At 51.5% G+C, this 57,319-nt stretch carries 58 protein-coding genes, 2 tRNA genes and 3 pseudogenes (2 of these 63 cut by a window edge); 28 read left to right on the top strand and 35 right to left on the bottom strand.

Going from position 1 to position 57,319, the window contains the following annotated elements; all coding sequences use genetic code 11:
- Positions 1-333 carry the 5' portion of a flagellar basal body rod protein FlgB gene (gene flgB, locus ACQKDS_RS04925; RefSeq protein WP_399666638.1) on the bottom strand. 81 nt of this gene lie to the left of the window's left edge, so 333 of the gene's 414 nt are visible here — the first part of the coding sequence; the start codon lies at positions 331-333; the stop codon falls past the left edge of the window.
- 195 nt (positions 334-528) lie between these two features.
- On the opposite strand from flgB, the gene flgA reads away from it, so the two are divergent.
- The 3 genes from flgA (at position 529) to ACQKDS_RS04910 (ending at position 2,194) form a co-directional block, all read left to right on the top strand.
- Positions 529-1,182 (top strand): flagellar basal body P-ring formation chaperone FlgA, encoded by a 654-nt coding sequence (flgA, locus tag ACQKDS_RS04920; RefSeq protein ID WP_399667086.1) that lies wholly within the window; start codon positions 529-531, stop codon positions 1,180-1,182.
- 221 nt (positions 1,183-1,403) lie between these two features.
- Complete coding sequence (flgM, locus tag ACQKDS_RS04915) at positions 1,404-1,715, top strand: flagellar biosynthesis anti-sigma factor FlgM (protein WP_399666640.1); 312 nt, start codon at positions 1,404-1,406, stop codon at positions 1,713-1,715.
- Between the two features lie 44 nt (positions 1,716-1,759).
- The gene (locus ACQKDS_RS04910) at positions 1,760-2,194 is read left to right on the top strand and encodes a flagella synthesis protein FlgN (RefSeq protein WP_399666643.1); all 435 of its coding nucleotides are present in this window, start codon (positions 1,760-1,762) and stop codon (positions 2,192-2,194) included.
- Positions 2,195-2,758: 564 nt separating this feature from the next.
- Here the strand turns inward: ACQKDS_RS04910 and ACQKDS_RS04905 are convergent.
- The 15 genes and pseudogenes from ACQKDS_RS04905 to flhD all read right to left on the bottom strand — a co-directional run bounded on the left by ACQKDS_RS04905 (position 2,759) and on the right by flhD (position 18,822).
- Positions 2,759-3,160, bottom strand: a complete 402-nt coding sequence (locus tag ACQKDS_RS04905; protein ID WP_399666646.1) for a flagellar protein FlhE — start codon at positions 3,158-3,160, stop codon at positions 2,759-2,761.
- Positions 3,160-5,238, bottom strand: a complete 2,079-nt coding sequence (flhA, locus tag ACQKDS_RS04900; protein WP_399666649.1) for a flagellar biosynthesis protein FlhA — start codon at positions 5,236-5,238, stop codon at positions 3,160-3,162. Before flhA ends, ACQKDS_RS04905 begins: the two co-directional genes overlap by 1 nt.
- Positions 5,231-6,386 (bottom strand): annotated as a pseudogene (flhB, locus tag ACQKDS_RS04895) (flagellar biosynthesis protein FlhB). Before flhB ends, flhA begins: the two are co-directional and overlap by 8 nt.
- Before the next feature lie 335 nt (positions 6,387-6,721).
- Entirely contained in the window at positions 6,722-7,366 is a 645-nt protein-coding gene (gene cheZ, locus ACQKDS_RS04890; RefSeq protein WP_399666652.1) for a protein phosphatase CheZ, read from the bottom strand.
- A 12-nt stretch (positions 7,367-7,378) separates the two neighbouring features.
- Positions 7,379-7,768 carry a chemotaxis response regulator CheY gene (gene cheY, locus ACQKDS_RS04885; protein ID WP_399666655.1) on the bottom strand — a complete coding sequence of 130 codons (390 nt, stop codon included), beginning with the start codon at positions 7,766-7,768 and terminating at the stop codon, positions 7,379-7,381.
- Positions 7,769-7,834: 66 nt separating this feature from the next.
- Complete coding sequence (locus tag ACQKDS_RS04880) at positions 7,835-8,884, bottom strand: chemotaxis response regulator protein-glutamate methylesterase (RefSeq protein ID WP_399666658.1); 1,050 nt, start codon at positions 8,882-8,884, stop codon at positions 7,835-7,837.
- Positions 8,884-9,744 (bottom strand): protein-glutamate O-methyltransferase CheR, encoded by an 861-nt coding sequence (cheR, locus tag ACQKDS_RS04875; RefSeq protein WP_399666661.1) that lies wholly within the window; start codon positions 9,742-9,744, stop codon positions 8,884-8,886. Before cheR ends, ACQKDS_RS04880 begins: the two co-directional genes overlap by 1 nt.
- Before the next feature lie 24 nt (positions 9,745-9,768).
- The gene (locus ACQKDS_RS04870; protein WP_399666665.1) at positions 9,769-11,394 is read right to left on the bottom strand and encodes a methyl-accepting chemotaxis protein; all 1,626 of its coding nucleotides are present in this window, start codon (positions 11,392-11,394) and stop codon (positions 9,769-9,771) included.
- A gap of 110 nt (positions 11,395-11,504) precedes the next feature.
- Positions 11,505-13,172 (bottom strand): methyl-accepting chemotaxis protein, encoded by a 1,668-nt coding sequence (locus ACQKDS_RS04865; RefSeq protein WP_399666668.1) that lies wholly within the window; start codon positions 13,170-13,172, stop codon positions 11,505-11,507.
- 161 nt (positions 13,173-13,333) lie between these two features.
- Positions 13,334-13,834, bottom strand: coding sequence for a chemotaxis protein CheW (cheW, locus tag ACQKDS_RS04860; RefSeq protein WP_399666671.1), 501 nt, complete (start codon positions 13,832-13,834; stop codon positions 13,334-13,336).
- 24 nt (positions 13,835-13,858) lie between these two features.
- Positions 13,859-15,859, bottom strand: a complete 2,001-nt coding sequence (gene cheA / locus ACQKDS_RS04855; RefSeq protein ID WP_399666674.1) for a chemotaxis protein CheA — start codon at positions 15,857-15,859, stop codon at positions 13,859-13,861.
- A 4-nt stretch (positions 15,860-15,863) separates the two neighbouring features.
- Positions 15,864-16,850, bottom strand: a complete 987-nt coding sequence (motB, locus tag ACQKDS_RS04850) for a flagellar motor protein MotB (protein ID WP_399666677.1) — start codon at positions 16,848-16,850, stop codon at positions 15,864-15,866.
- Positions 16,847-17,737 (bottom strand): flagellar motor stator protein MotA, encoded by an 891-nt coding sequence (gene motA, locus ACQKDS_RS04845; RefSeq protein WP_399666680.1) that lies wholly within the window; start codon positions 17,735-17,737, stop codon positions 16,847-16,849. The genes motB and motA overlap by 4 nt, the downstream gene beginning before the upstream one ends.
- A gap of 150 nt (positions 17,738-17,887) precedes the next feature.
- Complete coding sequence (flhC, locus tag ACQKDS_RS04840) at positions 17,888-18,469, bottom strand: flagellar transcriptional regulator FlhC (protein ID WP_399666683.1); 582 nt, start codon at positions 18,467-18,469, stop codon at positions 17,888-17,890.
- Between the two features lie 2 nt (positions 18,470-18,471).
- Positions 18,472-18,822: a flagellar transcriptional regulator FlhD gene (flhD, locus tag ACQKDS_RS04835; RefSeq protein ID WP_399666686.1), complete on the bottom strand. Its 351-nt coding sequence runs from the start codon at positions 18,820-18,822 to the stop codon at positions 18,472-18,474.
- A gap of 1,954 nt (positions 18,823-20,776) precedes the next feature.
- Here flhD and ydgT point away from each other — a divergent pair.
- The 4 genes from ydgT to ACQKDS_RS04815 all read left to right on the top strand — a co-directional run bounded on the left by ydgT (position 20,777) and on the right by ACQKDS_RS04815 (position 23,377).
- Positions 20,777-20,992 (top strand): transcription modulator YdgT, encoded by a 216-nt coding sequence (gene ydgT / locus ACQKDS_RS04830; protein WP_399666689.1) that lies wholly within the window; start codon positions 20,777-20,779, stop codon positions 20,990-20,992.
- A gap of 152 nt (positions 20,993-21,144) precedes the next feature.
- Positions 21,145-21,564, top strand: a complete 420-nt coding sequence (gene uspC / locus ACQKDS_RS04825) for a universal stress protein UspC (RefSeq protein WP_399666692.1) — start codon at positions 21,145-21,147, stop codon at positions 21,562-21,564.
- 443 nt (positions 21,565-22,007) lie between these two features.
- Entirely contained in the window at positions 22,008-22,601 is a 594-nt protein-coding gene (locus ACQKDS_RS04820) for a hypothetical protein (protein ID WP_399666696.1), read from the top strand.
- Positions 22,602-22,603: 2 nt separating this feature from the next.
- Positions 22,604-23,377 (top strand): DUF3307 domain-containing protein, encoded by a 774-nt coding sequence (locus tag ACQKDS_RS04815; RefSeq protein WP_399666699.1) that lies wholly within the window; start codon positions 22,604-22,606, stop codon positions 23,375-23,377.
- Positions 23,378-23,407: 30 nt separating this feature from the next.
- Here the strand turns inward: ACQKDS_RS04815 and mgtA are convergent, their stop codons facing one another.
- Complete coding sequence (mgtA, locus tag ACQKDS_RS04810; protein WP_399666703.1) at positions 23,408-26,107, bottom strand: magnesium-translocating P-type ATPase; 2,700 nt, start codon at positions 26,105-26,107, stop codon at positions 23,408-23,410.
- 980 nt (positions 26,108-27,087) lie between these two features.
- Between mgtA and ACQKDS_RS04805 the strand changes: the two genes are divergently transcribed.
- Positions 27,088-27,294, top strand: coding sequence for a hypothetical protein (locus ACQKDS_RS04805; protein WP_399666706.1), 207 nt, complete (start codon positions 27,088-27,090; stop codon positions 27,292-27,294).
- Between the two features lie 273 nt (positions 27,295-27,567).
- On the opposite strand, the gene ACQKDS_RS04800 is transcribed toward ACQKDS_RS04805, so the two are convergent.
- Positions 27,568-27,711, bottom strand: coding sequence for a hypothetical protein (locus ACQKDS_RS04800; RefSeq protein ID WP_399666710.1), 144 nt, complete (start codon positions 27,709-27,711; stop codon positions 27,568-27,570).
- 740 nt (positions 27,712-28,451) lie between these two features.
- Between ACQKDS_RS04800 and rcsA the strand changes: the two genes are divergently transcribed.
- Positions 28,452-29,081, top strand: coding sequence for a transcriptional regulator RcsA (gene rcsA / locus ACQKDS_RS04795; RefSeq protein WP_399666713.1), 630 nt, complete (start codon positions 28,452-28,454; stop codon positions 29,079-29,081).
- A gap of 240 nt (positions 29,082-29,321) precedes the next feature.
- On the opposite strand, the gene dsrB is transcribed toward rcsA, so the two are convergent.
- Together dsrB and cspE are read right to left on the bottom strand one after the other, a co-directional pair.
- The gene (gene dsrB / locus ACQKDS_RS04790; protein WP_399666717.1) at positions 29,322-29,522 is read right to left on the bottom strand and encodes a protein DsrB; all 201 of its coding nucleotides are present in this window, start codon (positions 29,520-29,522) and stop codon (positions 29,322-29,324) included.
- Between the two features lie 289 nt (positions 29,523-29,811).
- Positions 29,812-30,024, bottom strand: a complete 213-nt coding sequence (cspE, locus tag ACQKDS_RS04785; RefSeq protein ID WP_004946278.1) for a transcription antiterminator/RNA stability regulator CspE — start codon at positions 30,022-30,024, stop codon at positions 29,812-29,814.
- A 691-nt stretch (positions 30,025-30,715) separates the two neighbouring features.
- On the opposite strand from cspE, the gene ACQKDS_RS04780 reads away from it, so the two are divergent.
- Both ACQKDS_RS04780 and ACQKDS_RS04775 read left to right on the top strand, forming a co-directional pair.
- The gene (locus ACQKDS_RS04780; RefSeq protein ID WP_399666721.1) at positions 30,716-30,925 is read left to right on the top strand and encodes a hypothetical protein; all 210 of its coding nucleotides are present in this window, start codon (positions 30,716-30,718) and stop codon (positions 30,923-30,925) included.
- Positions 30,926-31,078: 153 nt separating this feature from the next.
- Complete coding sequence (locus ACQKDS_RS04775; RefSeq protein ID WP_399666723.1) at positions 31,079-32,083, top strand: NAD(P)H-quinone oxidoreductase; 1,005 nt, start codon at positions 31,079-31,081, stop codon at positions 32,081-32,083.
- 106 nt (positions 32,084-32,189) lie between these two features.
- Here the strand turns inward: ACQKDS_RS04775 and ACQKDS_RS04770 are convergent, their stop codons facing one another.
- From ACQKDS_RS04770 to ACQKDS_RS04745, 6 genes are all read right to left on the bottom strand, one after another.
- A complete protein-coding gene (locus ACQKDS_RS04770) occupies positions 32,190-33,272 on the bottom strand; it encodes an endonuclease/exonuclease/phosphatase family protein (RefSeq protein ID WP_399666727.1) in 1,083 nt (360 codons plus the stop codon).
- Between the two features lie 380 nt (positions 33,273-33,652).
- Positions 33,653-34,057 carry a YidB family protein gene (locus tag ACQKDS_RS04765; RefSeq protein WP_399666730.1) on the bottom strand — a complete coding sequence of 135 codons (405 nt, stop codon included), beginning with the start codon at positions 34,055-34,057 and terminating at the stop codon, positions 33,653-33,655.
- 100 nt (positions 34,058-34,157) lie between these two features.
- On the bottom strand, positions 34,158-34,406 hold the full coding sequence (locus ACQKDS_RS04760; RefSeq protein WP_399666732.1) for a GlsB/YeaQ/YmgE family stress response membrane protein: 249 nt from the start codon (positions 34,404-34,406) through the stop codon (positions 34,158-34,160).
- A gap of 15 nt (positions 34,407-34,421) precedes the next feature.
- On the bottom strand, positions 34,422-34,619 hold the full coding sequence (locus ACQKDS_RS04755; RefSeq protein WP_399666735.1) for a glycine zipper domain-containing protein: 198 nt from the start codon (positions 34,617-34,619) through the stop codon (positions 34,422-34,424).
- A gap of 277 nt (positions 34,620-34,896) precedes the next feature.
- Positions 34,897-35,799 (bottom strand): LysR family transcriptional regulator, encoded by a 903-nt coding sequence (locus ACQKDS_RS04750; RefSeq protein ID WP_399666738.1) that lies wholly within the window; start codon positions 35,797-35,799, stop codon positions 34,897-34,899.
- A 55-nt stretch (positions 35,800-35,854) separates the two neighbouring features.
- On the bottom strand, positions 35,855-36,628 hold the full coding sequence (locus ACQKDS_RS04745; protein WP_399666741.1) for an SDR family oxidoreductase: 774 nt from the start codon (positions 36,626-36,628) through the stop codon (positions 35,855-35,857).
- A 253-nt stretch (positions 36,629-36,881) separates the two neighbouring features.
- On the opposite strand from ACQKDS_RS04745, the gene ACQKDS_RS04740 reads away from it, so the two are divergent.
- Positions 36,882-37,301, top strand: a complete 420-nt coding sequence (locus ACQKDS_RS04740; RefSeq protein ID WP_399666743.1) for a VOC family protein — start codon at positions 36,882-36,884, stop codon at positions 37,299-37,301.
- Between the two features lie 134 nt (positions 37,302-37,435).
- Here ACQKDS_RS04740 and paaZ read toward each other — a convergent pair whose 3' ends face one another.
- Entirely contained in the window at positions 37,436-39,508 is a 2,073-nt protein-coding gene (paaZ, locus tag ACQKDS_RS04735; RefSeq protein WP_399666746.1) for a phenylacetic acid degradation bifunctional protein PaaZ, read from the bottom strand.
- Between the two features lie 318 nt (positions 39,509-39,826).
- Between paaZ and paaA the strand changes: the two genes are divergently transcribed.
- The 13 genes from paaA (at position 39,827) to paaY (ending at position 51,188) form a co-directional block, all read left to right on the top strand.
- The gene (gene paaA, locus ACQKDS_RS04730) at positions 39,827-40,765 is read left to right on the top strand and encodes a 1,2-phenylacetyl-CoA epoxidase subunit PaaA (protein WP_399666749.1); all 939 of its coding nucleotides are present in this window, start codon (positions 39,827-39,829) and stop codon (positions 40,763-40,765) included.
- Positions 40,766-40,788: 23 nt separating this feature from the next.
- Positions 40,789-41,076, top strand: coding sequence for a 1,2-phenylacetyl-CoA epoxidase subunit PaaB (gene paaB, locus ACQKDS_RS04725; RefSeq protein WP_399666752.1), 288 nt, complete (start codon positions 40,789-40,791; stop codon positions 41,074-41,076).
- Between the two features lie 7 nt (positions 41,077-41,083).
- A complete protein-coding gene (paaC, locus tag ACQKDS_RS04720) occupies positions 41,084-41,842 on the top strand; it encodes a 1,2-phenylacetyl-CoA epoxidase subunit PaaC (protein ID WP_399666755.1) in 759 nt (252 codons plus the stop codon).
- 9 nt (positions 41,843-41,851) lie between these two features.
- Positions 41,852-42,349 (top strand): 1,2-phenylacetyl-CoA epoxidase subunit PaaD, encoded by a 498-nt coding sequence (paaD, locus tag ACQKDS_RS04715; protein ID WP_399666758.1) that lies wholly within the window; start codon positions 41,852-41,854, stop codon positions 42,347-42,349.
- 14 nt (positions 42,350-42,363) lie between these two features.
- Positions 42,364-43,422, top strand: a complete 1,059-nt coding sequence (gene paaE, locus ACQKDS_RS04710; protein WP_399666761.1) for a 1,2-phenylacetyl-CoA epoxidase subunit PaaE — start codon at positions 42,364-42,366, stop codon at positions 43,420-43,422.
- Between the two features lie 9 nt (positions 43,423-43,431).
- The gene (gene paaF / locus ACQKDS_RS04705) at positions 43,432-44,205 is read left to right on the top strand and encodes a 2,3-dehydroadipyl-CoA hydratase PaaF (RefSeq protein ID WP_399666764.1); all 774 of its coding nucleotides are present in this window, start codon (positions 43,432-43,434) and stop codon (positions 44,203-44,205) included.
- Between the two features lie 2 nt (positions 44,206-44,207).
- On the top strand, positions 44,208-44,999 hold the full coding sequence (gene paaG, locus ACQKDS_RS04700; RefSeq protein WP_399667089.1) for a 2-(1,2-epoxy-1,2-dihydrophenyl)acetyl-CoA isomerase PaaG: 792 nt from the start codon (positions 44,208-44,210) through the stop codon (positions 44,997-44,999).
- Between the two features lie 2 nt (positions 45,000-45,001).
- Entirely contained in the window at positions 45,002-46,537 is a 1,536-nt protein-coding gene (locus ACQKDS_RS04695) for a 3-hydroxyacyl-CoA dehydrogenase (RefSeq protein ID WP_399666767.1), read from the top strand.
- Positions 46,534-46,974, top strand: coding sequence for a hydroxyphenylacetyl-CoA thioesterase PaaI (gene paaI / locus ACQKDS_RS04690; protein WP_399666770.1), 441 nt, complete (start codon positions 46,534-46,536; stop codon positions 46,972-46,974). Before ACQKDS_RS04695 ends, paaI begins: the two co-directional genes overlap by 4 nt.
- Entirely contained in the window at positions 46,971-48,176 is a 1,206-nt protein-coding gene (gene pcaF / locus ACQKDS_RS04685; protein WP_399666772.1) for a 3-oxoadipyl-CoA thiolase, read from the top strand. Before paaI ends, pcaF begins: the two co-directional genes overlap by 4 nt.
- A 16-nt stretch (positions 48,177-48,192) precedes the next feature.
- On the top strand, positions 48,193-49,500 hold the full coding sequence (gene paaK, locus ACQKDS_RS04680) for a phenylacetate--CoA ligase PaaK (RefSeq protein ID WP_399666775.1): 1,308 nt from the start codon (positions 48,193-48,195) through the stop codon (positions 49,498-49,500).
- A 137-nt stretch (positions 49,501-49,637) separates the two neighbouring features.
- Complete coding sequence (gene paaX / locus ACQKDS_RS04675) at positions 49,638-50,579, top strand: phenylacetic acid degradation operon negative regulatory protein PaaX (protein WP_399666778.1); 942 nt, start codon at positions 49,638-49,640, stop codon at positions 50,577-50,579.
- Between the two features lie 12 nt (positions 50,580-50,591).
- Positions 50,592-51,188 (top strand): phenylacetic acid degradation protein PaaY, encoded by a 597-nt coding sequence (gene paaY / locus ACQKDS_RS04670; protein ID WP_399666780.1) that lies wholly within the window; start codon positions 50,592-50,594, stop codon positions 51,186-51,188.
- A 45-nt stretch (positions 51,189-51,233) separates the two neighbouring features.
- On the opposite strand, the gene ACQKDS_RS04665 is transcribed toward paaY, so the two are convergent.
- A complete protein-coding gene (locus tag ACQKDS_RS04665; protein ID WP_399666782.1) occupies positions 51,234-51,476 on the bottom strand; it encodes a hypothetical protein in 243 nt (80 codons plus the stop codon).
- 231 nt (positions 51,477-51,707) lie between these two features.
- Positions 51,708-51,947, bottom strand: a complete 240-nt coding sequence (locus tag ACQKDS_RS04660) for a hypothetical protein (protein ID WP_399666785.1) — start codon at positions 51,945-51,947, stop codon at positions 51,708-51,710.
- A 466-nt stretch (positions 51,948-52,413) separates the two neighbouring features.
- On the opposite strand from ACQKDS_RS04660, the gene mtfA reads away from it, so the two are divergent.
- Together mtfA and ACQKDS_RS04650 are read left to right on the top strand one after the other, a co-directional pair.
- A complete protein-coding gene (gene mtfA, locus ACQKDS_RS04655; RefSeq protein WP_399666789.1) occupies positions 52,414-53,202 on the top strand; it encodes a DgsA anti-repressor MtfA in 789 nt (262 codons plus the stop codon).
- 102 nt (positions 53,203-53,304) lie between these two features.
- Positions 53,305-53,380, top strand: a tRNA-Asn gene (locus ACQKDS_RS04650).
- Positions 53,381-53,451: 71 nt separating this feature from the next.
- Here the strand turns inward: ACQKDS_RS04650 and nac are convergent.
- The gene (gene nac / locus ACQKDS_RS04645; protein WP_399666792.1) at positions 53,452-54,375 is read right to left on the bottom strand and encodes a nitrogen assimilation transcriptional regulator NAC; all 924 of its coding nucleotides are present in this window, start codon (positions 54,373-54,375) and stop codon (positions 53,452-53,454) included.
- A gap of 359 nt (positions 54,376-54,734) precedes the next feature.
- Here nac and ACQKDS_RS04640 point away from each other — a divergent pair.
- Positions 54,735-54,810, top strand: a tRNA-Asn gene (locus ACQKDS_RS04640).
- A gap of 79 nt (positions 54,811-54,889) precedes the next feature.
- On the opposite strand, the pseudogene ACQKDS_RS04635 reads toward ACQKDS_RS04640, so the two are convergent.
- From ACQKDS_RS04635 to ACQKDS_RS04615, 5 genes and pseudogenes are all read right to left on the bottom strand, one after another.
- Positions 54,890-55,267: pseudogene (locus ACQKDS_RS04635) on the bottom strand (colicin E3/pyocin S6 family cytotoxin); the annotation flags it as partial.
- A gap of 142 nt (positions 55,268-55,409) precedes the next feature.
- A complete protein-coding gene (locus ACQKDS_RS04630) occupies positions 55,410-55,538 on the bottom strand; it encodes a CPCC family cysteine-rich protein (protein ID WP_427673875.1) in 129 nt (42 codons plus the stop codon).
- Between the two features lie 456 nt (positions 55,539-55,994).
- A pseudogene (locus tag ACQKDS_RS04625) lies at positions 55,995-56,117 on the bottom strand (IS3 family transposase); the annotation flags it as partial.
- A 73-nt stretch (positions 56,118-56,190) separates the two neighbouring features.
- The gene (locus ACQKDS_RS04620; protein ID WP_399666798.1) at positions 56,191-56,445 is read right to left on the bottom strand and encodes a DUF7683 domain-containing protein; all 255 of its coding nucleotides are present in this window, start codon (positions 56,443-56,445) and stop codon (positions 56,191-56,193) included.
- On the bottom strand, positions 56,442-57,319 hold the 3' portion of the coding sequence (locus tag ACQKDS_RS04615) for a colicin E3/pyocin S6 family cytotoxin (protein WP_399666801.1). Its footprint extends 694 nt past the window's final position; 878 of the gene's 1,572 nt are visible here — the last part of the coding sequence; its start codon lies off the right edge, out of view — the gene reads right to left on this strand; it ends in the stop codon at positions 56,442-56,444. The genes ACQKDS_RS04620 and ACQKDS_RS04615 overlap by 4 nt, the downstream gene beginning before the upstream one ends.

The following is a 57,319-nucleotide window of genomic DNA, read 5'->3' as shown; positions in this document are numbered from 1 at the left end:
ATCGGCGAAATTGGTACGCTCACGATCCATATCGACCGTATTGCCATCTATCGAAGGCTGATCCGGTACCCGGAACAATAAATCCAACTGCGGCGGCTGCACTTTCTGCGCCGGAATGTGTCGCGCTGAGGTCAAACTTAGCGCCACGCCGCTGCCGCTGGCGCGCCCTTGCGCCATCACCTTGTTCAATTGACTGGCGAAATCAATGTCCCGCGCCTGATAGCCCGGGGTGTCTGCGTTGGCAATATTGCCCGCCAAGATTTCCTGCCGCTGGGCGCGCAGGTTCAGCGCCTCTTGACCAAAACGCAGAGCAGCGTCCAGTTTGTCGAGCATGCTCCCTCACGAGGTTAGAATTTGGAGCCGACAGCTTAAACGCCCCTATTGCTAGCCGATCGTCAGAATAAGGGCAAAATGCAGCGCTATTTGTCTGCTTAACCTGTGCACACTCCGAGTACACTGGTGCCCGTGATGATGGACGTGACGGCTGGGCCGATCAGCGCTGTGAGGGTGAAATTTGAAGAGGACGGGATGAAAGTCAATACGTTGATGCTGATGGCGCTCTTACTGAGCCTGAGCGCCCGCGCCGAAGATTTTGCCACGCAGGTCGAACACTTCATCAAGGATCAGTTCCTCGACAGCCCGGTACAGGTAAACGTCTTGGTGCGCACACCAGCAGCACAGTGGCCCGCCTGCGCATTGCCACAGTTGACGCTGGCGAGTAACGCCCGCCGCTGGGGTAACATCAGTATTTCGGCGCGCTGCGGGCAACAACGCCACTTTATTCAGGCGCAGGTGCAGGTGACTGGCGACTATTGGGTGTCAGCACGCAGCATCCGTGCAGGTAGCACGCTGACATCAGCCGACATAAAGCGTAAAACCGGCCGTTTAGATACCTTGCCGCCGCGCGTATTGGTTGACGGCCGCAGAGCCTTGGGGGCGGTCAGTTTGCGTAATATTAGCCCCGGACAACCGATGATGTTGACGATGTTACGACGTGCTTGGGTGATTAAGGCCGGGCAGTCGGTGCAGGTGATCACGCAAGGGGGCGGTTTTACGGTGAGCGGAAGCGGTAAGGCAATGAACAACGCCGCCGCTGATGATGCTGCCCGGGTGCGCATGGCTTCGGGTAAAATCGTCAACGGTACCGCCGCTGACGATGGCACCGTCCACATTACGTTATAAAAAAGTAAAGGTTTGCCAACGCTGGCCGATACTATATCCAAGATGATTCAAGTTGCTTGCAGGCGGCTACTGAATGAGTCCTTGGCAGCATAGTCCACTATGTGACCAGGGTGAAGCCAGACAGCAACATCCAAGCAACGTGAAATATGAAAGGTATAAAACCTATTTAACGCCTTCCTGGGCAAGCCGCCAATATGCGGTGGTGGTGATGGAGAGGAAACATGAGTATCGAACGCACTCAACGGTTGCAACCCGTTCCGGCGGTACACCCACGTGAAACTACGGCGGAGAATAATCTCAAGCTGCAAAAAAACGATCGGCAAGACAACGCCGTCAGCGGCACGCAGGTTAAGCTGAGCGATGCGCAGGCGCGGCTGATGCAGCCTGGCTCCCAAGACATTGATATGGAACGGGTAGAGGCCATCAAGCACGCGATCCGCAGCGGTGATTTGAAAATGGACTCGGGCAAAATTGCCGATGCATTACTGCAAGATATGCAAGACGACAGCCGATGGACTTCAAGCCGCGACTGATCGATACCCAACGCGGCACGTGATTTGAAAGGTGAACAACAGAAATGGAAAACCTGGCACAGCGCTTAGATATGCTACTGGAAACGTTGAATGCACTGGATATCGTGCTCACAGAAGAACATAACTTGCTGTGCGCCGGGTCGTTGCCGGGGGTTGCGTTGCAGCGCGTCACCGATAACAAAAGCCAATTGCTGGCGACGGTAAATTATCTGGAACAACAACGGACTGAGCGGGAACACGCACTCGGGATTCGCGCTCCCTATGACGCCATCCCAGCGCTGGCAGCCCGCTGGCAACAGGTGCAACAACTCAGCCAGCGTCTGCGCGAAAAAAATCAGCACAACGGTTTGCTGCTCAATCAGCATCTCGATCACAACACGAACGCCCTGTCTGTGCTGAATAAACACAATAAAACGCTTTATGGCCCTGATGGTCAATCGCGTGCTGGCAGCCTGCTGGGGCGGAAAATCGGGGTTTAAGCCGCGACTATCCCCCGGTTTCAATCAGCCACTCTTTACGGGCTAGCTGTTCGCACCTCACGCAGCGTGACGCTGTTTCCAACGTATCAACCCAGCTAAGCTCAAGCCGTCATTACCCAATAAGTAGGAGCGTAGCATGCTGCGCCCATCTGAATCGCCTACCGATTGAGGCCGGACGTCAAGCGGTTCAACCCGAGGGATGAACCGCCTTGCCCTTACTTTGGCAGATTTGATTTAATCGCCCGTTGCCAGCACGGCAAAACCCTTGCCGCGCCCAACAAGTAGGGGCGTAGCATGCTGCGCCCATCTGCATCGCCTACCGATTGAGGCCGGACGTCAAGCGGTTTAACCCGAGGGATGAACCACCTTGCCCTTACTTTGGCAGATTTGATTTAATCGCCCGTTGCCAGCACGGCAAAACCCTTGCCGCGCCAACAAGTAGGGGCGTAGCATGCTGCGCCCATCTGCATCGCCTACCGATTGAGGCCGGACGTCAAGCGGTTCAAACCGAGGGATGAACCGCCTTGCCCTAGCCTTAGGCGGCGTGAATCCGGCAGCGCTGCACTATTGATAATTAACAATCACCTGATTGCTCAATACCCTCAACGGCGGAAACACCGTTCCGCGCGTATTAATAGCATAAACAAAACGAAACTCGCTGTTCGCCAACTCCCCCTGTAATGCATCACTGCGGCCACTGCCGCCGTCGAGCGTAATACAGCGGTTCGGCATGCACAATTGCACCTGTAATCCCGCGGGTGCCGTTGAGGCAAGCTGATAGCGCCAACTGATGCTGGTAATGCGTGCGTTAGCATCCGGCAACGCATTTGGTGGGCGTAACGACGGCGACGCTAACCGCACCCAGCCCTGCCCCAAAGATACCCCCACATCATCAGCCACCCATGAACCGGATACCGCCTGCGCCGAGGCGGCCACCAGCCATAACAACGGCAGGAAACGGTTCATCACTCGCCCCCTATGGTGGCCGTCATACGGATTTGCCGCTCATCGTTAATTTCCAGATTCGACAGCACCACCATTTGCGGCAAACTGCGGCGTAGGAAGCGTGCCAACAGCGCGCGCAGCGCGTGATTCACTAACAGCACCGGCGGCGCACTGAGCATTTCCTGGCGTTGCAGCGCAGCGCGTGCCTGATCCAGTAAGCGATCCGCCAACCCAGGTTCCAGACCGCCACCGCCTTGCAAGGCCTGAAGCAGCAAGCGTTCAAGCTGGGTATCCAGCCCAATAACCTGAATTTCACCGTGGCCCGGGAACCATTGTTGCGTTATCGCCCGCCCCAGCGCCACGCGCACCACGGTGGTCAATTCGTATGGATCGCTTTGGTTAGGCGCATGTTCCGCCAGCGTCTCAATGATGGTGCGCATATCACGGATTGATACCCGTTCTGCCAGCAGATTTTGCAACACTTTATGCAGCGTGGTCAGCGACACCACGCCGGGCACGAAATCTTCGGTCAACTTCGGCATGTCTTGCGAGACGCGATCCAACAACTGTTGGGCCTCCTGACGGCCAAACAATTCGCTGGCGAACTGACCAATCAAATGATTCAAATGCGTCGCCACTACGGTGCTGGCCTCGACCACGGTAAACCCTTGGATTTGTGCCTGCTCACGCAGCGCGCTGTCGATCCATACCGCCTCTAATCCAAACGCCGGATCGACCGTTTTCTCACCGCTTAGCGTTCCGGCTGCATTGCCAGGGTTAATCGCCAGCCAGCGCCCCGGATGCGCCTCACCGCTGCCGATTTCTACCCCTTTCATCAAAATGCGGTAACTGGCTGGCGGTAATTCGAGATTATCGCGAATGTGTACCACCGGTGGCAGATACCCCATTTCTTGCGCAAACTTTTTACGTATACTGCGAATTCGCCCCAACAGTTCCCCGTCCTGCTGGAAATCGACCATCGGAATCAAGCGGTAGCCAACTTCCATACCGAGCGGATCTTCCAACTGGACATCAGACCAACTGGCCTCCACCGCCTGCGGATTGTCCTGCGCGACCGGTACTTCCGGCACTTTGGCGGGTTGCTGTTCACGGCCACGTAACCACCAAGCTAGCGCCAAGAGCGCAACGGTAAACAACAGGAACACCAAATTGGGCATACCGGGCACCAACCCCAGCAAGCCCAATACGCCCGCACTGAGCATCATCACCCGTGGATTATTGAACAGTTGGCCAACCATCTGTTCACCCACATCCTGGTCGGTCGCCACCCGCGTCACGATGACCCCAGCCGCCGTGGAAATCACCAACGCGGGGATTTGTGCCACCAGCCCATCACCAATGGTAAGCAAAGTGTAACTTTCCGCCGCGCTGCCTAGCGACATACCATGCTGGATCATGCCCACCAACAGCCCGCCGACCACGTTGATCACCATGATCATCAGGCCGGCTACCGCATCGCCCCGCACGAACTTACTGGCACCGTCCATGGAACCGTAAAAGTCCGCTTCCTGGGTGACTTCCGCACGCCGCTTTTTCGCGTCGTCTTCGCCAATCAAACCGGCGTTAAGATCGGCGTCTATCGCCATCTGCTTGCCCGGCATGCCATCCAGCACGAAGCGCGCACCCACCTCAGCGATACGCCCCGCCCCTTTGGTGATCACCATAAAGTTGATCAGTACCAGAATAATAAACACCACGATACCGATGGCGAAGTTACCGCCCACCAAGAAGTGGCCGAAGGCTTCCACTACCCGCCCTGCCGCTGCGGAGCCGGTGTGCCCTTCCATCAGGATGATGCGCGTCGAGGCCACGTTCAGCGACAAACGCAGTAGCGTGGAAAACAGCAGAATGGTCGGGAAAGCGGCGAACTCCAGCGTACGCTGGGTGAACATCGCAACTAACAACACCATGATCGACAAGGCAATATTGAAGGTAAACAGTAAATCGAGGATGAATGCCGGTAACGGTAACACCATCATCGACAAAATCATCAGAATCAGGATTGGCCCGGCCAATACCTGCCATTGTGTATCTTTAAAATTACCCGGCAAACGAAGCAGGGAGGCCAAATTAGCCATTAGCGTTACTTTCTCCAGCAAAATCCAGTGCTTCCGGCACCGGTAAACGTTCAGGTTTTTTCGGAATCAGCCCGCCTTCCCGCTGCCAACGACGCAGCTGATAGACCCAGGCCAACACTTCGGCCACGGCGGCATACAGGGTGGTAGGAATGAATGTGTTGCCCAATTTCACTGTGACGATACAGCGCACGCGCCAACGGCGGTGCCTCCAGCATAGGAATACGATGTTCTGCGGCCAATTCTCGAATGCGTAACGCAATATCGCCAGCGCCTTTAGCCAGCACTTTCGGCGCGCTCATCTTTTTGTCGTTGTACTGTAATGCCACCGCGTAATGCGTCGGGTTAGTGACAATCACATCGGCTTTTGGTACATCGGCCATCATCCGGCGGCGGGCAATCGCCTGCTGCTGTTGCCGAATGCGGCCTTTAACGTGCGGATCGCCCTCTTGCTGTTTAAATTCATCGCGGATGTCCTGCTTGGTCATCTTCAGCTTTTTGAAGTGACTCCACAGTTGATAAAACACGTCGAACGCCACCATCGGCACCAGACCCAGCACCACCAGCAAACCGCAGAAAATTACCATTTGCAGCGCGTTGCCCAACGCATCAAGCGGTTGTTGTGTCACCAAATGCAACATCGCCGCCCAGTTGTGCCACAGATATAAACCGGTCACCCAACCAACGAGCAGGGCTTTCAATACGCCTTTCAGCAGTTCCGCCAATACCTGGCTGGAAAAAATACGCTTAAGACCGGAAAGAGGATTGAGGCGTTTCACATCAAACTTGATCGATTTACCGCTGAACAGAATACCGCCCAATAGCATCGGCGCCGTCAGCGCCACCAGTACCAACCCGGCGATCACCGGTAGCAGCGCCCACACGGCTTGGCGCAATAACATGCCAAGCTGGTGCAACATCTGTTTATCGTTGTTGACCATGCCGTGATCGAAGTGCAACCCTTCGGTGAGCATCTGTGCCAACTGGCGCGCCATATTGCTACCGCCCATCCACAGGATTGCCAGCCCGGCGATTAACATCAGCACCGACGTTAATTCACGCGAACGCGGGATCTGGCCGTCCTCGCGCGCTTTTTCCAGCCGATGCGGGGTGGGTGCTTCGCTTTTTTCCAGATCGCTGTCTTCAGCCACTGCGCATACCTGTGCCGGGAAGGAATAAAATTCGAGCCAGCATGCCAAAAAATGGCTGAATTCATTGATGGAACAGCGGAGGAAAAGATAGGTTATTTAAAGGATGGATAAAAATTGGCCTGATGCACGCCCCAATAGCACTGTTAACGGGCGTCTGTCGTTTCGTTCACACACGGTGATGCTTCTAATTCGAGTTGCTTGTCGGCGGTAACTGAATGAATCCCTGGGAGCATAGGTGACTCTGTAACTAGGGTGAAGAAAGGCAGCTAACACCCTAGCAACGTGAAGTAGGACGGGATATTTCATTGGGCGCAGTCACCTACGCCCAATGTCGATCAAAACCCGAGGCTGTCCAGCAAGTCGTCTACCTGATCCTGGCTTGCAACCACACCGGCTGCGGTCGCGTCGAGCTGCGGGCCGTTAAGCAGTTCTTCATTAGCACGTTTGGCGCGCGCTTCTGGCTCTGGGATATTCTCCATCAGTACCATCAACAACTGTTTCTCAATCTCCTGCACCACGTCCATCATGCGCTTGATGACCTGGCCGGTCAGATCTTGGAAGTCCTGCGCCATCATGATTTCCAGCAGTTGCGCATTGGTAAAAGCGGTATGCTCCGGCACCCGCTCCAGATACTGGCGGGTATCGGTGACCAATTCGCGCGCGTCGGCCAATTCTATCGGGTTGGCAAACCAATCATCCCAACGCCCTTTCAGCGTTTTGGCCTGCGATTCCAACTCGGCCTGGCGCGGTTGCGCCGCTTCTACACAGTTCAGCGCCCGTTCCGCCGCCTGCGCCGTCATCGTGACCACATAGTCCAGACGATCGCGAGCATCCGGGATCGCCTCTGCTGCCTGTGCGATCGCTTGATCAAGCCCCAGTTCGCGCATGCTGTCACGCAACATCCGGGTCAACTGGCCGATGCGGGAGATAATCTCTCCGGCAGTCGCTGCATCGCTGGCAGGCATCGGAATATCTCTCATTGCCGCTTCTCCTTACATGCCCAGTTTTTCAAAGATCTTATTGAGTTTCTCTTCCAGCGTCGCTGCCGTAAAAGGTTTCACCACATAACCGCTGGCACCCGCCTGCGCGGCAGCGATGATATTTTCTTTTTTAGCTTCCGCCGTCACCATCAGTACCGGCAAGGCGGCCAACTGACCGTCGGCGCGGATCGTTTGTAACAGCTCCAAGCCGTCCATGTTGGGCATATTCCAGTCGGAAACCACAAAATCAAAACCGCCCGCACGCAGTTTATTGAGCGCATCCGCGCCGTCTTCCGCTTCTTCTACGTTGTTAAAACCCAACTCTTTCAATAAATTTCTGACGATGCGACGCATGGTTGAAAAATCGTCTACCACCAAAAATCTGAGATTCTTATCCGCCATTGTGCTTGTGACTCCTAAGGTTGCTACTTTTACCGATAACTGCGGTCAAAAAAATACCGCTCAATATTAAATCCGTAACGCTTGCCCGCCAGCGATCTGCGCCAACATGCGCTGACTGATGCGTTCCAGTTCCACCACTTCGTTGACACCGCCGCTGGCTATCGCCTCACGCGGCATACCAAATACCACACAGCTGGCTTCGTTTTGTGCCAGCGTATACGCCCCTGCACGGTGCATTTCCAACATCCCCGCCGCACCGTCATTACCCATACCGGTTAGGATCACCCCCAGCGCGTTGCGCCCCGCGCAGTGCGCGACCGAGCGGAACAGCACATCCACCGACGGACGGTGGCGATTCACCGCCGGGCCATCGTGCAACTTCACCTGGTAGTTGGCCCCGCTGCGGGTGAGTTCCAGATGGCGGTCGCCCGGTGCGATATAGGCATGGCCGGGTAGCACGCGCTCGCCATCCTCCGCCTCTTTCACCGTAATCTGGCACAGTTTGTTGAGCCGTTCGGCAAACGAGCGGGTAAAACCCGGTGGCATATGCTGCGTGATCAATAGCGCCGGGCTGGTGGCAGGCAGCGGTTGCAATACCTGCCGGATCGCCTCGGTGCCGCCGGTCGACGCGCCGATGGCAATCAGTTTTTCACTGCTCAACAACGGGGTATGGCTGAGAATTTCCGGCGTCGGTGCCTGGCAGCGCGGTGTCAGACGTGCCTTGGCGGCGGTACGGATCTTTTCGGCAATCAGCTCGCTGTAGGCCAGCATGCCTTCGCGGATACCCAGCTGCGGTTTGGTGACAAAATCAATCGCCCCCAGCTCCAACGCGCGCAAGGTGATTTCCGATCCTTTACCGGTCAACGATGACACCATCACCACCGGCATCGGCCGCAGGCGCATCAGTTTTTCAAGAAAATCCAAACCGTCCATGCGTGGCATTTCAACGTCCAGTGTTAACACCTGCGGATTGACTTTTTTGATCAGATCGCGCGCCACCAACGGGTCCGGTGCCGTTGCCACCATCTCCATATCGGGATGGCTGTTCACAATTTCGGTCATCAACTGCCGCATCAGTGCCGAATCATCTACGCTTAATACTCTGATTTTATTCATTACCTCTCCTTGGTCAGTCCATACACGGTCTGCCCACGCAAGTAGAAATCCCGGCTGATCTGGCTAAAGTTCTCGGAGTGACCGGCAAACATCAGCCCGCCCGGCTTCAGCAAGGGGACAAAACGGCGCAAAATGCGTTCCTGCGTCGCCTTATCGAAATAGATCATGACGTTGCGACAAAAAATGGCATCAAATTGGCCTGGCAATGCCCATTCCGGTGCCAATAGATTCAGCGCTTGAAAATGAACCTGCCCGGCCAATTCTGGCCGTACCCGTACCAGCCCTTGATGCGGCCCGGTACCACGCAAAAAATAACGCTGTAGCTGCCCCGGGGTCAGCGTGCGCAAATCCTCTTGCCGATAGACACCCGCTTCGGCTTTTGCTAACACCTGCGTATCAATATCGCTAGCCCATACCTGACAGCCGCTCACTCGTTGCCCCAGCGCTTCATTCAGCGTGATAGCGATCGAGTACGGCTCTTCGCCGGTCGACGCTGCCGTGCTCCAAACGCTGTAACCATTGGGTCGTGAACGCGCATGTTCCGCCAAAATAGGGAAGTGATGTGCTTCGCGAAAAAAAGCCGTCAAATTGGTGGTCAAAGCATTGATAAAGGCTTGCCATTCGGCACTGTTGGGATCGCTCTCCAACAGCGCCAGGTAGTCACCAAAATCATGTAATCCCAGCAAACGCAGACGGCGCACCAAGCGGTTGTAAACCATTTCACGTTTGTGTTCCGCCAGCACAATACCGGCACGCTGATAGATCAACTGACTGATACGGCGAAAATGGACGTCCGACAGCGATAAACGCTGCGCCATCTGCGACAGTAACGGACTTTGCAGGGATGAGGCTGACTTCATCTCATCCCCCCCATCCAATCAAGCTCATGCTTTTTGACAATCTGATGATTCCTTTACCTCAAGGGAAGTTGCGCCGTTGTCAGCGTTCACGACGCTGACGTTATCGTCTGCCAAGCGGAACACCGACACCGCATCAGCCAAGGTAATCGCCTGATCCTCCAACGTGGCCGCCGCAGAGGCCGACTCTTGCACCAATGCCGCATTTTGCTGCGTGACCTGATCCATTTGGGTGACCGCCAATGTCACTTGTTCAATACCACGGCTTTGTTCATCGGATGCGGAGGCGATTTCCCCCATGATGTCGGTCACGCGCGTCACCGAACGCACGATGTCCTGCATGGTTGAGCCGGAATGCTCAACCAGCACCGATCCCTGCTTCACCCGATCGACTGACTCATCAATCAAGCCTTTTATTTCTTTCGCCGCTTGAGCGCTGCGGCTGGCGAGGTTACGCACCTCACCGGCAACCACGGCGAATCCACGCCCCTGCTCACCGGCGCGCGCCGCTTCTACCGCCGCGTTCAGCGCCAAAATGTTAGTTTGGAAGGCAATGCCATCGATTACGCTGGTAATTGCACCGATTTTCTGCGAACTACTGGCAATATCTTGCATGGTGGTCACGACATCCGCCGCTAACTCACCGCCTTTGGCGGCCGTTCCGGAGGCCTCACGCGCCAGTTGCGAAGCCTGACGGGCGTTGTCGGCATTTTGTTTCACCGTGGCGGTCAGTTGCTCCATGCTGGCTGCGGTTTCTTCCAACGATGCGGCTTGTTGTTCGGTGCGTGAAGAGAGGTCGTTGTTACCTTCAGCGATGTCTTGCAGGCCAATCAGGATCGATTCCGCCCCATCGCGCACCGCGCCCACCGTGCCGATTAGCGACTGTTGCATACGTTGTAGGCTGCCAAACAGCATGCTGATCTCATTACGGCCATAAACCTCGATCGGCGCGGCCAAGTCGCCCGCGGCAATGCGTTCAAAGTGGTTGCGCATCATCGCCAGCGGGCGCAATAACAGGATTCGCAGCCACCACATGGCACTGCCGGTCACCACGATCAACATCAGCACCGCCGCCGCTACCAACCAGATGGAGTAGGAATATGCACGCTGATTCGCCTCTTTGGCTTGATTGATGCTGTCATTGACCCATTGCAGATATTGCACAAATTCGGCTTCAAACAGGTCCTGCGTTTTTTGCGTTGGCTGGTCCATAAACGCTTGCAGGTTACCGTTCTCCAAAAAGCCGATCAGTTCCTGTAAAGCACTACGCAGCTGTTGGTAACGGGCCTCGGTCTTTGCCGTGAGTTGGCGCTCGTGCTCACCCGTGCGCGGCACGGCCAGATACTGTTTAAAGGAGAGGTCGGCTTTTTCCAGTGAGCGACGCGCGTTGCCCATCAATGCGTCGATCTGCGGTTGCGGCATCTTTAATGCAGCGCGCGTCCCTGCGCGGTTAAGCGTATTGCGTGCCTGTAACAAGGAAACCCAGCTCAGGCTGAGGGCATCGCGCTGATGGCTGCCAAGCGTAATAATATTGAGATTCTGATTATCAGAACGAAAAGCGGTATACGACAGACCGGTGCTGATCAACTGCAGCGCACAAAAAGACAGAAGTAGCAGGAACAGACTGGTAGAGATACGGATTCGGTTGAACACAGTAAACCTCCTTGCAGCCGGCCTCAGCCAGCTCGGAAAAAGGGGTAGCCCTGCACTTTCCATCCTCACCAGGGGAAGCAAGGCGCAAGCAGGGTTACCCAATACCGGTTTTAGAACGTTTCCCAGTTATCTTGCAGATCGCTGGCGTTCATTTTTTTATGGTTAGGGCTTGGAGTAATGACTTTGGTCGATACCGGAGCTTTGAACGCCTCCTGTCCGGCCGCTTTCAGGCGGAATACCGCGACAGATTGCGTCAACAGGCTGGCCTGCTCTTCCAACGCAGCGGCAGCGGAAGCAGACTCTTCCACCAATGAGGCATTTTGCTGGGTGACGCGATCCATTTCGGATACCGCCTGCCCCACCTGATCGATACCGCGACTTTGCTCATCGGAGGCGGATGCAATCTCGCCCATAATATCGGTCACGCGGGTTACCGCATTCACGATATCGCCCATGGTTTCACCAGCGCTTTCAACCAGTACCGAGCCCATATCGACCCGGCTAACGGAGTCTTCGATCAAGCCTTTAATCTCTTTCGCCGCCTGTGCACTGCGCTGTGCCAGATTGCGCACTTCACCCGCCACCACGGCAAAACCGCGGCCTTGTTCACCGGCACGCGCCGCTTCTACCGCGGCGTTCAGCGCCAAGATATTAGTTTGGAAGGCAATACCGTCGATCACACCGGTAATGTCGGCGATTTTCTGTGAACTTCCGGCAATGTCATGCATGGTTTGCACCACATTGGCCACCACTTTGCCCCCCTTCTGCGCGGTTTCCGACGCGCTCAATGCCAACTGGCTGGCTTGACGGGCATTCTCAGCATTCTGTTTCACCGTGGCGGTGAGCTGCTCCATGCTGGCTGCGGTTTCTTCCAGCGATGCCGCTTGCTGCTCGGTGCGAGAAGAGAGATCGTTATTACCCGCGGCGATTTCGGAAGCGCCGCTGTAGATGGCATCAGCACCCTGACGTACGCCGCTGACCGTATCAACCAATTCGCCTTGCATGTGCTTCAAGCTGGCGGCCAGCACACCCATTTCATTGCGGCTGGTCACGTCAATGTTGTGCGTCAGATCGCCGGCGGCAATCAGCTTGATGTGCTCGATAATACGGTTCAGCGGACGCACCAGAATGTGATGGATCCCGCTCCATACCAGAACAATCACCGCCAGAACCACCAGCAGGATTGCACCCAATGTCCAGGTTGCGGTAGTGAATGAGCGGTTGCTGTCCTCGACGGCGCTTTTATATAGCTTGTCGTTTTGCGTTAGATAGGTGTTATAGATCTGTTCAAACGTGTCTTGGTAACGTTGCGTTGGCTGGTCAAAGAATGCGTTGATTTTGCCCTCGCCCAACAGTTGAATCAGCTCAGACAAGGCTCCGTGTAAAATAGCGTACTGCTGTTTCAGCTGTTCCGCGGCTTGCGCATCCTGACGCGCGTTCAAGGGGATTTTTTCATAGGCGGCGTAGCGTTTTTCCGCTAATGACAGCGTACTGTTGGCCGAGGCCAGCAATTCATCGACCGACGCACCGCTGCCGATTTTATTGGTGTCCATCATGTAGCGAATCCCGGCACGGTTCAGCGTGTTGCGGGTTTGCAGCAGGTTGACCCAACTGGCATTCAGCTCAGACTGCTGCTGGCGAATGGTCTGCAATACGTTGAAGTTTTCTTTGTCACTCTTAAGTGAGGAGAAAAAGAGCCCGCCTGAAACCAGTTGCAAGGCGCCAAATAACACCAACACCAGCAACAAGCTGGTGACCACCTTCATACGATTAAACATGTTTTCCCTTCTTGAAAGCCTGCTAAAACAGACTCTGAGTACGTTGACTGTCAGAGTTATCGGCGCTAGAGAGGAGAACTTTATGGTGATAACCGACTATTTTGCGAAGAAGGGAAAACCACGGTGACGAGGCGCAGCAGGCTACGCCTCACGTATCGACATCAGGCGCTTTTAGCGGCGCTGTCGACCAGCGACATCTCTTCGCTGCTCAGTAACTTTTCAATATCCACCAGGATCAGCATACGTTCGCCCAATGACCCCAAACCAGTCAGGTATTCCGTCGCCAGCGTGACGGCAAACTCCGGTGCCGGGCGAATTTGTTCGGTGGTCAACGACAAAACATCAGAGACGCCATCAACCACGATCCCCACCACTCGCTGCCCAAAGTTGAGTACGATCACCACAGTGTTTTCATCGTATGAAACGTCCTGTTGGTCGAACTTTACCCGCAGATCGATAATCGGCACAATCACACCGCGCAGGTTGGTCACCCCTTTGATAAAAGCAGGCGTGTTAGCGATGCGTGTCACCTGATCGTAACCGCGTATTTCCTGTACTTTAAGAATATCAATGCCATACTCTTCATTTCCCAAGGTAAAAATCAGGAATTCCTGCCCTACCGTTTCACCAGCTAATTTGCTAACGTTCGCCAATCCAGCCATGTTATTTGCCTCATCAATCAGTTGTTATGCAGCCGTGTCGGTCAACAGTTTTTCACGGTTTAGCGTTTGCAGTGCCGAGACATCGACGATCAACGCGACGCTGCCATCGCCCAAGATCGTCGCGGCGGAAATACCCGGTACTTTGCGGTAGTTACTTTCCAGGTTTTTCACCACCACCTGATGTTGGCCGATCAGTTGATCCACCAGTAGCGCATAGCGGCGGCCAGCACTTTGCAAAATGACCACGATGCCCTGCGTGGCTTCGGTCTTCGCCCCGGCCACGTCGAACACCCGATACAGCTCCACCAACGGCAAGTATTCGCCCCGCACCTGCAACACCCGTTCACCACCGGCCATCGGGTGCAGATCTTCCGCCTGCGGCTGTAACGATTCCATCACGGCATTGAGTGGCAAAATGAACACTTCATCGTTGACCTTCACTGACATGCCGTCGAGGATCGCCAAGGTTAATGGCAGCAGGATACGGATCGCGGTGCCCTTCCCGGCCTGCGAATGAATCTCAACGTGGCCGCCCATTTCCTGTATATTCCGCTTCACCACATCCATGCCCACGCCACGCCCAGAGACATCCGTCACTTGCTCTGCCGTCGAAAAGCCCGGCGCAAAGATCAGCATTCCGACGTCTTCGTCACTCATCGCGTCGCTGACCGCTAACCCTTGCGAGGCGGCCTTCGCCAGAATTTTCTGTCGGTTAAGCCCGGCGCCATCGTCAGTCACTTCAATACAGATATTGCCGCTCTGATGTTCAGCAGACAGCACCAAATTACCGACCGCAGACTTACCCGCCGCTTCACGCGTGGCCGGGTCCTCAATGCCGTGATCCAGACTATTACGCACTAAATGCGTTAATGGATCGATAATCCGTTCAATCAGGCTTTTATCCAGCTCGGTCGAACTGCCCTGTAACGTCAATTCGACCTGTTTATCCAGTTTACTGGCCAAATCACGCACTAAACGCGGGAAGCGGCTGAACACGTACTCCATCGGCATCATACGAATTGACATCACCGACTCTTGTAAGTCGCGAGCGTTACGCTCCAACTGACTCATGCTGTTGAGCAAATCACCGTGATTAACCGGATCCAAGGTGCCGGAGCGCTGTGCCAGCATAGATTGCGTGATCACCAATTCGCCCACTAAATTAATCAACTGATCAACTTTCTCTACGGCAACGCGAATGCTGGTCGATTCACTGCTCTTAGCGCGCGCCCTTGGTGCATCGGCGTTCACCGTTGGCGCGCTGGCTTTTACCGCCGGCACCTGAGATGGCGCATCAGGCGCCGGTGCAAAGGTCTCAACTACCGCCAGCTCGGCTGGGGAGGTCACGCTCGGTTCAGCAATGCTAAAGCTGATTTGCTCTGGCTCCAGCACGAAGCACAATACCGCACTGATGTCATCTTCACTGGCAGTGGTCAATAGCGTCACCGCGAGGCTGCTTTCACCCTGCTGCGGATTTTTCACTTCCCCTAGGTTACCCAGTTCTTCCAGCATCAGCGGGATCTCGCTGGGTTTTAAACCGCTCAGCGTAATACGCATGCCGCCGTCGATGGCGGTAGGCATGACCGCCGGGCGCGGCTCACACACCATGGGCGCAGCGGGAGCCTCTTGTTGCTGCGCGTCTAAAGCAAGCTGCCGCAGTGCCTGACAAATGTATTCAAAACTGTCGGCATCAGGCTGTTGCGACGTTTTATAGGCGTCCAGTTGCTCCTGCATAATGTCTTTGGTTTCCAGAAACAGGTTGATAATCTCGGTACTCAGGTTCATTTCCTGACGCCGCGCGCTGTCCAGCAGGTTCTCCAACAAGTGCGTGGTTTCCTGCAACACCGAAAAACCGAAGGTTGCCGCGCCGCCTTTTATCGAGTGCGCCGCACGGAAGATGGCATTCAGTGGCTCAATATCGGGGGCTAGCGGATCGAGCTCCAGCAGATGCTGCTCCATATCGGCCAGCAACTCGTCTGCTTCATCAAAAAAGGTCTGATAAAAAGCGCTAATATCCATGCTCACGGGATCACCTCTGCTGTGAGTCGCTGTTAGTCGAAGGCGTGGCTTCCGGCGCGGCCGGAAGGGCAATGGTCGGCGCAGCCGGTGGCGCTACGCTGGCCGGTGCGGTCGCCGTTGGTGCTAATTGTTTCAGTGCTTCAGGTTGACCAATCTCGGTAGCGTTACTTTTCGCGTTTTCATGTTCGATGTCCTGCTGCGTTTGTTTATTCAGCACCAAAATAGTAATGCGGCGGTTAATCGCATCATCCGCGCCGTGCTGTTTGAGGCTCATGGTGGAGGCCATGCCCACGACACGCAGCACTTTACCGTCTGCCAAACCGCCCGCGATCAGCTCACGGCGCGAGGCATTCGCCCGATCGGCAGACAGCTCCCAGTTACTGTAATAGCGTTCACCTGTAGCGTAAGGGAGATCGTCGGTGTGCCCCGATAGGCTGATTTTATTGGGCAGATCGTTGAGGATGGGCGCAATTGCACGCAAAATATCGCGCATGTAGCTTTCCACCTGCGCGCTGCCGGTTTTAAACATCGGTCGGTTTTGGCTATCAATAATTTGAATGCGCAACCCCTCGTCCATCATGTTAATCAGCAAATGCGGGCGTAACGCTTTCAGTCTCGGATCGGACTCAATCAGCGCATCCAGCCGTTCACGCAGTTTATTAAGCCGCAGTTCCTCCGCCTTCTTCTCGGGTGAGTCGATGCGCTTATGCACCAGCCCGTCCTGCTGCGTTGGATCGTCACCACCGCCAGGAATCGGGCTGCTTTCCGAACTGCTTTTGTTGCCGTTGGTCAATGCCACTTTCAGCGGCGTACGAAAATACTCGGCAATTTGCGTCAACTCCTGCGGGCTGGCGATCGCCAGCAACCACATCACCAAAAAGAACGCCATCATGGCCGTCATAAAGTCGGCATAGGCAATCTTCCATGAACCGCCGTGGTGGGCAGCCTGATGCGCTTTGCGTTTGCGCACCAAAATGACCGGATGATTTTGTTTCATGCCTGCTCTTCTTCCGTCGCCTGCTGGGCCGGGGCTTTTACTCGGCGCACATGCTCTTCCAGCTCAACGAAAGAGGGCCGTTCGGTGGTGTACAGGGTTTTTCGACCGAATTCGACGGCGATTTGTGGCGCGTAACCATTCAAACTAGACAGCAGCGTCACCTTAATGCACTGCATCATCTTGACGTTCTCCGCGCTCTTTTGCCGCAATAGCGTCGCCAACGGCGAGATAAATCCATACGCCAGCAAAATCCCCAGGAAGGTACCCACCATGGCATTGGCGATCAACGCGCCCAATTCGGCGGCGGGTCGATCGGCAGAAGCCAGCGCGTGTACCACCCCCATCACCGCCGCCACGATACCGAACGCGGGCAATGAATCGCCAACCATCGCCAGGCTACCCGCAGGGACTTCACTCTCTTGCTCGAAGGTTTCGATCTCTTCATCCATCAGCGCTTCAATCTCAAACGCATTCATGTTTCCGCTTACCATCAACCGTAGATAGTCGGTAATAAATTCCACCAGATGGTTATCGGCAAGGATGCGCGGATAATTAGAGAAAATTTCACTTTCTTGCGGATTATCAATATCGAACTCCAGGGACAACATGCCCTGCTGGCGTGATTTGGCCAGTAGCCGGAACAGCAAAGCCATCAGATCCATGTACAGTTCTTTGCTGTATTTAGAACGGCGCATGAGTTTGGGTAAGGCACGCAGCGTGGATTTGATGGCTTTGCCGTTGTTACCAACGATGAACGCGCCCACACCGGCACCGCCGATAATCAGGAATTCCGCAGGTTGATAAAGCGCCCCAAGATGCCCACCGACAATCATGTAGCCGCCAAATACCGCGCCCAATACCACGAGATAACCCAAAATAACTAACACACGCATTCCTTAAATTAACAGTGTGGATGGCAGCAGGATAAGCGCACGGTACAGCCGTAGTGGCGTAGCAGGCTACGCCAGACGGGCTCGGTTACCCGCCCCTACGGATGAAGCACGTTTTCAATGTTGTAAGTCGCGGTTGTGCCTGACTTAAATCGCGCGTTTAACCGGCTCGTCCGGCAGTTGTGGTATAATATCGGCCAGTTGCGGCGAAAGTTTACGTCTTTTTACTGCGCGGGATGGGGGCTGGCATAAACTGCAAACAAAACTGTTTAACGGCTGGTGCGCGTGGGTGATAAACGTACCACCGCAACAATTGCATGCGGAAAGCTGCAACATGCCGCTATCAACAAAACGCACCAGCGTCCAGGCACGGGTTAAGGCCAGCAATGGTGCCTCTCCGGGCTGTTCGGGGCATTGCTCCAAATACAGCCGATAAGCCTTAACGACCGCTTCAACGCCCGTGCATTGGCCGCTTTTCAGCAAGAATAAATAGGCGTTATAAAACATCGAAGAATGGATGTTTTGTTCCCAGGTCATAAACCAATCCGTAGAGAACGGCAACATGCCTTTGGGCGGCGGGCTGCCTCGCAATTCCTTATATAGCTTGATCAACCGTCCACGACTGAGTTGCGTTTCGCTTTCCAACATCTGTAAACGCGCCCCAAGTGTAATCAGCTCCATGGCAAGCTGTATATCTTTAGCTTCCTGAACAATACTTTTCTCTACCATTTTCAGGCTCTTTTCTTCGTCGCGCTTCCGTCTTTACCGGTAAGCTCTTGCAGTAAATGGCTTGATAGCAAAATCCCCGTGTGGATTTGCTGTAGATCGTCTACCCGCGACTCTTTGGTGAGATGCGCAATGGTGTTGTGATCGTTAAAACGGAAGTGACAAACCAGTTGGTTAGTTTCCGCCAATTTGACCATCTGCGGTAAAGTCAGCTGCGACAGTGCATCGGCCATCGTTTCATCGATTCCTAAACGAAACATCGCCGAGGCTTTTTCATCATTAATCAAACGCTGTGCTAAAAGTAAATATGACAAATTAATATCATAAATATGCTTAAGTAATTCAGACGTACCCATATTCCCCATCCCGACAGACTTATGTTTAAAAACATACGCTGGGTGATAATTTTATCGCCCGTGACCTGGGAGTGTTCCCAAAGTTGGCAAATGAATCCCTGATTGCCGGCCAAGAAAATCTTTGCCGTTTAACTTATTCGGACCGTCATGCAGTATTTGATGCGTACACAATCAATGTGTACGGATGTACAGCATTGTGCTTCGATAGTGCTGAGTCACCATGAAACTATTTTTACAAAATTAATAAGATTATTCCTAAAGCAATACAACTCTACCCCTGAACCATTAGCACACACAATGTAAGTCAGCGGCAATTTTAAATACAATGTGATAAAGATCACAAAAATAAAAAATATTTAACTCAAATATTGGCTGCCACGTCTATTTTTTACTCATTTTTTTGCTTAATAAACAAACACAAGTAAAAAAACGTCTTAAAAACCAAGTTTATCCGCCAAAAAATTATCTTTTTTAGATCAATTCGAACAAAAGCATTACCAAACCAAAATAACAGCTCAAAAATCTGTATCTATCGGGTAAACACAGAACAAATAACCATTTAACTAACAATAATATATCGCTAGCAAAAAATAACGCATAGAAATCACATGGTTTTATGATAACAACCTTGCTACATAAAAGCGGCGCAATCCTGATTTATATTTCGTCTGGTGATTATTTCCGCTAACCAGGCTGTTGCTTCGTCATCAACAAGCAAACAAACGTAACGAGCCGTGTCGGTGATATAAAAAATCGTCCGCTAATTTCAAGAAAAAAAACTGGCTAAAACGGGTTATCGGCTGGGTAATTTATAACTTTAGTATTTTAATATTCAGCATCATTCAAATCGCGAGATATTAACAGCTGAATGAAACCTGTTAAGCCGACTCAAATCCGTTTCGGGAGAGAACAAATCGGCAGCAGACTCTCACTGTGAAGTCGGGTGGGTATCTTTGTCTAAATCATTCGCCTGGCAATAATAAACAGGATGGTTAAACGTGGGAGCGTTCCCGCCACACTAAAATACGGTTCTGTTTTCCCCTGTTAGAGATATTTATATCATCGTCATTCGTTCGTCTTTGTCGCTACCGTTGCTAATAGTTAATCGACTCGTGTAAAAAATAGCGATGGGTACTTGATCGCCATACCAAACGGGCCGACTTTATTAAAGATGGCTAGTTGTGATCGCAATCGACCAATGTCTAATGTGATAGCCCTAAGTTCACTGCTTATGCAATGCCTATAAATCGATACTGGCTAACGACCTTTCACCAACACACTAAAATTTGTATTTGCAGATGGTGGAAAAGATCGCGCACAAATCATGCTGAGTATTGCAATTGCCTCTGTAAACATATGTATACTTTTCTAATCTACCCACGCTATCTGTACTGGAATCGATAAAACATCATTTGTCTGTAGGACGAGAGCCTTGTTGCAATGATCTTCGGCCACGAGAAACTGGCTATCGCCACTGATAATGAATCGGAATCTGAGTATACAAGAAGGTGAGAAAACCTTATCTGAAAGCAATAGCCCTCATTCGTAGATAAATGTGAAGGAAAACACTATTTCAGTGCCAAAAATCGGCAATAACATTTGTATACCGAAAAATGGGCATCACAGTGAGGATAATTCTGCATATTTCGTGATTTTTAGTCAAATCAACTAAAAAACCACATTTAATCCCTCTACAACGCAGTAAAAAGCCCAAGTTTAACAATAAGACTTTACTGAATTCTGCGTTTATTCGTAGTTCTCTGATTGCCGACCACGCACTGGCATATTATTATTATCGGGTTGGTCACAACGGCTGGTTTTATTTTTAACCAATTGTGATTTTTTATTGAAATGTATTTTATTTCGTAATGTTGTCCATCACGTGATTGGCTGCTTGATACCACATGTGATGTTCTGTTCCCAAACTTAATTATTAACAGGCTATATTTTTACCATGACAAGTACTTTAGATTATCTGATGACCTTCCGTAAGTGTTCCAGCTTAGACAGTCTGGAAAAAGTTTATGACAAGCTAAATTATTCTATTGATAACAATAAAGAAATGAGCAATATGTATCGCGCAGCCGATCATCGTCGCGCAGAACTGGTTTCAGGAAGATTGTTTGATTTAGGGAAAATCCCCAAAACGCTGTGGGCGCAAGTGCTTTAATAAACGTAATTACGCGCGAAAATAGTTTTAACATTTCTGGCTCAATTAATGCGGCTAAGAGAAGTTTATTGTCGTGCGTGATGCAAACCACATTTATTTAGCGCCTTACGTTCTACTCTTTTATCAGGATAAAAGAACGGAGGTGACATACTATGCCTTATCATCATGTTTTGGTTGCCGTCGCAGTAGCTGCTGACAGCCACCTCTTGGTGGAAAAAGCCGTCTCTATTGTGCGCCCTTATAATGGCCAAGTTACCTTGGTCAGCATGATTGCCAATCCTGAGATCTACAATAGCTTCGCCGGTCCAATGCTTGGCGATTTACGTACACTAATGGAAGAGGAAACTCAGTTATTTCTACAAGATTTGCAACGAAAGGCCAATTACCCCATCGCCGATACCCTCATTGTACAAGGCGAACTGGGTGACAGCCTGAACTATGCCAGCCAGCAACACCCTTTTGATCTGGTGGTTTGCGGCAATCACAGTGACAGTATGATGAACAAAATTGCCTGTTCCGCCGCCCGTTTTATCAATACCAGCCAGATAGATGTGCTGATTGTGCCACTTTGAACACCCCCGGTAATAATCGTGGAATGCTTATTCCTGTCGCTGTCGGTAAGCGCTGCGATCAATACTGCCATTGTTAACTTTCCACTACACTCCCTTTTGTTTGGCCCATAATTTATTAACCCTCTGCTTTTTAGCGCAACCCAACGTCACGTGAATCACCGGAAGTCAGCCACTAAGCGCGCCATTGAACGGATCCCGGTCAGTACCTCAGCAGATTAGGTATGATGGGCATAGCGCCCAGAAAAGTCACATCACGGTAATGCGCGATACCTCGGTGCATCAAATCTTGCCTGTTTCAATCATTCTCTTTTGCCTGACAACTCGATTAAATTCGCCCCTAAATACGAATTGAGAAAAAATTCGCATCTAGAGACGAATAATTGACAAATTCGCATCTAGATGCGAATTTAACCGTCTCCATCTCACTCGCAGGTTCACGACGCATGAAAACAAAAATCAGTGTCATCACTGGCGACCTGGTCAATTCACGTGGCGTCGACACGCCCCACTACATCAAGCAACTCACAAGCCTGCTCGATGCCTTACAGCAGGCGAAATTGATACAACAGTTTGAAATCTTTCGTGGTGATGCTTTTCAAGCCATTTGCCAACCTGAGCATGGATTGATACTGGCAGTATATCTTCGCACTGCACTCAAAGCGCATAATGCCGCGCAATGGGATGCACGTATTGCCATCGGGCTTGGTAGCCGTAAAGCTAAGTCTGGTTACGGTAGCGCATTCCTAAACTCAGGAAACGCGATGGATCAAATGACTAAAAATTGCAGACTGGCTCTAAAAATTAACCATTCCCGTACTGATGCGATTGTCAGCGATCTGTTGCCAATGCTAGATCATGTCCTGAGTCGTTTGTCGCAGACTGAAGCACAGATAGTACAAGCGCGTATGTTTGCCGATACCAACGCGCAAGTGGCGCTAAAACTGCAAAAAGCGGCATCAACCATTTCTGCTACGCTAAAACGTGCGGCTTATGAAGAAATCATGCAGTTTATTGAAGCAATTAACAGGATTATCTAAATATGGATGACGCCTATGCGCCTTTGTTACTGTGGTTGCTGGTAGGCCATCTGGTGGCTGATTTCCCACTTCAGCCATTCAGTTGGGTGCAAGATAAAACCCAGCGCCGCGCCCGGTCACGTTTATTATTATTGCATGCCCTCATTCATGGCGTGGTTGCTGCCGCGGTCATCGCTGTGTTTAGCGGTTTACACGGCGCGGTGTCAGCCGGTGGCGTCTGGATTAGCCTGTTGTTTATCAGCATCAGCCATTATCTGATTGATTTAATAAAAGTCACGCTGCTCGCCCAACGCAATAACACCAGCCGTTTTCTGCTCGATCAAGGATTGCACTTGTTGATGCTGGTGGCATTGTGGCTATTTATTACCCCCAATACCGGTACACTGGCGACTATGATGTGGCAACATGTCACCGGGTGGCAATATGGCTTGTTAGCGTTAGCTTATTTGCTGATTTATATGCCGATGGGTATTCTGATCGGCCATTATTTGGCGCGTTGGACACCGCAAATGCCCCACGCGGCCAAGGCAGATAATGATTCATTGTTGCGCGCGGGCAAACAGATTGGTTATTTGGAAAGAACGCTGATACTGACTTTCGTGTTGATCGGCCAGATCCCCGCGATCGGTTTTCTACTGGCGGCCAAATCTATCTTCCGCTTTGGCGATTTGCGTCACAACGAAGACAAAATGCGCACCGAGTACGTTATGCTCGGTACGCTGTTTTCATTCACTTTGACCATTATGCTTGGTCTATTGATCAAAGCATTGTGGTAATAGCCAACTTATCACCCACGCAATGGCATCTTAAAGCCACTCACCAAAGCGGCGAATATAGAAACGTTTCATCATCTGCGCCACGACGCAGTAACTGATCAGCGTCGCTGCCAGCCAAGGGAAATACTCCCACGGCAACGGCTGAAGCCCCACCCATGCGCCGACCGGTGAGAATGGCAGGTAGATCCCCAGCGCCATGACTAAGCCGGTCATCAGTAAAACGGGCAATGCCGCTGTACTTTGTAGGAAAGGAATTTTTTGAGTACGCAGCATATGCACCACCAGCGTCTGCGACAGTAAGCCCTCAATAAACCAACCTGATTGGAATAATGCCTGATGCTCAACACTGTTGGCTGCAAAGACGAACCACATCAACGCAAAGGTAGTAATGTCGAAAATGGACGATGTTGGTCCGATCCACATCATGAAACGACCGATATTTTTCGCGTCCCATTTACGTGGTTTACGCAGGAACTCTTTGTCCATTTTGTCCCACGGCAATGATAATTGTGAAATATCGTACATCAGGTTTTGAATCAATAAATGAATGGCTAGCATCGGCAAAAACGGGATAAATGCGCTGGCCACCAGTACGGAAAACACATTGCCAAAATTGGAGCTGGCCGTCATGTTGAGATATTTGATGATATTGCCAAAGGTTTCACGCCCTTTAATCACCCCGGCTTCTAACACCATCAGGTTCTTTTCTAGCAGGATGATATCGGCCGATTCTTTGGCAATATCTGTACCGGTATCTACCGAGATGCCTACATCAGCATCGCGCAGCGCCGGTGCGTCGTTAATGCCGTCGCCCAAAAAGCCAACGGTATGGCCGTTCGCCTGTAACATCTTCAACACCCGCGACTTTTGCAATGGTGTCAATTTGGTAAACACCGTGCGCAACTCTACTTCACGCGCCAGCTGCGCATCGTCCAATAGCTCGATCTCTTGACCGGAAAGTGGTGTCCCAGGTTCCAACCCAACATCGCGACAAATTTTGCAGGTGATCACCGGATTGTCGCCGGTCAGCACTTTCACCGTAACGCCATTTTCCTGTAAGGCAACAAGAGCTTCTTGAGCGCTTTCTTTCGGCGGATCAAGAAAAGTCAGTAATCCCTCGATCACCAGATCGCGCTCGTCTGCCACATTCAATGGCAATCCGCAATCATCACTATCGAGTTTGCGCGTCGCCAGCACCAGCACGCGGAAGCCGTCCTCATTATAACGATTAGCCAATGCCATTAGGGATGCGCGACGTTCATCGTCCAGCGCCAAGATCTGCTGCCCTTCCCGTACCTGAGTTGCAATGGTCAGCATTTCCTCGACAGCACCTTTGCAAATCAATAGCAACTGCTGATGTTCATCACGTACCACTATCGATAAACGACGACGTACAAAATCAAACGGCAACTCATCTACTTTGCTATACCGGCACAATGCCTCAATGCCCGGCTTGCCACGGCCAAAACGAATGATCGCCTGATCCATCAGATTTTTCATCCCGCTCTGGTGGAAGCTGTTTAGCCATGCCAGATGCAATACCTGACTGTCAGGGGTTCCTGTGGTATCGAGATGATGCTCAAGAATAATGCGGTCCTGCGTCAACGTACCGGTTTTATCGGTACACAAGACATCCATTGCACCAAAGTTTTGAATGGCGTTCAGCCGCTTCACTACCACTTTACGCCGCGACATAGCAATCGCGCCTTTCGCCAGATTCGAACTGACAATCATCGGCAACATTTCCGGCGTCAGTCCTACCGCCACCGCCAAGGCAAATAATGCCGCCTCCGTCCAGTCGCCTTTAGTAAAACCGTTAATGAGCAACACCACCGGCACCATCACCAGCATAAAGCGGATCAGTAACCAACTGACGCTGTTCACACCACGGTCAAAGGCGGTTTGCGCCCGGCTGCCAACAATCGATTTGGCTAATGAGCCGAAATAGGTCTTGTTACCCGTTGCTACGACCACTGCCGTAGCCGTGCCGCTCGCAACATTGGTTCCCATTAGGCAAATATTGGCTAACGCTAACAGTTGGCTTTCGTGAGAGACGTCTATCTCACTCGATTTTTGACTGACGTTACCCAGCGTATCGTATTTTTCGATCGGTATCGCTTCACCGGTTAAAATAGCCTGGCTGATGAATAAATCGCGCGAATTGAGCAAACGTACGTCTGCCGGAACCATATCCCCTGCAGAGAGTTGAATAATATCACCCGGTACGAGTTCACGAATCGGGAGCTCAATTTGCAATGGTTGGGTACTGAAACTGCCACGGCGCAGCACCGTCGCGGTGGTGCGAACCATAGATTTGAGCGCTTCCGCGGCTTTATTAGTACGATACTCCTGCCAAAAACGCAGCAGGCCGCTTAATGTCACCATCACCAAAATGATACTGACGCCGGTGAGATCGGTTTCTTCACCGTGCTGGGCAGGAAGCCAATAGTCGGTAAAGAAACTAATCGCCGCCAAGATCATCAGGACGAAAATAAACGGATTATTGAATGCACCGATCAATTGTATTAACGCATGAGGCGCTTTTTCATGTGCAACCTGATTAGCACCAAAATAACCGAGCCGCTCTTGTGCATCCTCCTGAGTCAAACCAAGACGATTACAATTTAAATTCGCCAGCGTTTGATCAAGGCTATTTTTTGCTTCCTGAGCGATGACATAGGATTGATTGATTTTATTCTGGCGACGAGATGAATGTTTAATATAGGTCATAACGCTATTCTCTTCTTTATTCTGCGCGCAGGATTACCTCGCCCAACAAATGGGTGTATTGCACAGAATGACATTCTATTTAGCGTTGCTAATAATGGTGCTATATCTTAATTAATATTCATATCATTACAGCGAAGTTGCGGATCACTCCCACAATAGCACCCGTAAAGATACAATTTGAAATATAATGGATATAGCACACTAACAACATGGAATCATTATGGAACCGGGGTGATCGTCCATGACGCCTCCTTATCACCGAGAACGGTGAAGTACAAAAAGTAAGTCGGGATAATACCCGTATGCAACGCGTTTCTCAGCGGTGAATTACGCTGCGGCCAGGAGGAAAAAGACTAAAACGGAAAAATGCCATCATGCAACCAAAATAAAATGACTTAATGCAATAGCACCAAGTATCGTTAACGTATTCGGCAATGCACGGCTCTGGTATAAAATGAGGGGTGCTGCCCGCCAAGTTCGGCAAGCAACAAATCAGAAAGAGATAGGTTAGCTTGCCTTATTTATATCGCCACAACTAAAACTTTCCAATTACTCTCTCCTATTAAATTTTATGCGGATTATAGTGAGGTACTGTAAAGGTGTAAAGGCTATTTTATTAAACGAAATATAAACTTGCCGCCAATATAGTAGGCTGTTTATCCTCCCTCATTACGCGTCGTAGCGGCCATTATCGCCGTGAACTAGGATATTAACATTGTTCTAACTTCGCTTTATGGCGTCACTCATAATTCAACGGCTACAGACAATGTTCGACGAATTAGGGCAAAGCCTTGGACTGCGTGAAATACCACTGGCGCAGTTTACTTTGTGCGGTAAGGCCAATTGAATTCAATTTTTCCAGTGACTGAGCTGGCGACCGCCAGTTGGGGTGCCGCAGGCCTGAGTTGCGTGCAGTTACTTCAACAACGTTACGGCATACCGCCACAACAGATTTACGTCGATCGCCGTTTGGCCTCCTTGTGGTTCGGTTGGACATTACGCCCTATCGGCTGGGACTGCCGGCAGCCTGGGATCCGCTGGCCGGGGACTACGCTACCAGTGACGGCTGGATACGTTTGCATACCAATGCCCCACACCACCGCAAAGCGTTGGAATGTGTACTCGGTGCGCATAAGGATAAAAGCACGCTGGCAAAATGCGTTCACCGTTGGAAAAATGAATTGTAACAGGCGGTGATTGAAACCGCGGGCTGCGCAGCCGAAATGCGCACCAGTGAAGAATAGCTGCGGCATAAACAAGGTAACAGCGTGGATCTGGAGCCACTGATTCAGCAATCACGACAGCCTGAAACCGCCCTTCCCAGCTGGCCGTTACCCCTCGAACGCCCACTACCCAGAGTGCGAGTGCTGGATTTAACACGGATTATTGCCGGCCCGGTCGGCACACGTTTTCTGGCTGGTCTGGACGCTGACGTGCTAACGCTGCCAAGCCCCAGACGCCTATGCACTAAGCCGCTTTTGCACATAATTTTTACCAGCGCCAACGTTCTGCTCTACGGCCTGCATCAGCAAACCTGCAGCATTGGAAACCGAGTATGCCAGGCCAGAGTCGGTCAGATCGCGGGCCTGAGCACGATGTACCATCACAGCGCTCCAAGCACGGTAATTTCAGCGCCCTGAACTGCCGCAAAATGCGCTAGTACCGAGGCTGGCTACTCTGTTACCGAATTGATCGCGAACTACTGGCTAATACTTCAAAAATCAAAAATGACTACCGTAATAGTTGAGCAAAATCGATTAATGCCGCTGTCATGCCGTATAACTCCGTACTCAAAACACTAAAAATCACCTAAGCCTTTATAGTAAAGTAACTTTGTGTAACATAACTAGTTGTAGATGTTGTTATTTTGTAACGCAAAAGCATAAAAAAAGTAATATTGACAATAGTTATTATTATCATTTTATATATAAACATATGAAATTTAATGAATTTCCTAACATTTATTCATTATCAGTTATTATTTTTGACGAAAAATCAGGCTACAATAGACAAAAAACCAACACATGAATTTTTTTTAAGAATTTTCTTACCACACTATTAATCAAAATCGTGACATTATGAACAAATTCAATGAACAAGTGGATAACACGTGCATCGTTCTGACCAACCTTGCTGCGACCCAAACGTCATACCAGTGTCAGCACATCCATCTGACTTAAGCCAAACTTATAAATCACACCAGTTGATGGAATGCATCAGAAAATAACATTGAGCCGTTACGCTTTTGTTGATAGAACATTCTACTTAGTACGTTTTGTTTTTTTTGCCTTTTGGCTTTTTCACATTATTACTGCGGTAAAACGGGTTTATATGGGGGTACAATATGCCAACGATTATCATGGATTCTTGTAGCTATACGCGATTGGGTCTTACCGACTATCTGACAACGCATGGGGTTAAAAAGCGGCAGATCAATGCCGTTGCGGACATCGACAGCTTGCATGAAAAATGCTGTCGGCTAAAACCTAGCCTGGTGTTTATTAATGAAGATTGCTTTATACATGAAGCTAACGCTACTGAACGAATAAAACGGGTCATCACACTGAACCCCGACACACTATTCTTCATCTTTATGGCTATCACAAACGTACATTTTGACGATTATTTATATGTTCGTAAAAATGTCATCATCTCATCAAAATCAATCAAACCAGAAATCATGAGCCAACTCCTTGCTCATTATCTTGAACGAAAATCCCCCAACGTAGTCAAGGTTAACGTGGATCAAACCCCCGTGACGCTAAGCCAGACCGAGTCAAATATGTTGCGTATGTGGATGTCTGGTCAGGGAACCATTCAGATATCTGATAAAATGCAAATAAAAGCCAAGACAGTTTCGTCTCATAAAGGAAATATCAAAAGAAAGATCAAAACACACAACAAACAAATTATTTACCATGTGGTTCGGTTAACTGACACATTGACCAGTGGAATATTTGTTAATAGCCGCTGATAACTGGATAAAGATTATGTGGCTCCAGGCTATTCGGTAAAATACCCTATTTTTACCCATAGTGCGAACGCTTATCCTGAGCCCATAATTTTCTGCCTGCGATCAGGCTTGCCGCAGTAGCTTTAATGCCATCTCAAAGGGCACTATATTGGGTGTTATATTGTTCGCCATCAGCAAGGGATAAGTAATAATTACCCCGGAAGGATAAACCAGCCTCGGTTGACTTCAGTAATGCGAGCATTACTTTGTAGTGGAAATACGAGGTTCAACAAAAGTGCCATCGCGGCTATCGATTTCGTTAAAGAACCATACGCCATTGGGATATTCCTCTAACGCAACTAAATACATGACCCCTTCATTAAACTGTTCGACCTCAAGGATCACGCCCTCACGCCGTGGGCCGCCATCGGTTTTCACCGTCACCCGATCGTTTACCTTCATTATTACGACTCCCTAATTTTACTTATCCTCAGTGTATTACACCGCGAGGCAAGCATCACTACCCAACCCACCCATCGTTAACTTAATTTCGCTTAAAGGGTAGCAGAAAGTCATCCATGGATGATTTCACTCATCGAAACCTGCCTCACACGATCTTACGCGCTTTACGATCACGGTTGTTAAGTGACTCACGGGCACAAGATCGTATAACCAGACGTGGTTTCGCTAAACGACAGACACAAAAAAACCCGCCTTAGCGGGTTTTTATCAATCAGCGAAAAATCGCCAATTAGATAGCGGTAACGTTAGCCGCTGATGGACCTTTAGCGCCGTTCTCGATAGAGAACTGAACGTTTTGGCCTTCAGCCAGGGTTTTGAAACCTTGGTCTTGGATAGCAGAGAAGTGTACGAATACATCTTTGCTGCCGTCAGCTGGAGTAATGAAACCGAAACCTTTAGATTCGTTGAACCACTTCACTTGACCTTTGATCATGTTAGACATGTCTATTTCCTTCAAAATTAAATGTTAGCCACCATGGGCAAGATATAGCCGGTCATCAGTTACTTATGGAGGCACTAGAAAGGAAATTCGTCATATGAAGGGTTATCAAAGATAACGCTTTAAATTTGAACTACTTTACTCAAAATGTCGTGCATAAATAGGTCTGTACCACAGGCCGGTAATCATTAACGCATGACGGGCGTTCAATAGCAACTCTTTTTGTCACCCCAATCGCTAAACCGGCTTAAATGCTCAGGTTTTAGCCCGACAAGCGGCTTTTATCGCCAACTCACCCGCCGCGCGTCTCTTTTTTTATTACTCAGTGCTCTGCTGCCCGGCGCGTATCGGTAGAAACAGAATGCTCTTATTGCAGCAAAATGAGACACATGTCACAAATAGGCGGACTAAGCCCATTTTAAAAGAGGTATCACTTATGGCGATTCACTATCTACTGTTCTTGGCCTTGCTGGCTGCGGTTTCAGGATTTTCTTTGTATAAGCACTTCAAATCCGCCAGAAAGAGCAAATTGGTTCGACCAAATCCCTGATCGCGCCCCGCAACGGAGTTCCCTTTGTTGTCTGCGCATCATCACAACTTCGCTTTTTGTCATTTTTTCATCACAAAATTGTCACTATGTAGCCATAGGATAGTGGATGATTACTTTCATCGGCTAGCACCAAGGGTTTCGCCTATGACAACCATTAAAGCGGTAAATCACCAGGAAGCGGAAACGCTGATACGTTCAGGAATCGCGACAAAAATAGAATTGGCTTACGATATCGGCAGCGATGATTTTTTTCAGCTCGCCAGTTTGTGGTGTGATAAAGGCGCTAAAATTTCCAAAGGTAAAGAGCACTTTATCGTCTCATTGAAAGGGTTTCGCATTCCCCCTAACGATTAATATGCTGCCGTCCTGTGCGGCGGCCTCTTCTTTTACTCAGATCGCCCTTTCATCCACGTACCTCCCTCTCGATTTCTGTAACATCCGCATAGGTTTTATATAGACAGTTACCTACACTGTAGGAATGTCTGTACACAAAATAAGGAGAACAGCATGTCCACCACGACCTTACCCAGCCACATGAAAGCGATTGAGATTTCGCAGCCCGGTGAACCCGATGTATTGGTGATGGCGCAACGACCGTTACCGACGTTGGCATCGGGGGAAATTCTGGTAAAGGTTGCCGCTGCCGGGGTGAATCGCCCAGACGTCATGCAGCGCCGTGGGCAATATGCCCCACCGCCGGGCGCTTCCGACATCCCAGGCTTAGAGATTGCCGGGGAAGTGGTTGCTATCGGCGCTGACGTACAACATTACGCCGTGGGCGATCGTGTTTGTGCGCTGATTGCCGGCGGCGGTTACGCCGAATACTGTAAAGTGCATGAGAGTAATGCATTACCGGTTCCTGAAGGATTTAGCATGGTCGAAGCGGCGGCCATACCCGAAACCTTTTTCACCGTATGGGTCAACGTTTTCCAACGCGGGCATTTGAAAGCGGGTGAAACCGTATTGATCCACGGCGGAACCTCTGGCATCGGTACCGTTGCCACCATGCTGGCTAAAGCATTTTGTGCACGCGTTATTACCACCGTGGGCTCGGAGGAGAAACGCCAAGCCAGCCTGGCGATAGGCGCCGATGTCGCCATCAACTATCGGACAGAGGATTTTGTAGAGAAAACCAAACAGGCTACTAACGGCAAAGGCGCCGATGTGATTGTTGATCTGATTGCCGGTGATTACGTGGCAAAAAACTATCATGCGGCCGCGATGGAAGGACGAATCGTACAAATTGGCACCCAGAATGGCGTAGTTAAGGAATTGAATCTGATGACGCTGTTGCTCAAGCGTCTGACGCATACCGGTTCGACCCTACGCGCCCGTAGCGTGGAAGACAAAGCGCAGATTGCCGCCGATTTGCGGCTAAAAGTCTGGCCATTGCTGGAGCGAGGCGTGGTCAAACCGCAAATATTCAAAACGTTTTCTTTTGAACACGCGGTCGCAGCGCATACGCTGATGGAATCCAGCGCGCACATCGGCAAAATCATCCTTACCCGGTAAGCGCGGTTCAAAAACGCGGCCGGGTACTCAGACGGCGCGTCAACACGCCGTCACCCACAGAGTGATTTATCCGTGTCTGCCCCCACCACAAAGCGGGGGCACCCCATTAGGCCGTTGGCGTATGAACGTCTCGTGGTTCGCTATCGGTGCTCGCCAACTTCTCTTGCGCCAGCACCTCATCATCGTGAGTTTTCTCTAAACTTTCCTGCTGTTCTCCCTGCTTTGGCGCGTACACCAGCTCAACCAAAATCGGGAAATGATCGGAACCCACGCAGGGTAATCGCCGCAGACTGCCTAAAATAAAATCATCGCTGTGAAATACGTGGTCTAGCGGCCAGCGTAGGAATGGATAACCCGAATGGAAAGTGCTAAACATGCCACGCCCACGGCGCGGATCCAACAACCCGCTAACCTTCAGGAATAGGCGTGTGGTGGTTGACCACGCCACGTCATTCAGATCGCCGGTGACGATCACTGGCTGTTTAGCATCGCGTACGCTTTTCCCCACCAGAACCAGTTCGGCATCACGATCTTCTGATTCATCATTCTCCGTTGGGCTAGGCGGCATCGGATGAACGCAGTGCAGCCGTACCTGGGTTCCATCGACAAGTCGCACCAGCATATGCATCGACGGTATATCTTTATCCACCAGATATTGAATTTCGGCATCGCTGAGCGGCAAGCGGGAATAGACGTGCATGCCATACAAATTATCCTGCGGACAGGCTAATCGATAGGGATAATCCTGTTCCAACGGAGCCAGCTGTTGTTCCCACCAGCGATCGGTTTCCACTGCGACCAACACGTCAGGTCGCTCCGTCGCGACCAGTGCCAACAGTTTTTCTGCCTGGCGATTGGGCGTCAACACGTTAGAAACCAAAATACGGATCCGCGGTTTAGCTTGATAACCACTAAAATCCAGCACCTGCGGTTTGCTAAGCGGCGTATAAGGGTAAATCCACACGGCCTGATAAACCACGCAGGCCAAATTAATGGCAATCATCACCCACACCAGCGGTGATGATAACGGTAAAAACAGCAGGTTGATCACGAATACCAGCAGCGCAAGCGCCAGTATTTGCAGGCGCGGGAAATCCCACACCCGGATCCACCAGGCTGGATGCTTTGAAAGGGGTGCAATAGTCACCAGCACCAGTAAAAGCGTCAGTATGGCGGTAATCCCTGTCACGTAACGTTTCCTCTTAATATTAACGGCTCAGAGTAGGCAATCGGCACTGTGTAACTGCGTAAAGCGGTAGCCAAAGATTGCCATAAAAAACGGCCGAGCTACCCGTTGGTACGAAAGAATTATCTTACTTCAGGCTGGTAGCAACACGTCAACTGCTGCGGGGCAAAGCCAGCCTGCCGGAAATATCTTAACCGCGCCAAACACATCGGTATAGTAGGCACATGGCAACATAAGAGAGAACTGACCATCACAGCCTGTGTGCCATGAGATCGGCGTAACTTGCGAGGAAAAGTCAAAGCGTGCGCGAGCCTGCGGTTGCCGTCCAACGACCAGGCAAACACAAGTAACATGCCTCCGGCATAGAACCGGAGGCAAGCAGGTTAACTAAACAGTTTACCCACGTAGCTGGCCAGTTCATCTTGCTGAACTTCACCATTCGGCGAGGCTTTGTCAGCCAGCGTCGGTAACAACTGTGCAATCGTGTCGGATGCTTGAGTTTGGTCAACGCCCAGCTTGGCCGCCAGTTGCGCTATCGCATCACTACCCAGTGCTTGCTGAACGTGATCGCCACTGATGGACTGGTTATCACCGTTGCCAAGCCACGAGCCAACGATGTCACCCAATTGGCCTTGTTGCAGTTTGTTCAAGATGGCCTGTAAGCCGCCTTGTTGATCCACCCATTGCAAAATAGCGACGATATCGATCCCACCCTTGCCACTATTACCCAGTGCACTGCCCAGCACATTGCCGAGCACACTACCTAATGCGCCATCTAATAGGCCCATGATATTCCCCTTCTCCGAAAGACGACCAAAGCCGTGCGATCGTCACCCATGATTAAACGAAAAAGGGCCGCCGTGGCGACCCTCATTGAGCAGCACGTGATTAGCTTCTGATCTTTCTGTAAACAAAAAGTACCACCAGAGCACCAATGACGGCAACGACGAAACTCCCCAGGTTGAAGCCATCAACGCGGCCCATGCCGAAGAAGGTACTGATCCAGCCGCCGACAACCGCACCAATAACCCCGAGGATGACGGTCATGATAAAGCCGCCGCCGTCTTTGCCCGGCATAATCCACTTAGCCAGAATACCGGCAATTAAACCAAAAATGATCCAAGAAATAATGCCCATTTTTACTCTCCCTAATTACTTTTTGCCTAAAAGAAACCCAATCACCAGGCCAACAACGGCTCCGGCACCAACCCCAGCCCACGGATTGTCCTTAATATAGGTACAAGACTGATCGGCAGCGTCTTTCAAACTAGCGCGAACTTCACACGCCCCCGCCTCAACGCTGTCGCGTACAGAGTTTACCTGATCTTTTACGTCATTTTTAGCAAACATTTCAGTTCCTTAGATAGCATAATCTGAAAAACACTCGTCAAGTCCCCGACGTGAGCGGCGCTTATACGCTGATACGCCTTATAACTATAGACAAAAATCAGCGAGTTACCCACTCGAGCTGGCTGAATTTCTTCCGTTCACGGCGGCGTCAACCGATGCCCTCCCTGCCTGGCGTAAACATCATCAATTTCCATTTTCACGGATATGCGGAGTGCCGTTCTGTAGGCGGCAAAACGATAAAACGATATCTGTGGCTGCCCCTTCTTCATCGATGGCGTCAGGCTTCACAGAACGGGGCAATTAACCGGCTAAACCACTCGGCGAAAACGGTAAAACGCGCCGTACGTTGACGACGATGCGGATAGAGCAATGAGATACGCATGGGCGGTGCCTGCGCATGCGGTAACACTTCAACCAGGCTGCCGTTATTCAGGTAATGCTGAATATCAAAACGAGGTATTTGTATCAACCCCATGCCCGCTAAGCAGCAGCCGATATAATTTTCCGCATTATTGACCGTCACTTTGCTACGTACGCTGGTTTCTATCACTTCGCCATCCTGAAGCCACTGCCAGTTTTCGGCCGACATCAAGCTGGGTTGTGCATAGCCCACTCCCCAATGTTCAGCCAATTGAGCACAGTGTTGCGGTATACCGTGCTGGTGCAAATAGGCAGGACTGGCACAGTTAACCATGCTCAATCGCCCCAGCGGTTGGCTTACCATGCTGCTATCGCTCAGGCTGCCAACGCGCACCACGCAATCCATACCCTCTTGCACCGGATCGATGGCGCGATCGCTGGCGCTAAGAAACAATTGAATATCGGGGTAGAGAAGGAAGAAGTCAGGCAAGGCGGGCACGATAATACGCCGCGCGATGCGGCTGGGCACATCCACCGCCAATCGCCCACCAATTGGTGCACTATCTGGCTCAAACAACGCGTCCAATTCAGCGACATCTTCTAATAATCTGCGTGCGCGCTGCAATAAGCGCTCACCATCGCTCGTCAATTGTACTCGCCGTGTCGTACGGTGAAACAAGCGTGCACCCATTTCGCTTTCAAGCTGTTGCACTGCGGCAGAAACGGTGGTTTTCGGCATCAGCATAATTTCCGCTGTACGCACAAAGCTGCCCAACTCAGCGACGTGAACGAATACGCGCAATCTCCCTATCTTATCCACCAATGCCTCATGCTAATAAAGCGCTGCGGCAGCTAGCCGCAGCGGAGTTGAACTATTAACGGGTAGTATAGCCACCGTTAGCGAACAGGGTTTGCCCAGTGATCCACCAGCCATCGGTCACCAAGAACTTGACGATCGGTGCAATATCCTCAATATCGGTCAAGCCAGTTTTAGAGAACGGGCTTAATGCCGCTGCCGTGCGGTGATAGTTAACGGCTTCTTGGCTTTCCTGCCCGTAAAAGAAGGGGGTGTCCATTGGCCCTGGGCCGATGGCGTTAACACTGATGCCGCGTTCTCCAAATTCTTTGGATGCTGCGCGAGTAAAATGCTCTACCGGCGCCTTGCTGCCCGGGTAAACGGCATAGAATGGCGTATAGGCCGCCAACAACGAACTGACGATAGTCACAATACGGCCATTATCAGCCAAATGCTTCCCAGCCTGTTGAATAAAGAAGAATGCGGCTTTGGCGTTAACGTCAAAGCTGCTGTCATAGTCGGCTTCTGTGACATCAGCAATCGGTTTTTTGAGCACTAAACCGGCGGTATTCACCGCAATATCGACTTTGCCGAAGGCCTTTACCGCATCTTCAAACAAACGAGCAACATTTGCCGGCTTGGATAAATCACCTTGTAGCGCAATAGCCTGAGCACCAGCGGCTTTCACCGCGGCCGCGGTTTCTTCCGCCGCCGCTCTGCTCGCATCGCTGTGGTAATGCACCACCACGGCCGCTGCACCGTTTTGGGCTAAATCGCGTGCCACGAGCCCACCGAGATTTTTAGCACCGCCCGCAATAACGACCACTTTACCGTTCAAAGATTGATTACCCATAGCAATAACTCCGTGCTTGAAATGAACTCTGAGTATAGAAAGGCTCACCGCACAGATAATCTGGGCAAATCGGGATGCACTATCCCAGTTTTTCGTTCAATGCTCATCGATGCCAATAGCGTGATCGCCCACAAAACATTCTGCATGGAGAGAACTACACTAATAAGTCACCATTCATCGTCATCCCTACCCAAAACTATTTCAACCCAACCACCCACAACAATGTGGATGAGTTACTAATGAGGACAACACGATGCAGATTCAACCTTATCTATTTTTTGACGGTCGTTGCGAAGAAGCGATTAATTTCTACGTTCAGCAGTTGGGCGGGCAGATTGAAATGCTTATGCGCTACCAAGACATGCCAGAGGAAGCCAGACAAGAAGGAACTCAGCATATTGATCCGCAGGCTATTATGCATGTCAGTGTGATCATTGGTGACAGCCGGTTAATGGCGTCTGACGGTTGCCCAACAGACGGCGACAATACTACCGCGCACCAAGGTTATGCTCTTTCGCTCAACCCTGCCAGCATTGAGGAGGGGCGCGACCTGTTTGACAAATTAGCACAAGACGGTGACATCACCATGCCTTATGAGCCAACGTTTTGGGCCAAAGGATTTGGCATGCTGACTGATAAATTTGGCGTTAATTGGATGATCAATGTGGAGTAAAGCGTACGCAGTGCCACTGATGACAGCGGCACTGCCTATGAAGTGCAACACGAAGTGAATGCACAGAAATTCCACACATGCCAAATACGCAGCGGCCGTAGCCAAGGGCGCCAACGCGACGCCCAATCAAGATATTAAGCGGGCTGTTGCCCCTCCCCCCGCTGTCGTGCCACGAGCGTTAAAATACTGTACAACGCCACCGCTTGCTGATGTTGATTTAACACCTGCACATCCCACACCACCACGCCGTGTGGGCGATCGTCACTGCTTTTTTGCGGCTTACGAATTTTTTTCTTACAGGTCAAACGGACTTGAATGGTATCGCCAATTTTTACCGGTTCGATAAACCGCAAATTTTCCATGCCATAGTTGGCGATCACCGGCCCGACGCCCGGGTCGACAAACAGCCCAGCGGCGGCGGACACCACAAAGTAACCGTGGGCGACCCTCTCACCAAACAGCGACTCCGCTGCGCCTATCTTATCCACATGCGCGTAAAAATGATCGCCACTCAGGCAGGCAAAATTGACAATATCCGCTTCGTTCACCGTACGGCGGGCGGACAACAGGCTTTCACCTATCTGTAATTGTTCAAAATACTTACGGAATGGATGTATCGGCTCCTCAACCAAAGCGGCACCGCGTATCCACTCTTTACCAATCGCCGCCAGCATCGTGGGGCTGCCTTGGATCGCGCTACGCTGCATATAATGTTTCACCGCCCGTAAACCGCCCAATTCTTCGCCCCCCCCTGCGCGACCAGGGCCACCGTGCACTAACATCGGCAATGGCGAACCATGACCGGTTGATTCCGCCGCTGCTGCCGCATCCAACACTAACATACGGCCATGCGCACACGAGGTGGCACGGATAAACTGCGTCGCCAACGCCGGATCGGCCGTCACCAGCGATCCCGCCAAACTCCCCTGCCCCGATAACGCTAATTCAATCGCCTGTTCGGTAGTCTGATACGGCATCAGCGTCGCCACCGGGCCGAATGCCTCGGTTTCATGGACGGCAAGATGATTAAGCGGATCGGCACAGTACAGCAACGTCGGTGGATAAAATGCGCCGTTTGCCGCCGCATCCCCTAATGCCTCACCGGCTGGCACTCGGCCTCCGCACAGTGGCTCACACCCGTTACGCAACAGCGAATCCACTTTCTGCTGCACGTCGTCGCGCTGTTCCACACTGACTAACGCCCCCATCCGCACCGACTCCAACTGCGGATCCCCAACCTTCACCGCAGCCAAACGGTGCAGTAGCGCCTGCTGTACCTCGGCAACGCGAACTGCAGGCACCATAATCCGCCGGATAGCCGTACATTTCTGCCCGGCTTTGCTGGTCATCTCACGCACAACCTCTTTAACAAACACGGTGAATTCGGGCATATCCGGTGTTACATCTTCACCTAACACACAGCAGTTAAGTGAATCCGCTTCCATGGTAAAGGGGATGGACTTCGCCAACAGACGCGGGTGTGCACGCAACTGTTGCCCGGTGTGTGCAGAGCCAGTGAAGGTAACCGTATCGTGATAATCCAGATGCGCAAACAGATCGCCAATGCCACCGCAAATCAGCTGCAATGCCCCCTCTGGCACCCATCCGCTATCGATAATCAATTTGACCATCGCCTGAGTGAGCTGTGCGCTGGCGGTCGCCGGTTTAATAATCGCAGGCATACCGGCCAGCCAGGTAGGCGCCAATTTTTCTAGCATCCCCCAACAGGGAAAATTGAACGCATTAATATGTAGCGCCACGCCCGGACGAGAGGTTAATACATGGCGCGCAACGAACTGTCCCTGTTTCGACAGTACGATGGGTTCATCCTCTGGCCACAGCGTATCATCCGGCAATTCGCGGCTGGCTAATCCAGCATAAGAGAACAGCGTCGCGATGCCGCCTTCAATATCCACCCAACCGTCATTACGCGTCGCACCGGTTTGATAAGAAATTTCATACAGTTGTTCTTTATTGGCCAGCAGGTGCTTCGCGACGGCCTTCAACATTTGCGCTCGTTGCTGGAACGTCATCTGCGCCAGTGCCGCGCCGCCTTGCCGCCGCGCATAATCAAGGCTATCGGCGAATGGCAACCCGTCGGAACACACCTGATACAACGCCTCACCGGTGACCGCATGATGGATTTGGCGGAGGTTGCCTTGGCCAAACTGCCAGCGGCCTGCAAGATAACTGTTTAACTGCTGCATTCGCATCCCCTATTATTCATAAACAATCACAATACAGCTTAATTACGTATCACATATTTACCATACCCCACACACTAAAAAATTAACAAAAACCCTACAAATACGCTGTAAAGCTTGCAGTACAGCCCTAACCCCTATAATCGACAAACAATAAAAATAAATAAAAACAATATATTACACTTAGCAAATGTGATGAGCATCGCAAAAGCCCAACGCAGCACTTTGATCTTTTCGTTATCAACTTGTAGCTTTATGATTATGTAAAATGATTCATTTTTAACTTAAATAACATTATTTACGAATCATAAAGAGGCAATCATGCTCACTGAAACACAACATCAGCAGCATTTTGACGACAAGATTGCGGCAGATATTGCTATTGAGGCGAAAGACTGGATGCCAGACGCCTACCGTCAAAACCTGATTCGTCAAATCGGCCAGCATGCCCATTCGGAAATTATTGGCATGTTGCCGGAGGCCAATTGGCTCACGCGGGCGCCAACGCTACAGCGCAAAGCGGTGTTACTCGCCAAAGTGCAGGATGAAGCAGGACACGGGCTGTACTTATACAGCGCAGCCGAAACGCTTGGCTGCTCACGACAAGACATCTATCAAAAGATGCTCGACGGCAAGATGAAGTACTCCTCGATTTTCAATTACCCGACGCTCAGCTGGGCTGACATCGGCGTGATCGGCTGGTTGGTCGATGGCGCAGCGATCGTCAATCAGGTAGCGCTATGCCGGGCATCTTATGGGCCTTATGCCCGTGCCATGGTGAAGATTTGCAAAGAAGAGAGTTTCCACCAGCGTCAAGGGTATGAAGCTGTGACGGTGCTGGCCAACGGCAATGCCGCGCAACAAGCCATGTTACAAGATGCCATCAACCGCTTCTGGTGGCCGGCACTGATGATGTTTGGCCCCAGCGATGCTGATTCTCCTCACAGTGCGCAAAGTATGGCGTGGAAGATCAAGCGCCACAGCAATGACGAACTGCGACAAAAATTCATCGATAACACCGTACCGCAACTCAATGCGCTCGGCATGTGTGCCCCCGACCCTGACCTGATCTGGGATGAAGTCAGCGGCCATTACCGCTTCGGCGAGATCGACTGGCACGAGCTCTCGCAGGTGATTAAAGGGCAAGGCCAATGCAACCACGAACGGTTACAAGCCAAACGTCACGCCTGGCAAGCAGGCAGTTGGGTACGTGATGGTGCAATGGCTCACGCGGCCAAACGGCCTTCCAAAGCTGCCTGAATCGACATTAAGAGGACAATTTCATGATCCGTGCTGAATGGCCGCTGTATGAAGTTTTTATTCGCAGCAAACAGGGATTGGCACATCGCCACGTTGGCAGCTTACATGCTGCCGATCCGCAAATGGCATTGGAAAATGCGCGTGATGCTTACACGCGCCGCAACGAAGGCTGTTCAATCTGGGTGGTGCCGTCCTGCCATCTGATCGCCTCACAGCCGGAAGATCGTCAGGCCTTTTTCGATCCGTCTGAGGACAAAATCTATCGCCACCCGACCTTCTATACCCTGCCTGACGGCATCAAAAATATGTGAGGACAGCATGACACTACGCGATCCACGCATTGATTACCTCTTACGTCAGGGCGATACGCCGCTGATTCTTGCGCAACGCCTGTGCGCCTGGTGTGGCCACGCGCCAGAGCTGGAAATCGATCTGGCGTTGGCAAATACCGGCCTCGATCTGCTCGGCCAGGCGCGTAACCTCCTCGGCTACGCCGCCACGTTGATGGGGCCTGCGCACAGTGAAGATAGCCTGGCATTTGGCCGTGACGAGCGCGAGTTCCATAATCTGCTACTGGCCGAACAACCCAACGGCGGATTTAACGACACGCTGGTACGCCAGTTCCTGCTGGATGCATATCACCTGTTACTGCACCGGGCATTGAGCCGCAGCACCGATACACAACTCGCCGCCATCGCCGCCAAGTCGGTGAAAGAGGCAGAGTACCATCTACGTTTCAGCCGTAACTGGATGATTCGCCTTGGCGACGGCAGCGCCATCAGCCACCAAAAGATGCAGCAATCGCTGGATGCCCTGTGGCGCTTTACCGCCGAACTGTTCCACGCCGATGAAATAGAGCTTGAGTTGGCTGAACAAGGCATCGCCGTTGACCCACGTCAGTTACGGGAACCGTGGCAGGCCATCATCGACGACACGCTGCAACAGGCCACGCTGACGCTGCCACAGCAACCCGCCTTCCGTCTGGGGGGTAAACAAGGCCAACACAGTGAACATCTCGGTTTTTTATTGGCGGAAATGCAATTCCTGCCACGCGCCTATCCGAACTGCAATTGGTAAACAATGCTGATGAACATCACTCGCTTACAGCCCACGGAGATCCCGCAGATCTGGCAATGCCTGCACCAGATCAGCGATCCAGAGTTACCCGTGCTATCGATTACCGATCTCGGCATGATCCGTCACGTCGAACGCGATGGCGACGGCTGGCGTATCACCTTTACGCCCACTTACTCCGGCTGCCCGGCGACCGAATTTTTACTTAACGCCATTCAACAACGGTTAACCGCGGCCGGTTTTAGCCCGGTGACGGTGGAGATACGCCTCGCCCCCGCCTGGACGACCGACTGGATGAATGCCGACGCTCGCCGTCGCCTACGCCAATATGGCATCGCACCGCCGCAGGGCCATACCTGCGACCAGCCACACCGCCACGCTGGCGTTCAGTGCCCGCGCTGCCACAGTGAAAACAGCGAAAAGATCAGCGAGTTTGGCTCCACCGCCTGCAAAGCGCTGTACCGCTGCTGTGATTGCCGCGAGCCGTTTGACTATTTCAAATGTATTTAGGAGCGCAGAAAACCATGGCTCTTTTTCATCGTCTGAACGTTGCCGCGATTGAACGCGAAACAGCGGATGCTGTCGCCATCACCTTGCATCTCCCTGATGAACTGAAAAATGATTTTTGTTATATCCCCGGTCAACACCTGACGCTAAAAGCGCAGCTAAATGGTGAGGAGTTACGCCGCTGCTATTCAATTTGTAGTGCGCCGCAAGAAGGGCTGCTGCAAATTGGCGTAAAAGCCATTCATCAGGGGCGATTCTCATCATTCGTCAATCAACAGCTCAAGATCGGCGATAAATTGGACGTTATGCTGCCGCAGGGGCGCTTTGGCTATCAGCCGCAGGCTGACCAACGAGGCACTTATCTGGCTATCGCCGCAGGCTCCGGCATTACGCCAATGCTGTCGATCATCAAGGCTACGCTGCAAATCGAACCGCACAGTCGCTTTACCCTTATTTATGGCAACCGCAGCAGCCGTTCGGTGATGTTCAAGGAGACGCTGTCCGATCTGAAAAATCGTTATCCACAGCGTTTCCAACCGCTGTATCTGTTCAGCCAGGAAAGCCTGGATAGCCCGCTGCTCAGTGGCCGCATCGACCGTGAGCGCCTGACAGCGCTGGGTAATAGCCTGCTGGCCTATCGCGACGTTGACCGGGCGTTTATTTGCGGCCCGCAGACGATGATGGATGACGCCCACGCCGTCCTGCAGCAGGCAGGTATGCCTAACGATCGTATCCACAGCGAGCGTTTTAACACCCCCGGCATCAGTCTACGGCCACAGAGCGACGCCCATCGGGCTACCACACAGGTAGCAATACAACTCGATGGCCGTCGGCTGAATATTGATGTCGCGCCACACGATGACAGCATTCTCGATGCCGCGCTGCGCCAAGGCGCGGATTTACCTTACGCCTGCAAGGGCGGCGTCTGCGCCACCTGCAAATGTAAGGTGCAATCCGGCGCCGTGGAGATGGGCGTTAACTATAGCTTGGAGCCGGATCAGTTAGCCGCAGGTTATGTACTCAGTTGCCAGTCGTGGCCGAAAGGTGATGGCGTGGTGCTGGATTTCGACGTATAGGAGCCATCAATGGAAACGCCCTGGATTATTCGCCACCAGCGGGAACGCGTCGTCACCCTGATGCTTCACCGCCCAGACGCCCGCAATGCGCTCAGCACGCCGTGTCTGGATCAGTTGGTTTATTGGCTGGAACAGGCCGATAACGATAGCGAGGTCGGTGCGGTGGTGATCGGCGGTACACCACGTTTTTTCGCCGCCGGCGCCGATTTACACGAGCTTCAGCAGCAAGATTTATCTACCACCCTTGCGGATCGACGCCCCTTACTCTGGCAACGGCTTACGCAATTCAGCAAACCGTTACTGGCGGCGGTTAACGGCTACGCATTGGGCGCGGGCTGCGAGCTGGCGCTGGCCTGCGACATCATCATTTGTGGCGAAAGTGCCCGTTTCGGCCTGCCGGAAATTACCCTCGGCCTGATGCCGGGCGCAGGCGGCACACAACGCTTAATTCGCTGCGTGGGGAAATCACGCGCCAGCCAGATGGTACTGAGTGGCGAAGCGATTGACGCCCGGTTGGCACAGCAAAGCGGTTTGGTCAGTGAGGTCTGTCTGGATGCGCTGACGCTGGAGCGCTGCCAGCAGTTAGCCGCGCGTATCAGCCAACACGCACCGCTGGCACTGCGCGCCGCTAAACATGCGCTGAAACTGGCGGAGGAAACCCCACTGAGTGCCGGACTGGCCATCGAACGCCAGCAGTTTGCAACGTTGGCTGCCACTGACGATCGTCGCGAAGGCATCGCCGCCTTCTTCGAAAAACGAACACCACACTACCAAGGGCGCTAATGATGGATAACGCAATGATTTTGAGCCATATCGAAGCCGGGGTGCTGACGCTGACCCTTAACCGGCCAGACCGGTTGAACAGTTTTAATGACGAAATGCATCGCCAGTTGGCCGATGCGTTAACCGTCGCTGAACGTGACGACAGTGTACGCTGCGTGGTTTTCACCGGTGCGGGGCGCGCTTTCTGTGCCGGGCAGGATCTGAACGATCGTACGGTCAATGCCGAACAACAGATGCCGGATCTCGGCCTTTCGGTGGAGCGTTTTTACAACCCGCTGATCCGTCGCCTGACCTCACTGCCTAAGCCGATCGTTTGTGCGGTTAACGGCGTAGCCGCCGGGGCAGGTGCCGGGCTGGCAATGGCTTGCGACATCGTTATCGCCGCCGATAACGCCTGTTTTATTCAATCATTTTGTAAACTGGGTTTGGTACCCGATTCCGGTTGCAGTTGGTTTTTACCGCGTTTGGCTGGCCATGCGCGCGCCATGGGAATGGCGTTGCTGGGTGACAAGATCACGGCGCAACAGGCGCTGGAGTGGGGCATGATTTGGCAGATGGTGGACAGCAGCGAGCTGACATCGTGCGTCCAAACGCTGGCGCAGCATTTGGCTACTCAACCGACCTACGGACTCGGCTTGATTAAACAGGCGATTCACCGCGCTGCTACCCATACGCTCGACCAGCAACTCGATCTGGAACGCGATCTGCAACGCCTTGGCGGCCGGAGTGATGACTATCGTGAAGGCGTCAGTGCTTTCTTCGCCAAACGCACGCCGTCTTTCACCGGGAAATAACCATGAGCATGCCAACGCAACACATACCGCTGGCAGTCATCGGCGCTGGCACCATGGGCATTGGCATCGCCCATGTGGCTGCCGCTGCCGGGTATCAGGTGACACTGTTCGATAGCGACCCGTCTGCCGCCGTGAAGGCGCTGGCACAATTGAGCCAACGACTGCGCCAGCGGGTAGCCATGGGCAAAGCGGCGAGCGACAGCACCGAACAGCTGCTGGAAAATATACGCCTTGCCACTTCACTGCAGCAGCTGGCCGACTGTCGCTTGGTGATCGAAGCCGTAGCGGAAAAACTGGCGATCAAACAAAGTCTGTTCCGCGAGTTGGAAGCAATATGCAATAACCAAACGCTGTTTGCCAGTAACACGTCATCGTTGTCGATCACCGCCATTGCCAGCGTTCTGCACTACCCGCGGCGCATGGCCGGTATGCACTTTTTTAACCCGGCTCCACTGATGAAGCTGGTGGAAATTGTCGCCGGGCTTGAAACCAGTGACGCGACCTTGAACCAACTTAGCGCACTGGCCAAGCAATGGGGTAAACATCCGGTACAATGCCGCTCGACGCCCGGCTTTATCGTCAACCGCGTCGCACGGCCATTTTATGCTGAAACGCTACGGGCGTTGGAAGAACAAGTCGCCGACGTCGCCACGCTAGATGCGGTCATGCGTGACACCGGTGGCTTTACCATGGGGCCACTGCAATTGACCGATTTAATTGGTCAGGACATCAATTTTGCCGTGACGCAATCGGTATTCCAGGCTTTCTACCATGACGATCGTTTTACCCCATCGCTGCTGCAACAAGAATGCGTTGCCGCCGGACATTTGGGGCGTAAGCGTGGGCGCGGCTTTTATCGATACGATGACCAAACCCCAGCCGCAACCGCGGTTTACCAGCAACCGGTCACGCGATCAACCACCGCGGAGGTCACGCTATACGGTGACTGGTCGGCCTTAACCGATTTTGCCGACCTGCTGGGGAAATGTGCGTCAACGGCCAAACCAGCCGATCTGAACCGCCCCTTTGCTACCGTTGATAACGTTCTGGTTATGTTGACCAACGGCCAGACCGCCAGCCAACTGGCCGACGCGCACCACGCTCCGGTCGTGCTGTTTGATCTCTCGGCTGATTATCAACATGCCCCTACCCTTACCCTCACCGCCGCGCAGCAAAACCGGCCGCAGGACACCGACAGCGTTATTCACCTGCTGCAATCATGCGGGAAACAGGTGATTAAACTGCCGGATTACCCCGGTTTGCTGGTGATGCGCACCGTCGCCATGTTGGTCAACGAAGCGCTCGATGCGGTGAATAAGCGGGTCGCCAGCGCCGCCGATATCGATAACGCCATGCGGTTTGGGGTTAATTATCCACGCGGCCCACTGGCATGGGGTCAGGCAATCGGCTGGCAAACGCTGCTAACCACGCTGGAAAACCTCCACCAGTTCTACCTGGAACCGCGCTATCGGCCGATGCCCTTACTGCGCCGCTACGCGGCCGGCCATGCCGCCCCCACGTCAGGAGCAGAGCCATGAGCGCCGATACCGCGCGCGCGTTAGCCCAACGCTGCGTCGAACAGATGTACCAACACGATCCCTGTGCTCAGGCGATGGGCATGCAGATCGACCACATTGATTGCGGGTTTGCGCAAGTCAGCATGATCGTCGGCCCGCAGATGCTCAACGGCCATCAGACTTGCCACGGTGGGCCGCTATTTAGCTTGGCCGATACCGCATGTGCTTATGCCTGTAATAGTCAGGGATTTGCCGCCGTCACTCTGGGTTGCAGCATTGATTTTGTACGCCCAGCACAAGCGGGCGATCGCCTCACCGCCAGCGCTGAAATGCGCCATCAAGGCAACCGTCAGGGCCTATACGATGTGGAGATTGTTAACCAACACGGTAAAACCATCGCCTGGTTCCGTGGGCGATCTCACCGGCTTGGTCATCACATTTTAGGAGAGCAGCCATGAATCATGCGTTTATCTGTGACGGCGTACGCACGCCGATAGGCCGTTATGGCGGCGCGTTAGCCACGATTCGCGCTGACGATCTGGCTGCCCTGCCGTTGCGTACCCTGATGGCCCGCCACCCGCAGTTGGACTGGGCGCAGCTTGATGATGTGATCCTCGGCTGTGCCAATCAAGCCGGTGAAGACAACCGCAATGTTGCACGGATGGCGACCTTGCTGGCCGGGTTGCCGCACAACGTTTCCGCAACCACCCTCAATCGTCTGTGCGGCTCCGGTCTTGATGCGCTGGCAATGGCCGCCCGCAGTATCAAAGCGGGAGAAGCCAGTTTGGTCTTGGCGGGCGGTGCAGAATCAATGACCCGTGCGCCTTGGGTGATGGGCAAAGCCGAGAGCGCTTTTAGCCGCCAGGCGCAGCTATTCGATACCACGCTGGGTTGGCGGTTTATTAACCCATTGATGCAACAGCAGTTCGGTAGCGACTCTATGCCAGAAACCGCCGAAAATGTTGCGGCACAGTTCGCCATCAGCCGTGCCGACCAAGATGCTTTCGCGTTGCGCAGCCAACAACGTACCGCCCACGCACAGGCGACGGGTATTCTGGCCCAACAAATTGAACCCGTGAGCATCAAAGATAAAAAAGGCGTCGTGACGCTGTTCAGCCAAGATGAACACCCACGCGCAGACACCACGCTGGCGCAGTTACAAACGCTGAAAACACCGTTCCGCCAGCCCGGCACCGTTACCGCTGGCAATGCCTCAGGTGTGAACGACGGCGCCGCGGCGCTGATTGTCGCTTCTGAAACCATGGCTCAGCAACAAGGGCTCACGCCCCGTGCGCGTATCATCGCGACCGCCACCTGCGGCGTCGAACCCCGTTTTATGGGCATTGGGCCGCTACCCGCCACCCGTAAAGTATTGGAAATTGCCGGGCTCAGTCTGGCTCAGATGGACGTGATTGAACTCAATGAAGCCTTCGCCGCACAGGCATTAGCGGTGATGCGCCAGCTTGGCTTACCCGATGACGCTGAGCACGTTAACCCCCATGGTGGCGCCATCGCCCTCGGCCACCCGTTAGGCATGAGCGGCGCACGTCTGGCGTTGGCTGCCCTGTTTGAACTGGAACGGCGGGCTGGCCGCTACGCCCTGTGCACCCTGTGCATTGGTGTCGGCCAAGGTATCGCCATGATTATTGAGCGTGTCTAAGCGTGAGGCCAAAACAATGACCACCCATTCCCAGCTCCTCGATGCGATCGAATTTGCTTCACGCGATGAGATCGAAGCTTTGCAACTACAGCGCCTGAAGTGGACCCTGCACCACGCTTACAACAACGTGCCAATGTATCAACGTAAGTTCGATCAGGCAGGTATCCACCCCAATGATTTGCAACAGCTCAGTGATATCGCGCACTTTCCCTACACCACCAAGCAGGATTTGCGCGATAACTATCCCTTCGATACTTTCGCCGTACCGATAGAACAAGTCGTTCGCATTCATGCCTCATCAGGTACCACCGGGCGGCCAACGGTCGTCGGTTACACCCAACGCGATATTGATAACTGGGCCGATATTGTCGCGCGCAGTTTGCGCGCCGCGGGTGCCACGGCGAAAGACAAAGTACACATCGCCTACGGTTACGGTCTGTTCACCGGCGGGCTCGGTGCACATTACGGTGCCGAACGCCTAGGCGCAACGGTCATCCCCATGTCCGGCGGCCAAACCGAAAAACAAGCGCAACTGATCCTCGACTTTAAGCCCGACGTCATCATGGTAACGCCGTCGTACTGTCTGACATTGATCGATGAGTTGGAGCGTAAACTCGGCGGTGATGCGCGCGGCTGCTCACTGCGTATCGGGATATTCGGTGCAGAACCGTGGACGGAATCATTACGCCATGAAATTGAAAACCGATTAGGAATTAAAGCATTAGATATCTATGGCCTATCTGAAGTGATGGGGCCAGGGGTGGCAATGGAGTGCGCGGAAAGCAGCGGCGGCCCAACGATTTGGGAAGACCATTTTTTGCCAGAAATCATTGATCCTGCGTATGGCAACCGTTTAGCGGAGGGTCAACATGGCGAACTGGTGTTCACAACCCTGACCAAAGAGGCATTGCCGATAATTCGCTACCGAACGCGCGACCTCACACGCCTTTTGCCGGGCGATGCGCGCCAAATGCGGCGTATGGGAAAAATCACCGGTCGTTCAGATGACATGCTGATCATTCGTGGGGTTAATGTTTTCCCCTCACAAGTAGAAGAACAAATTATGCAGTTCGAACACTTGTCACCGCATTATCAATTGCAGATCAACCGCAGTGGGCATCTCGATACGCTGGCAGTACGCGTCGAACTGAAAGAATCAGCACGCAGTCTTGACCAGCAACAACGTTGCGATATTTGTCACCAACTGCGTCAGCATATCAAATCGATCATCGGCGTGAGTACCGATGTCAGCATTGCTAATTGTGGTGATATTCCGCGATCCGAAGGTAAAGCCCAACGGGTGATCGACCTTCGTCCACGCTGATAGGTTGCATGACGCCACGGAAGGCAGCAACTGGCGGTGCGTATCACGCTTCACTTAGCGCCAACATCGATACTGCGTCAAATCAGCGAGGTCTATGCTAATGTTGCGCTACACCGTTAGCTAACCCATGGGAAAATATGGAACATAAATTGGATGAGTTTATCCGCCATGCTTTAGAGGCTCAGCCTATCAGCGGCACCTCGTTGATCATCTCATTATACGGTGATGCATTAAGCCATCGCGGTGGTGAAGTATGGTTGGGCAGTTTAAGCGCACTGCTGGAATCATTGGGTTTTGGCGATCGTTTCGTGCGAACATCCGTCTTCCGTCTGCAAAAAGAAGGCTGGTTGGATGTAGAAAAGATCGGGCGGCGTAGCTATTACCGGGTTACCGAGCAAGGCATGCGCCAATTTAGCCACGCTGAATCAAAAATTTATCTCAGTGAGCCCCCCGAATGGGATGGCAAATGGGAACTTTTGTTACTAGAAACAGCGGAAAAAAACGAACGGGCGCGATTACGGAAAAAGCTAGGCTGGCTGGGTTTTGGTCAAATCGCTAACAACGTCATGGCTGCCCCCACCCATGCCCAAACCGACGTCACGGCATTACTCAACGAACTGAACGCCAGCGAACAGGTCATTTATTTCCGCGCCGATTATCCCTATAACAAATCAGAGCACACTTTACGCCAGCGGGTTACCGAATGCTGGTCGCTGGACGAAGTAGCGAGCAATTACCATGAGTTTATTGTTTTTTTCCGCCCGTTGATGATGCGACTACGTGATCTGGACGACTCAGCATTGACCCCGCTGCGATGCTTCCAAATTAAGCTATTATTAATTCACTTCTTCCGTCGCGTAGCGCTGAAAGATCCGCTGCTGCCCGATGCGCTGTTGCCAGCCCAATGGGAAGGGCAAATCGCCCGTAATTTGTGCATCAATATTTATCAGCGCGTTGACCCAGCCGCCACAGATTATGTCAGCGCACTGGCGGAAACCACCATTGGCGCCCTACCGGCCCCAAGTGCAGGGTATTACCGACGTTTTGGCGGTCTACCCCGCCCCCATACGACGATTTAAGGAGCCGCAATAATGCCTGTCTATCAAATTGATGGCCTAACGCCGGTCGTTGATCCCACCAGTTATGTGCACCCGACGGCGGTGCTAATTGGTGACGTCATTATCGGTAAAGGCGTCTACATTGGCCCCAATGCGAGCCTGCGCGGTGACTTTGGCCGCATCAAGGTAGAAGATGGCGCAAATATTCAGGATAATTGCGTCATGCACGGTTTCCCACAGCAAGATACCGTGGTAGAGCAAGACGGCCACATCGGGCATAGCGCTATCCTGCACGGTTGTCGAATCGGCCGTAATGCGATGGTTGGCATGAATGCTGTCGTCATGGACGGCGCAATCATTGGCGAAAATACGATTATCGGCGCTTGCAGTTTTATCAAGGCCGCAGCAGAAATCGAAGCCAACAAGTTAGTGATCGGCAGCCCTGCTCGCGTGGTACGCGAACTGACTGAGCAAGAGCTGCGTTGGAAACGCATCGGTACACAGGAATATCAAGATCTGGTTTTGCGCTGCAAGCGTTCGCTAAAAGAAGTTGCGCCGCTTAGCGAACCTGAGCCGCATCGCCAACGACTGACGTTTAGCGAACGCTTAGTGCCGAAAAGCCAATCGTAAGCCCCCTTTCTTCCCTATTTGTTATACGCTTTGTGGAAAGCGTATTTATTGGCAAAATGCAGCGCCAGAGGTGTGATCCATATTTGGCTGACAAAATACGCTGTTGTCATCAACGGTTTTCGCCTCGTCTGCTTTGGTACAGTGTTCCGCGCCAGAGGTGTGATCGATATTTTGTACACAGAAGACGCTGTTATCCACTTCAGGTTTAACCTGTTCCCCCGCGTAACTATAACCTGATGCACATAATACCGCGAGCGTTGCAGCAGCCGCTATTTTTGCTATTTTCATATTAATTCCCTCCTTTGTAGATTGTTATTATTGTACACCCGCACGGTGAAGCGACAATCGCTAACGCCCTATATTTTATTACAATAAGTAAGTGGATATGTCTTTGTGACTACAATTAATGAATAACTAGAATTATTACTTGGATTCTTCACTGTATGGCTCGTGATTTTTAATTTTTTAAAATAGCCACACCCACCATTCAGTGGGCATGGCTGATACAAAACCTCCTTGTTATGCGTAGTTTTCCTCGAAATGATTTTTGATTTCAGTGAATGCGTTTTCAATATTTTCATGTGCCGTACTCAATGAAATCAGATCTCGTGATTTAACACCGAGTGAATCATCTCGATAGATTGTCAATTCAGCTATCAATACAACACCATTAGTATATACCTCATATTTAACACGTGATGGTTTTTTGCTGATAAAAATATAACTATTGTGTAGGTTATTAATTTCAATATATGACATATTAACACTCCTTTTAAATGAGTTATATTTTTACCATGGCTAATATTTTTATAAAATATATCCATGTTGTTATAGGCTTGACACAAAAATCAATATTTTTGTCACTTTTAAACCTGAGGTCGGACAGCTAAAATAAAAATAATAGGTAACCTCATACCATCCAAAAAAGAAAAAATCGCAACAACTTTTGACATTTAACTGATTAAAAAATATATAAATATCAGCCCAGTGCGCACTCTGGCGCTACAGAAATAGGCTGGGTGCGGTATAGATCACAGACACATAACTCGCTAAGTGTTTGAATAATGGCAAAGAGATGAGTTTGGCCTTGAGGGTGATTGTGCCTTCAATGGTTTTCCGCTCAGCCTCTCTGCATGAAATGCTTGCTATGCTGCTCCTGTTTGCGGCATGTTTACTAGGTTAGCTTCCTATCGAATGTTCATGTGACACATTGACGAGCAACGCGATGATTAAATGGCCGTGGAAAGCAAATACTCCCCCCAAAGAAACACAGGATCAGTGGCAGCAGGCGCTGACCATTCCTCTGTTTTCGCCGTTGGAACAACATGAGCAACAACGTCTGATCGCGATCGCCTCGCAATTATTGCAACAAAAGCGCATTGTGCCGTTGCAAGGGCTGGAACTTACCCCCTCCATGCAGGCGCGCATCGCTTTACTTTTCGCCTTGCCGGTAATGGAACTTGGCGCCGAATACCTTGATGGTTTTAATGAAATTCTGCTCTACCCCTCACCGTTTGTGGTCGAAGAAGAGTGGCAAGACGACATCGGGCTCGTGCATTCCGGCTCGGTGGTACAATCCGGCCAAAGTTGGGAACAGGGACCCATTGTGCTCAATTGGCAAGATGTGCAGGACTCATTCGATCTTTCAGGTTTTAACCTGATCATCCATGAAGCAGTACATAAATTAGATATGCGCAATGGCGGCATAGCAACGGGTATTCCCTCCATTCCGCTGCGTGATGTGGCCGCATGGGAACACGATTTGCACGCGGCGATGGAAAACATTCAGGACGAGATCGATATGGTCGGGGAAGAGGCGACAAGTATAGACGCCTACGCCGCCAGCGATCCGGCTGAATGTTTCGCCGTCTTGTCTGAATATTTCTTCAGTGCGCCAGAGCTACTCGCCGCACGTTTTCCAACCTTATATCAACATTTTTCTACCTTTTATAAGCAGGATCCCTTGGCGCGCTTACAGCGCTGGCAGGCCATTTGTGATGCAGAAACCCGCTAAAACAAGCGTGGTTGTTCAGTTGCTGAGCAATCAGGCCAAAAGCGCTGATTTAGCATTGACACGCCCCCTACCGCTGGATATGATGCGCCCCGTTCACACGATTCCTCTGTAGTTCAGTCGGTAGAACGGCGGACTGTTAATCCGTATGTCACTGGTTCGAGTCCAGTCAGAGGAGCCAGATTTAGAAAGCCCCGCTTAAGGTAAATTAAGCGGGGCTTTTGCTATGTCTACTCGCTGAATGATATTCTGCTACTGCACTAACGCCAGCGTCCGTTTTTCCTGACTACGATACCCCACCATCGACACTAATAATGCCTGTACGGCTAATGCCGTTGCTGAAAGCGGTTGCTGAGCGGAAACACACAGTGAAAGCGGTATCGAAATCACGGGGCGCGTTATACGCGCCATCCACGCTTTGCCCGAGCCAATCATCGCCCTAGCGGCAGACTCAGGTAGAATTGTCGCGCCCATACCGCTGGCGACTGCAGCACTGAGCGTAGCCGGAGACGCGATCTCAGCGATGACATGATAGGTCAACCTACGCACCGCCATCGCCTCATCAAGTTGATTTCGCATCCTATCATCCTTGTGCGGCAAAAAGAGATTAAACCGCGATACATCCGTCAAATCGATACTGTTACCCGGGCTGGACACGGTACGTGCGGCCACCAGATACAACTCTTCTTTTGCCAACACCGTGGTACTGAGGCTCGGCGACGTTGCCCCCCCGCACAGTACCGCCATATCGAGTCGACCATTTTCGACCTGACTCGCCAATGTGGCACCGTCGTGCTCATGTAAGCTAAGTAAAATATCAGGATATTGCTCGCCCAACGCTTGTAATAGCGGAAGGGCGAACTGAACCGCCGCACTGCCAGACGCGACCCCAACCGCCACGCGGCCACTCATCGCTTGTCCGGCACAATACACCGCACTTTGCGCCAATTCGCACTGTCGTAGAATAGATTGTGCGTGGGCATAAAGAATATTTCCGGCAGCAGTCGGCATCACGCCACGTTTAGAGCGAATCAATAACTGTTGATTCAACTCCCCTTCCAGCGTTGCCAACTGTTGGCTGAGAGCCGGCTGCGCGATATGCAACACTTCGGCTGCCTGTGTCAAACTGCCAATATCGACAATTTTAACGAAATACTTAAGTCGTCTAAGATTCATGATGCATCCGCCCACCGGTTAACCGCCAAATGAAAACTCAGCTTATAGGCAGCAAGATCCAGGCCAGAATGGCAGTGTGTCGGCGCATTCACGGTAACCGCAGGAAAATAAAATAGAAATATAAAGAAGGTATACCTCGGTATTATTAACGCCAATGCCGCTTTGCACCAAAATGGCAACTGCCCCGCCCCTGATGCACAGTGCCTTACGCGTGAGAGGCATTTTATGGGGATACAATTCAGACTATTTAGCTAATAATTCAGCAGATTGGATAATCTTAATGCAAACGCACGCGTTCGTGTTTTTTGATGCTTTACAACCTTCTGACACCTCGCTATGATTCGCCTCGTTCACACGATTCCTCTGTAGTTCAGTCGGTAGAACGGCGGACTGTTAATCCGTATGTCACTGGTTCGAGTCCAGTCAGAGGAGCCAAATTCGAGAAAGCAGACGTCTTCGGGCGTCTGCTTTTTTCATTTATATTAATTGGTTATCCCTCTTCAACAGACAATCTAGCCCTGTATTCCTCTAGTTCACCGTACTGAGAATCCCATTCGTAAATCCGCCTACCTTTAGCATCAATCCAGCGCTCTCTAAGGCCACCGCCACCCTGTTTTGGTGTTTTTTTCTTAGCTTATCTAAGACCTGAAATACCAATTTCACTCGTTTCCGGAGCTGGATGATAATCATGATCTGTATCAGGAATACCAGAACGTCCCTGACTAAGATAAACATAAATCGGCGGGATATTCGGCAATGGTAGAATAAGAATATAATCCGCAAATGTCTTCTCATCCGGCGCTGGGCTGGTTGTTGCCTCAATGCGGGTGTCTTCCGGCAGCGGATCAACCACTACCGGGTTCGGTATCCTTACTGGGTGGCGTATGCCAGTCATGAGGAACAGGATTACCGTTATCAACTTGCCCCATGTAACCGAGCACGATAAATCTTGTATGCACCCTAACAGCGTTAACTATTACTTGACTTTACGTCTTTCAGCATAGGCTTTATGGGCTTCGTTCAAACTCATGACATTAGCCCCCATAGCCATAAGTTGGATCTTCCCCTTGAATAGGATTATCTTCCCAATTGCAAACCGGGCAGATTTCATAGCTCCCGACTTCCGAAAATTCATATTTATGACAACAAGGGCATAGACACATTGTGCTATTCATTATTTTACCCAATTGCTTTTCTAATTTTCGATATTAGTCTGTTTTTATCCCATCCCACACTATATTTAGACTCCGATGCATCCCAACAACCATTGGCTATTCGATTAATAATAAATTCGCCATTCGTTTCAAACGCTGGATACCAACCGACATCAACAATAATCCCAGATTTAAATGATAATTGTAATAAATCCTCATCCAAGACCATTATCTGTGATTCTATACCTTGCGAAAAAAAATAGCCGACAGCTCGTCAAATATATTTATGAGATCAAGATCAAAATCGGTTCCTAGAATAGGATATTTCTTCATCATTTCAAAAGTTTCCTTATCTTTATAAGCTCCTTGAACAGAATCAAACTCTTTTACCTTCCAATTTTGACCATTTGTAGTCGATATTCCTGTTTCCCATACTGATCCTACCCACGTAATGTGGACACGACCCTAAGCGAGGTTCTGGTTTTCAAATTGTTCGGGACTGAGACCGCCACAGGCACTGTGTCGGCGCCACCGATTGTAATCACATTCGATATAATTAAACACCGTCGTTCGCATTATTTCCTGGCTGGATGTTGGCGATGATTAGGAATGAAGCAGCACTCAAGATATTTCGTACTGCTCCAGAGATGTTCGTAATATATTAAATACTGCCGCCTGAAATCTGGAAAGTGTTATCAGAGGAATAGAATTTTTTACATAGTAAGTCCTCTAATTTAACTGCTTGATCTTCATTAAGATTATAAACACCAATACCTAATGAAAATTCTATTTTATCCTCTTCGCTCCATCCCATAATTTCAGCCACACCCGATAACTGATTCTCTGGTATTTCAATCTCAAAAAGTAACTCCTCATCTACTTTTCTATATACATCAATAGTATATATTATCGTCATTTTTCCACCTTTCTTGTTGGGTCTGCGGGTTTTGTTTGCTCGCCAGTAATATGATTAAATTCACCTAAATGATTGCGACCTGAACGATCATAAACTTCTACCGTGCCGTGTTGAGAATCCCACTCATAGATTTTTCCTTTTGAATCTTTCCAGCGATTGCGTAGTTTACCGCCACCTTTAACAGGTGTTTTAGCTTGTGCTTTTTTTGCATCAGGATACGCAGGTAGCGGGGGGGTTTCCTTAGGTGGAGTGTAGTATTTATGATCCACATTCAGATAAACATAAATCGGCGGGATATTCGGCAATGGTAGGATAAGAATATAATCCGCAAATGTCTTCTCTTCCGGTGCAGGGCTGGTTGTAGCCTCGATGCGCGTATCTTTCGGCAGCGGATCAACAATAACTGGGTTAGGTATTCTTAGCGGGTTCTGGTTGCCTGTATTTGAAGGAGCATTGACACCTGAACTGTCTGGCGTCCAGATGATGGTGATACGTGGATCTTCCTCTGTGGTGAACGTATACGCCTTCCAGTTGTTGTCCCACTCCATTTTTCGCACACGCACCATATCTTTACCGGATGGTGTATGCCAGCCATGAGGAACCGGATTACCTTTATCATCTTGTTCCCATGTATAACGCACACGGCTTGGTGCTTCATGCATCTGTTCCAGACGCATCAGGTCAATAAAGTCCTGCTCACCGTCATTGAGTCTTCCGGGCATCATTCCCATAACAACTGCTGCGATGGGAGCACCGGGGCCGCTGGCTGCGACCCTTCCGAGTCCGGTTACCATCTCACCAAGTTTAACTGCCCACGTTCCTGCCGTAATGGCACTGCCACCTACCAACCCAAGAACACTGGCACCTTCAACGG

The sequence above is a fragment of the Serratia sp. NPDC078593 genome (assembly GCF_050268245.1).
GTDB lineage: Bacteria > Pseudomonadota > Gammaproteobacteria > Enterobacterales > Enterobacteriaceae > JBNNGK01.
This window is presented reverse-complemented; position numbering and strand designations above follow the sequence as displayed.

Bases quoted from the DNA above. Each gene is read 5' to 3' on its own strand.
- paaD (WP_399666758.1), top strand. From the start codon at position 41,852: ATGAACATCACTCGCTTACAGCCCACGGAGATCCCGCAGATCTGGCAA.
- nac (WP_399666792.1), bottom strand. From the start codon at position 54,375: ATGAATCTTAGACGACTTAAGTATTTCGTTAAAATTGTCGATATTGGC.
- ydgT (WP_399666689.1), top strand. From the start codon at position 20,777: ATGACAAGTACTTTAGATTATCTGATGACCTTCCGTAAGTGTTCCAGC.
- paaA (WP_399666749.1), top strand. From the start codon at position 39,827: ATGCTCACTGAAACACAACATCAGCAGCATTTTGACGACAAGATTGCG.
- ACQKDS_RS04760 (WP_399666732.1), bottom strand. From the start codon at position 34,406: ATGGGCATTATTTCTTGGATCATTTTTGGTTTAATTGCCGGTATTCTG.
- ACQKDS_RS04620 (WP_399666798.1), bottom strand. From the start codon at position 56,445: ATGACGATAATATATACTATTGATGTATATAGAAAAGTAGATGAGGAG.
- ACQKDS_RS04740 (WP_399666743.1), top strand. From the start codon at position 36,882: ATGCAGATTCAACCTTATCTATTTTTTGACGGTCGTTGCGAAGAAGCG.
- ACQKDS_RS04910 (WP_399666643.1), top strand. From the start codon at position 1,760: ATGGAAAACCTGGCACAGCGCTTAGATATGCTACTGGAAACGTTGAAT.
- uspC (WP_399666692.1), top strand. From the start codon at position 21,145: ATGCCTTATCATCATGTTTTGGTTGCCGTCGCAGTAGCTGCTGACAGC.
- mtfA (WP_399666789.1), top strand. From the start codon at position 52,414: ATGATTAAATGGCCGTGGAAAGCAAATACTCCCCCCAAAGAAACACAG.
- cspE (WP_004946278.1), bottom strand. From the start codon at position 30,024: ATGTCTAACATGATCAAAGGTCAAGTGAAGTGGTTCAACGAATCTAAA.
- ACQKDS_RS04765 (WP_399666730.1), bottom strand. From the start codon at position 34,057: ATGGGCCTATTAGATGGCGCATTAGGTAGTGTGCTCGGCAATGTGCTG.
- cheY (WP_399666655.1), bottom strand. From the start codon at position 7,768: ATGGCGGATAAGAATCTCAGATTTTTGGTGGTAGACGATTTTTCAACC.
- ACQKDS_RS04665 (WP_399666782.1), bottom strand. From the start codon at position 51,476: ATGAAAATAGCAAAAATAGCGGCTGCTGCAACGCTCGCGGTATTATGT.
- paaE (WP_399666761.1), top strand. From the start codon at position 42,364: ATGGCTCTTTTTCATCGTCTGAACGTTGCCGCGATTGAACGCGAAACA.
- paaZ (WP_399666746.1), bottom strand. From the start codon at position 39,508: ATGCAGCAGTTAAACAGTTATCTTGCAGGCCGCTGGCAGTTTGGCCAA.
- dsrB (WP_399666717.1), bottom strand. From the start codon at position 29,522: ATGAAGGTAAACGATCGGGTGACGGTGAAAACCGATGGCGGCCCACGG.
- ACQKDS_RS04865 (WP_399666668.1), bottom strand. From the start codon at position 13,172: ATGTTTAATCGTATGAAGGTGGTCACCAGCTTGTTGCTGGTGTTGGTG.
- paaI (WP_399666770.1), top strand. From the start codon at position 46,534: ATGAGCGCCGATACCGCGCGCGCGTTAGCCCAACGCTGCGTCGAACAG.
- ACQKDS_RS04780 (WP_399666721.1), top strand. From the start codon at position 30,716: ATGACAACCATTAAAGCGGTAAATCACCAGGAAGCGGAAACGCTGATA.
- ACQKDS_RS04745 (WP_399666741.1), bottom strand. From the start codon at position 36,628: ATGGGTAATCAATCTTTGAACGGTAAAGTGGTCGTTATTGCGGGCGGT.
- mgtA (WP_399666703.1), bottom strand. From the start codon at position 26,107: ATGACCTATATTAAACATTCATCTCGTCGCCAGAATAAAATCAATCAA.
- paaF (WP_399666764.1), top strand. From the start codon at position 43,432: ATGGAAACGCCCTGGATTATTCGCCACCAGCGGGAACGCGTCGTCACC.
- paaB (WP_399666752.1), top strand. From the start codon at position 40,789: ATGATCCGTGCTGAATGGCCGCTGTATGAAGTTTTTATTCGCAGCAAA.
- flhA (WP_399666649.1), bottom strand. From the start codon at position 5,238: ATGGCTAATTTGGCCTCCCTGCTTCGTTTGCCGGGTAATTTTAAAGAT.
- pcaF (WP_399666772.1), top strand. From the start codon at position 46,971: ATGAATCATGCGTTTATCTGTGACGGCGTACGCACGCCGATAGGCCGT.
- flgM (WP_399666640.1), top strand. From the start codon at position 1,404: ATGAGTATCGAACGCACTCAACGGTTGCAACCCGTTCCGGCGGTACAC.
- motB (WP_399666677.1), bottom strand. From the start codon at position 16,850: ATGAAACAAAATCATCCGGTCATTTTGGTGCGCAAACGCAAAGCGCAT.
- ACQKDS_RS04695 (WP_399666767.1), top strand. From the start codon at position 45,002: ATGAGCATGCCAACGCAACACATACCGCTGGCAGTCATCGGCGCTGGC.
- cheW (WP_399666671.1), bottom strand. From the start codon at position 13,834: ATGGCTGGATTGGCGAACGTTAGCAAATTAGCTGGTGAAACGGTAGGG.
- ACQKDS_RS04800 (WP_399666710.1), bottom strand. From the start codon at position 27,711: ATGGTACATCGTGCTCAGGCCCGCGATCTGACCGACTCTGGCCTGGCA.
- paaX (WP_399666778.1), top strand. From the start codon at position 49,638: ATGGAACATAAATTGGATGAGTTTATCCGCCATGCTTTAGAGGCTCAG.
- cheR (WP_399666661.1), bottom strand. From the start codon at position 9,744: ATGAAGTCAGCCTCATCCCTGCAAAGTCCGTTACTGTCGCAGATGGCG.
- ACQKDS_RS04815 (WP_399666699.1), top strand. From the start codon at position 22,604: ATGGATGACGCCTATGCGCCTTTGTTACTGTGGTTGCTGGTAGGCCAT.
- flhD (WP_399666686.1), bottom strand. From the start codon at position 18,822: ATGGGTACGTCTGAATTACTTAAGCATATTTATGATATTAATTTGTCA.
- paaG (WP_399667089.1), top strand. From the start codon at position 44,208: ATGGATAACGCAATGATTTTGAGCCATATCGAAGCCGGGGTGCTGACG.
- ACQKDS_RS04820 (WP_399666696.1), top strand. From the start codon at position 22,008: ATGAAAACAAAAATCAGTGTCATCACTGGCGACCTGGTCAATTCACGT.
- ACQKDS_RS04905 (WP_399666646.1), bottom strand. From the start codon at position 3,160: ATGAACCGTTTCCTGCCGTTGTTATGGCTGGTGGCCGCCTCGGCGCAG.
- cheZ (WP_399666652.1), bottom strand. From the start codon at position 7,366: ATGAGAGATATTCCGATGCCTGCCAGCGATGCAGCGACTGCCGGAGAG.
- ACQKDS_RS04880 (WP_399666658.1), bottom strand. From the start codon at position 8,884: ATGAATAAAATCAGAGTATTAAGCGTAGATGATTCGGCACTGATGCGG.
- ACQKDS_RS04630 (WP_427673875.1), bottom strand. From the start codon at position 55,538: ATGTGTCTATGCCCTTGTTGTCATAAATATGAATTTTCGGAAGTCGGG.
- paaY (WP_399666780.1), top strand. From the start codon at position 50,592: ATGCCTGTCTATCAAATTGATGGCCTAACGCCGGTCGTTGATCCCACC.
- paaK (WP_399666775.1), top strand. From the start codon at position 48,193: ATGACCACCCATTCCCAGCTCCTCGATGCGATCGAATTTGCTTCACGC.
- paaC (WP_399666755.1), top strand. From the start codon at position 41,084: ATGACACTACGCGATCCACGCATTGATTACCTCTTACGTCAGGGCGAT.
- rcsA (WP_399666713.1), top strand. From the start codon at position 28,452: ATGCCAACGATTATCATGGATTCTTGTAGCTATACGCGATTGGGTCTT.
- flgA (WP_399667086.1), top strand. From the start codon at position 529: ATGAAAGTCAATACGTTGATGCTGATGGCGCTCTTACTGAGCCTGAGC.
- flhC (WP_399666683.1), bottom strand. From the start codon at position 18,469: ATGGTAGAGAAAAGTATTGTTCAGGAAGCTAAAGATATACAGCTTGCC.
- ACQKDS_RS04660 (WP_399666785.1), bottom strand. From the start codon at position 51,947: ATGTCATATATTGAAATTAATAACCTACACAATAGTTATATTTTTATC.
- ACQKDS_RS04755 (WP_399666735.1), bottom strand. From the start codon at position 34,619: ATGTTTGCTAAAAATGACGTAAAAGATCAGGTAAACTCTGTACGCGAC.
- ACQKDS_RS04775 (WP_399666723.1), top strand. From the start codon at position 31,079: ATGTCCACCACGACCTTACCCAGCCACATGAAAGCGATTGAGATTTCG.